The 57,671-nt window shown below is 55.8% G+C and carries 50 protein-coding genes (2 of these 50 cut by a window edge); 20 read left to right on the top strand and 30 right to left on the bottom strand.

What is annotated here, in order from left to right; translation table 11 throughout:
* Both AABZ39_04290 and AABZ39_04285 read right to left on the bottom strand, forming a co-directional pair.
* On the bottom strand, window positions 1–1,028 hold the 5' portion of the coding sequence (locus AABZ39_04290) for an SGNH/GDSL hydrolase family protein (GenBank protein MEK6793971.1). It extends 52 nt beyond the left edge of the window; 1,028 of the gene's 1,080 nt are visible here — the first part of the coding sequence; it begins with the start codon at window positions 1,026–1,028; its stop codon lies off the left edge, out of view.
* A gap of 21 nt (window positions 1,029–1,049) precedes the next feature.
* Window positions 1,050–1,886, bottom strand: coding sequence for an AraC family transcriptional regulator (locus AABZ39_04285; protein ID MEK6793970.1), 837 nt, complete (start codon window positions 1,884–1,886; stop codon window positions 1,050–1,052).
* 96 nt (window positions 1,887–1,982) lie between these two features.
* Here AABZ39_04285 and AABZ39_04280 point away from each other — a divergent pair, with 96 nt between their 5' ends.
* Entirely contained in the window at window positions 1,983–3,818 is a 1,836-nt protein-coding gene (locus AABZ39_04280; protein MEK6793969.1) for a hypothetical protein, read from the top strand.
* A 9-nt stretch (window positions 3,819–3,827) separates the two neighbouring features.
* Window positions 3,828–5,468 (top strand): SGNH/GDSL hydrolase family protein, encoded by a 1,641-nt coding sequence (locus AABZ39_04275; protein ID MEK6793968.1) that lies wholly within the window; start codon window positions 3,828–3,830, stop codon window positions 5,466–5,468.
* A 60-nt stretch (window positions 5,469–5,528) separates the two neighbouring features.
* On the opposite strand, the gene AABZ39_04270 is transcribed toward AABZ39_04275, so the two are convergent.
* The 11 genes from AABZ39_04270 to AABZ39_04220 all read right to left on the bottom strand — a co-directional run bounded on the left by AABZ39_04270 (window position 5,529) and on the right by AABZ39_04220 (window position 18,134).
* Entirely contained in the window at window positions 5,529–6,572 is a 1,044-nt protein-coding gene (locus tag AABZ39_04270; protein MEK6793967.1) for a hypothetical protein, read from the bottom strand.
* Between the two features lie 171 nt (window positions 6,573–6,743).
* Window positions 6,744–7,493 carry an IclR family transcriptional regulator C-terminal domain-containing protein gene (locus AABZ39_04265; GenBank protein MEK6793966.1) on the bottom strand — a complete coding sequence of 250 codons (750 nt, stop codon included), beginning with the start codon at window positions 7,491–7,493 and terminating at the stop codon, window positions 6,744–6,746.
* Between the two features lie 24 nt (window positions 7,494–7,517).
* Complete coding sequence (locus AABZ39_04260) at window positions 7,518–10,133, bottom strand: hypothetical protein (GenBank protein ID MEK6793965.1); 2,616 nt, start codon at window positions 10,131–10,133, stop codon at window positions 7,518–7,520.
* A 12-nt stretch (window positions 10,134–10,145) separates the two neighbouring features.
* The gene (locus tag AABZ39_04255; GenBank protein ID MEK6793964.1) at window positions 10,146–11,153 is read right to left on the bottom strand and encodes a hypothetical protein; all 1,008 of its coding nucleotides are present in this window, start codon (window positions 11,151–11,153) and stop codon (window positions 10,146–10,148) included.
* 15 nt (window positions 11,154–11,168) lie between these two features.
* A complete protein-coding gene (locus AABZ39_04250) occupies window positions 11,169–12,629 on the bottom strand; it encodes a hypothetical protein (protein MEK6793963.1) in 1,461 nt (486 codons plus the stop codon).
* Between the two features lie 14 nt (window positions 12,630–12,643).
* The gene (locus tag AABZ39_04245) at window positions 12,644–13,696 is read right to left on the bottom strand and encodes a hypothetical protein (GenBank protein ID MEK6793962.1); all 1,053 of its coding nucleotides are present in this window, start codon (window positions 13,694–13,696) and stop codon (window positions 12,644–12,646) included.
* A gap of 18 nt (window positions 13,697–13,714) precedes the next feature.
* The gene (locus AABZ39_04240; protein ID MEK6793961.1) at window positions 13,715–14,470 is read right to left on the bottom strand and encodes an SDR family oxidoreductase; all 756 of its coding nucleotides are present in this window, start codon (window positions 14,468–14,470) and stop codon (window positions 13,715–13,717) included.
* Entirely contained in the window at window positions 14,470–15,660 is a 1,191-nt protein-coding gene (locus AABZ39_04235) for an enolase C-terminal domain-like protein (protein MEK6793960.1), read from the bottom strand. Before AABZ39_04235 ends, AABZ39_04240 begins: the two co-directional genes overlap by 1 nt.
* A gap of 99 nt (window positions 15,661–15,759) precedes the next feature.
* A complete protein-coding gene (locus AABZ39_04230; GenBank protein MEK6793959.1) occupies window positions 15,760–16,257 on the bottom strand; it encodes a hypothetical protein in 498 nt (165 codons plus the stop codon).
* A 40-nt stretch (window positions 16,258–16,297) separates the two neighbouring features.
* Window positions 16,298–16,993, bottom strand: a complete 696-nt coding sequence (locus tag AABZ39_04225; protein ID MEK6793958.1) for an RraA family protein — start codon at window positions 16,991–16,993, stop codon at window positions 16,298–16,300.
* Window positions 16,994–17,054: 61 nt separating this feature from the next.
* On the bottom strand, window positions 17,055–18,134 hold the full coding sequence (locus AABZ39_04220; protein MEK6793957.1) for a uroporphyrinogen decarboxylase family protein: 1,080 nt from the start codon (window positions 18,132–18,134) through the stop codon (window positions 17,055–17,057).
* A 123-nt stretch (window positions 18,135–18,257) separates the two neighbouring features.
* Between AABZ39_04220 and AABZ39_04215 the strand changes: the two genes are divergently transcribed.
* Window positions 18,258–19,058, top strand: coding sequence for an AraC family transcriptional regulator (locus AABZ39_04215; GenBank protein MEK6793956.1), 801 nt, complete (start codon window positions 18,258–18,260; stop codon window positions 19,056–19,058).
* Window positions 19,048–19,959: a hypothetical protein gene (locus AABZ39_04210; GenBank protein ID MEK6793955.1), complete on the top strand. Its 912-nt coding sequence runs from the start codon at window positions 19,048–19,050 to the stop codon at window positions 19,957–19,959. The genes AABZ39_04215 and AABZ39_04210 overlap by 11 nt, the downstream gene beginning before the upstream one ends.
* A gap of 131 nt (window positions 19,960–20,090) precedes the next feature.
* On the opposite strand, the gene AABZ39_04205 is transcribed toward AABZ39_04210, so the two are convergent.
* The gene (locus tag AABZ39_04205) at window positions 20,091–20,678 is read right to left on the bottom strand and encodes a hypothetical protein (GenBank protein ID MEK6793954.1); all 588 of its coding nucleotides are present in this window, start codon (window positions 20,676–20,678) and stop codon (window positions 20,091–20,093) included.
* A 412-nt stretch (window positions 20,679–21,090) separates the two neighbouring features.
* Here AABZ39_04205 and AABZ39_04200 point away from each other — a divergent pair, with 412 nt between their 5' ends.
* Window positions 21,091–22,602, top strand: a complete 1,512-nt coding sequence (locus AABZ39_04200) for a 2-isopropylmalate synthase (GenBank protein ID MEK6793953.1) — start codon at window positions 21,091–21,093, stop codon at window positions 22,600–22,602.
* A 4-nt stretch (window positions 22,603–22,606) separates the two neighbouring features.
* Window positions 22,607–23,230, top strand: coding sequence for a hypothetical protein (locus tag AABZ39_04195; protein ID MEK6793952.1), 624 nt, complete (start codon window positions 22,607–22,609; stop codon window positions 23,228–23,230).
* Between the two features lie 489 nt (window positions 23,231–23,719).
* Here the strand turns inward: AABZ39_04195 and AABZ39_04190 are convergent, their stop codons facing one another.
* The 4 genes from AABZ39_04190 to AABZ39_04175 form a co-directional block, all read right to left on the bottom strand.
* A complete protein-coding gene (locus AABZ39_04190; GenBank protein MEK6793951.1) occupies window positions 23,720–24,094 on the bottom strand; it encodes a VOC family protein in 375 nt (124 codons plus the stop codon).
* Between the two features lie 18 nt (window positions 24,095–24,112).
* Entirely contained in the window at window positions 24,113–25,552 is a 1,440-nt protein-coding gene (locus tag AABZ39_04185; protein ID MEK6793950.1) for a 2-isopropylmalate synthase, read from the bottom strand.
* 258 nt (window positions 25,553–25,810) lie between these two features.
* On the bottom strand, window positions 25,811–26,755 hold the full coding sequence (locus AABZ39_04180; protein ID MEK6793949.1) for a GDP-L-fucose synthase: 945 nt from the start codon (window positions 26,753–26,755) through the stop codon (window positions 25,811–25,813).
* A gap of 3 nt (window positions 26,756–26,758) precedes the next feature.
* On the bottom strand, window positions 26,759–27,622 hold the full coding sequence (locus AABZ39_04175; protein MEK6793948.1) for a prohibitin family protein: 864 nt from the start codon (window positions 27,620–27,622) through the stop codon (window positions 26,759–26,761).
* Between the two features lie 120 nt (window positions 27,623–27,742).
* Here AABZ39_04175 and AABZ39_04170 point away from each other — a divergent pair, with 120 nt between their 5' ends.
* Window positions 27,743–28,084: an STAS domain-containing protein gene (locus tag AABZ39_04170; protein MEK6793947.1), complete on the top strand. Its 342-nt coding sequence runs from the start codon at window positions 27,743–27,745 to the stop codon at window positions 28,082–28,084.
* Window positions 28,085–28,121: 37 nt separating this feature from the next.
* Here AABZ39_04170 and scpB read toward each other — a convergent pair whose 3' ends face one another.
* The 4 genes from scpB to AABZ39_04150 form a co-directional block, all read right to left on the bottom strand.
* Window positions 28,122–28,796, bottom strand: a complete 675-nt coding sequence (gene scpB, locus AABZ39_04165; protein MEK6793946.1) for an SMC-Scp complex subunit ScpB — start codon at window positions 28,794–28,796, stop codon at window positions 28,122–28,124.
* Window positions 28,793–29,578: a segregation/condensation protein A gene (locus AABZ39_04160; protein ID MEK6793945.1), complete on the bottom strand. Its 786-nt coding sequence runs from the start codon at window positions 29,576–29,578 to the stop codon at window positions 28,793–28,795. Before AABZ39_04160 ends, scpB begins: the two co-directional genes overlap by 4 nt.
* A gap of 3 nt (window positions 29,579–29,581) precedes the next feature.
* Window positions 29,582–32,167, bottom strand: a complete 2,586-nt coding sequence (locus AABZ39_04155) for an efflux RND transporter permease subunit (GenBank protein ID MEK6793944.1) — start codon at window positions 32,165–32,167, stop codon at window positions 29,582–29,584.
* A gap of 103 nt (window positions 32,168–32,270) precedes the next feature.
* Complete coding sequence (locus AABZ39_04150; GenBank protein ID MEK6793943.1) at window positions 32,271–33,038, bottom strand: GGDEF domain-containing protein; 768 nt, start codon at window positions 33,036–33,038, stop codon at window positions 32,271–32,273.
* Window positions 33,039–33,225: 187 nt separating this feature from the next.
* Here AABZ39_04150 and AABZ39_04145 point away from each other — a divergent pair, with 187 nt between their 5' ends.
* From AABZ39_04145 to AABZ39_04110, 8 genes are all read left to right on the top strand, one after another.
* A complete protein-coding gene (locus AABZ39_04145) occupies window positions 33,226–33,423 on the top strand; it encodes a hypothetical protein (protein MEK6793942.1) in 198 nt (65 codons plus the stop codon).
* Window positions 33,424–33,426: 3 nt separating this feature from the next.
* Window positions 33,427–34,227: an AAA family ATPase gene (locus tag AABZ39_04140; GenBank protein MEK6793941.1), complete on the top strand. Its 801-nt coding sequence runs from the start codon at window positions 33,427–33,429 to the stop codon at window positions 34,225–34,227.
* Window positions 34,228–34,313: 86 nt separating this feature from the next.
* A complete protein-coding gene (locus AABZ39_04135; protein ID MEK6793940.1) occupies window positions 34,314–36,293 on the top strand; it encodes a FlgO family outer membrane protein in 1,980 nt (659 codons plus the stop codon).
* Between the two features lie 4 nt (window positions 36,294–36,297).
* Window positions 36,298–37,152 carry an alpha/beta hydrolase-fold protein gene (locus AABZ39_04130; GenBank protein ID MEK6793939.1) on the top strand — a complete coding sequence of 285 codons (855 nt, stop codon included), beginning with the start codon at window positions 36,298–36,300 and terminating at the stop codon, window positions 37,150–37,152.
* A gap of 37 nt (window positions 37,153–37,189) precedes the next feature.
* Window positions 37,190–37,822, top strand: coding sequence for a M15 family metallopeptidase (locus AABZ39_04125; GenBank protein MEK6793938.1), 633 nt, complete (start codon window positions 37,190–37,192; stop codon window positions 37,820–37,822).
* Window positions 37,823–37,876: 54 nt separating this feature from the next.
* Entirely contained in the window at window positions 37,877–38,716 is an 840-nt protein-coding gene (locus AABZ39_04120) for a class I SAM-dependent methyltransferase (GenBank protein MEK6793937.1), read from the top strand.
* A gap of 244 nt (window positions 38,717–38,960) precedes the next feature.
* A complete protein-coding gene (locus tag AABZ39_04115) occupies window positions 38,961–40,058 on the top strand; it encodes a lysylphosphatidylglycerol synthase transmembrane domain-containing protein (protein MEK6793936.1) in 1,098 nt (365 codons plus the stop codon).
* Between the two features lie 6 nt (window positions 40,059–40,064).
* Window positions 40,065–40,511, top strand: a complete 447-nt coding sequence (locus AABZ39_04110) for a YaaR family protein (GenBank protein MEK6793935.1) — start codon at window positions 40,065–40,067, stop codon at window positions 40,509–40,511.
* Window positions 40,512–40,932: 421 nt separating this feature from the next.
* Here AABZ39_04110 and AABZ39_04105 read toward each other — a convergent pair whose 3' ends face one another.
* The 6 genes from AABZ39_04105 to thyX form a co-directional block, all read right to left on the bottom strand.
* Window positions 40,933–41,412 carry a DUF3368 domain-containing protein gene (locus AABZ39_04105; GenBank protein ID MEK6793934.1) on the bottom strand — a complete coding sequence of 160 codons (480 nt, stop codon included), beginning with the start codon at window positions 41,410–41,412 and terminating at the stop codon, window positions 40,933–40,935.
* A complete protein-coding gene (locus AABZ39_04100) occupies window positions 41,405–41,650 on the bottom strand; it encodes a UPF0175 family protein (GenBank protein ID MEK6793933.1) in 246 nt (81 codons plus the stop codon). Before AABZ39_04100 ends, AABZ39_04105 begins: the two co-directional genes overlap by 8 nt.
* A gap of 15 nt (window positions 41,651–41,665) precedes the next feature.
* A complete protein-coding gene (locus tag AABZ39_04095; GenBank protein ID MEK6793932.1) occupies window positions 41,666–41,836 on the bottom strand; it encodes a hypothetical protein in 171 nt (56 codons plus the stop codon).
* 195 nt (window positions 41,837–42,031) lie between these two features.
* Window positions 42,032–42,889 carry a hypothetical protein gene (locus AABZ39_04090; GenBank protein MEK6793931.1) on the bottom strand — a complete coding sequence of 286 codons (858 nt, stop codon included), beginning with the start codon at window positions 42,887–42,889 and terminating at the stop codon, window positions 42,032–42,034.
* Window positions 42,886–43,857: a DUF1385 domain-containing protein gene (locus AABZ39_04085; protein MEK6793930.1), complete on the bottom strand. Its 972-nt coding sequence runs from the start codon at window positions 43,855–43,857 to the stop codon at window positions 42,886–42,888. The genes AABZ39_04090 and AABZ39_04085 overlap by 4 nt, the downstream gene beginning before the upstream one ends.
* Window positions 43,854–44,552: an FAD-dependent thymidylate synthase gene (gene thyX / locus AABZ39_04080; GenBank protein ID MEK6793929.1), complete on the bottom strand. Its 699-nt coding sequence runs from the start codon at window positions 44,550–44,552 to the stop codon at window positions 43,854–43,856. The genes AABZ39_04085 and thyX overlap by 4 nt, the downstream gene beginning before the upstream one ends.
* 139 nt (window positions 44,553–44,691) lie before the next feature.
* Here thyX and AABZ39_04075 point away from each other — a divergent pair, with 139 nt between their 5' ends.
* Window positions 44,692–45,708 (top strand): Gfo/Idh/MocA family oxidoreductase, encoded by a 1,017-nt coding sequence (locus AABZ39_04075; GenBank protein ID MEK6793928.1) that lies wholly within the window; start codon window positions 44,692–44,694, stop codon window positions 45,706–45,708.
* A gap of 116 nt (window positions 45,709–45,824) precedes the next feature.
* Entirely contained in the window at window positions 45,825–47,063 is a 1,239-nt protein-coding gene (locus AABZ39_04070) for a cellulase family glycosylhydrolase (GenBank protein MEK6793927.1), read from the top strand.
* Window positions 47,064–47,076: 13 nt separating this feature from the next.
* Here the strand turns inward: AABZ39_04070 and AABZ39_04065 are convergent, their stop codons facing one another.
* Entirely contained in the window at window positions 47,077–50,751 is a 3,675-nt protein-coding gene (locus tag AABZ39_04065) for a hypothetical protein (protein ID MEK6793926.1), read from the bottom strand.
* A gap of 208 nt (window positions 50,752–50,959) precedes the next feature.
* On the opposite strand from AABZ39_04065, the gene AABZ39_04060 reads away from it, so the two are divergent.
* Genes AABZ39_04060 through rfaE1 form a run of 3 tightly spaced genes read left to right on the top strand, consistent with a single transcriptional unit; the run spans window position 50,960 to window position 55,098 of the window.
* A complete protein-coding gene (locus AABZ39_04060) occupies window positions 50,960–51,937 on the top strand; it encodes an SDR family oxidoreductase (GenBank protein ID MEK6793925.1) in 978 nt (325 codons plus the stop codon).
* 52 nt (window positions 51,938–51,989) lie between these two features.
* Window positions 51,990–54,104, top strand: coding sequence for a HEAT repeat domain-containing protein (locus AABZ39_04055; protein MEK6793924.1), 2,115 nt, complete (start codon window positions 51,990–51,992; stop codon window positions 54,102–54,104).
* A gap of 7 nt (window positions 54,105–54,111) precedes the next feature.
* Window positions 54,112–55,098 (top strand): D-glycero-beta-D-manno-heptose-7-phosphate kinase, encoded by a 987-nt coding sequence (rfaE1, locus tag AABZ39_04050; protein MEK6793923.1) that lies wholly within the window; start codon window positions 54,112–54,114, stop codon window positions 55,096–55,098.
* A 25-nt stretch (window positions 55,099–55,123) separates the two neighbouring features.
* Here rfaE1 and AABZ39_04045 read toward each other — a convergent pair whose 3' ends face one another.
* On the bottom strand, window positions 55,124–57,671 hold the 3' portion of the coding sequence (locus AABZ39_04045) for a LamG-like jellyroll fold domain-containing protein (GenBank protein MEK6793922.1). 164 nt of this gene lie beyond the right edge of the window; 2,548 of the gene's 2,712 nt are visible here — the last part of the coding sequence; the start codon falls outside the window, past its right edge; the stop codon is at window positions 55,124–55,126.

Below are 57,671 nucleotides of genomic sequence, written 5' to 3'. Positions count from 1 at the left end.
AAACCGAGATCGGTGGGATGGACGCCATCCACCGTGCATTCATCGAAATCATCCCCGAGGAGCGGTGAACCGTCAAGAAAATGGATGTTCGCATCCCCGTGTGTGCGAAGCTCTTCAACAAGCGTGCGCTGAAAAACGAGACGCTCATCCCTGTCCCTGGTCGGACTGATATTCTCATGCGCGTATCGTATCCGCGATATGACAAGTATCGGCGTTGCCGGATGTTTCGCGCGCAACGTTCCAATGAAAGCAGGAAGTGTCGTACGGTACAGCTCCGCCGAAACGCAATTCGCCTCATAGTCGAGAACGAATAAACGCGGGCGTTCTATCTGCGCGATCACGTCCGCTACCTCACGTTCACCGCGTCCATTCCCGGAAAAACCGAGATTGATGAACTCCGCATCGATGCGTCTGCTCAGGATGTTCGTATAGCACATCCCCGGACGCGCTGCGCATCCTCCCTGCGTTATCGATGTACCATAGACGATGATACGCCCGTCAACAGTATACGCCTTCGGGGCCTCTATCCGAGTGCCGTCCTCGATGCCGATGGCGATCGACTTCACCCCCTGATAGAGCGGAAAATTGAGCGTAATACGGCGGCGTTCCCGGGCGCTCGCGGTAAGCACCGGCACTTCATAATTCGATGCGCCGTACGGGATGCGCGTGACGCCGGCAAAACGCATGGATCCCACCTCGCCGATATAGCAGTCGAGACCGCATTGCCCCGTCGAGGGCATATGGTCCATGCCCGCCGGTGCGGCAAGCGCCACACGAACCGCGACACGTGCGCTCTCGGTATGGAACTGAAGCTGCGCCCCTGACGTGCAATCGGAAAGCGAGCGTACCGCCGACGGAATGCCCGGCGATGGTGTAAGCGGCATGCGGCGAAATCGTTTTTCTGTGTCGTACCACGCAAGGCCGGACACGCGGAACGGGGCTTCATCGATACGATGCCAGCGTATGCCGTTCGTATCGACATCCGCGGTACGCATATTCTCATCGAGAGTATGGATGGGTGAGCTCATGCTATGCCTCCTGGCGGATGTTCATTGCACCGAGCGTCTGAACTGCGTCGGTGTTACGCCGGTATATCGCTTGAACTGCTTGACGAACGAATAGAGATCGGGGTAGCCGAGCGCACGCGCCGCCTCGCTCGCGTTCATCCGCTCTTCGGCGAAGAGCCGCTGTGCGCGTTCAATAGTGCTGCGGACATGGTATGCATACGGCGAATGCCCGGTGATGCGCTTGAATTCCTTACGGAACGTCTCGTACCCGATACCAAGCCTCGCCGCTATTGCGGGTATGTTCGGCACCCCTTTCGGCGCTCCCGTAAGTTCATCGCAGGCATCATCGACGATACGCTCGATGCGTGTCCTCGGCACGTCCGCAGTGCACTCATTGAGTGATGCAAGCATGTGACAGAGCTCCCCAAGATGGCGTATCGGTATCGCAGCACCCCGCATTCGGCGGAGAAAAGTCCCGACAGCGGCAAGCGCCGCGCTCTTCACCGGCACGGATACATCGGTATCCGGGAGGAATCCGTTGGCCGCGAGGAACTGATATATCGCCGAGGGAAGCGTGAAATAGAAATCGATCCACGGTTCGGATGTCCGCCGGGATATCGAGTGTTTAAGCCCCGGCTTGCGGTGGACGATGCTCCCCGGAACAAGTTCACGACGCACACCACGGATGTCGCGATACGTTCCGCTGCCGGAAAGCACATAGAGGAACCGATATTCGCCGAACCGGTCGACCGTGCGGAGCCCGCGCGGGGCGCGGAAAACGCCCGCGGATATCGTCCGGATCGAGGCGCCTGATACCGTGAACAGAACGCGGCGGCATTCGATCGGCAGTCCGGCAAGGAATGTGTGCACCGTATCCATAGGGATTACCAATTCTAACAAACATTTACCAAAATATCCATTGGCATTTTTACGGGCGATATCGTATGCTTATGAAAGATCATACCGGAGCGTCCTATGAAATACATACTATTCGTGTTATCGGCGGTCTCAATGCTGACATACGGGAATATCCTTTCGGACGGCGGTTTCGAACGGCCGCTTGAAGAGAACTGGCTTCTCAACAATGGCGGCATCACCGTTGAATTCGCGCGGGATACCGCGGTGTTCCGCAGCGGCGCGGCATCTGCGCGCATGCGCGTGGCGGCAGGCGAGAAGCAGGCGTGGCCCGCCATCGAGAAGGAATTCCCCGACGGCGCCCCGGCGCAGTACTATAAGGCCGTTTTCTACCTGAAGGTCGATCAGGTGAAAGGCATCGCGTACGCCGCGATCGAGTATCTCGATGCGCAGGGGAAGCGGATATCCCATGATCAGGCGGGCGGTGTGTCCGGTACGAGCGATGACTGGGTTCGGATGACATTGTCCGGCGTAACTCCTGCGGGGACGGTGAAGGTGCGCTTCCGGCTCCTTCTCATGGGCTCCGGCAGCGTGTGGTTCGATGACGTAACGCTTACGCGCAAGGAAAATTACAGCGCAACGCCGACCATCGCAAAGGACGTTGTACGCATCAGAAATACCGGCGAGGTCATTACCGCGAACTTCGGCGGCTTCGGTGCGGAGACCGATCCGTGGCTTTTCAACAGCGAGAACCGCAAGAAAGGCGTTGTCGATGAGGACGGCGATATCATATTCGGGCGCATGAAGGACATGGGAATGAGCATAGCGCGCGTGTTCGTCCCATGGAGCATGTGGAACCCATCGGTCGACGCCGAGACGTTCGACTGGACAAGCGACGGCATGCAGAGCCTCTACCGAATACTTGATATGCATCAGAAGATCGGTTCGCGCGTCATCATCTGCACGGTGGAATGGGGAGCGAAGAACCCCCTGGAAATGCCCGCCGAAAAACACGGAAAGGGTGTGGCAGCGCTCCTCGATCACCTCGTGAACAAAAAAGGATACTCCTGCATTGCATACTACATGGTCTATAATGAGCCGGAGATCACCTTCAAGAAAAAAGGGTTCACCTTCGAACGATATGTCGAACTGAACCGCAGCGTGCACGAAGCGCTCGCAAAAGCGGGCCTGCGCAAACAGATCAGGATGGCCGTAGCCGATGAGTCATCGGACATCTCCTGGTTCCGCTTGACCGCGAAGTCGCTCAATGACATCGCGGACATGTATTCGACACACAGTTATAAACGGAAGAACGATGTCGCCGCCTTCGGCGATCATATAGCCGAGCGCTGGGACATCCTTAAAAAGCTCGACCCGAACTGGAAGAACAAGGAGATAATGCTTACCGAGTTCGGCGTGTCGGACAAGAGCACAATAGACACGAACAATAGGTTCATGCGTACATATGAGAACGGCCTTTTGATTGGGAACGTCTGCATCGATACGCTCGCTCAGGGCGTGAGCGGTCTTTCGATATGGACATTGCATCGTGTCAATTATCCCGGATTCAATTTCATGGATTACGGTCTCTGGGAATTCAAGAACGAGGACTGGAAGTTCCGACCCGTGTACTTCTCCTACTCGCTCTTCACGCGCTACTGCCCGCGCGGCGCGCAGATACTGCGCACATCATGCGATGAACCCGAGGGCCTTATACGTACGGTCGCCGCGTCCGCGAACGGCACCGTCATCGTGTTCGTAATGAACGGTGCCTTCAATGATCAGAAGGTATCGATAGACCCCGGTATACCGGCGAAAAGCTACCGCCGCGCGCGCTACGATGAGACCATAAGCGCGGAAAGTACCGACCTTGCCGGGATTGCCGAAGGCCCGGTGAACGGAACATTCACGGACACGGTGCCCAGGCAGAGCATCACGGTCTTTCGTTTCAAATAGGATACGCGAATGCAGATGACAAGGGTATCTATCCTGCTCATGCTCGCGGCCACCGCGCTTTCTGCCGGATCCGCCCTCACGAACGGCGGTTTTGATGAAGGCGATTCGAACGCGTTCTGGATGACCGATGCGGGCGATGTCGATGCGCTCTTCACCCGCGATACGCAGGTGAAATATGCCGGTGATGCGTCGCTCAGGATAACCGTTCCCCCCACCGAAAAAAAAGCATGGCCGAACGCGTATCAGAAGATAGCGGTGCGCGAGGGCGAGGTATATCTCATCGAATTCGTCCTTAAGACCGACGGCGTCACCCGCGGAGCGTATCTCTCCGGCGACTGCCTCGACGAGAAAGGCTCGCGTATCTCCTACACCGGCAGCTCTCTCGTATCGGGCACGGTCGACTGGAAAAAATATTCCGTGCGCGTGACCGTACCGGCGAAAGCGGTATCCATGCAGGTGAAAACGATAGTCTACGGGTCGGGAACGGCATGGTTCGATGACATCACCGCCGTCCGCGATGAACGGACCGAAGAGGCGATGCTCGCGCTGAAAAAGCCTCTGCCGACAGAATGGTTCTCCCGCGCGCTGGTGAGCGACGGCAACAATACGCGGATAAAGCGCATTTTCGCGAAGGCCGCACGCGGCGAGAAGACCGTCATCGGCGTCATCGGGGGATCGATAACGCAGGGGGCGAGCGCAAGCAGCGCCGACAAACGCTACGCGGCTCATCTTCTGAAATGGTGGCAGGAACATTTCCCCAACGCGCAATGCGTTCTCGTGAATGCCGGCATCGGCGCGACATCATCGGACTACGGAGCGCTCCGCGTTGAACGCGATCTCCTCTCCAAGAACCCGGACTGCATCGTCGTTGAATACGCCGTGAACGACATGAACACACAGGAGCGCGCCGAATCGTATGAGGGCGTCATACGCCGGATACTCACACATCCGTCAAAGCCCGGCGTGCTCCTCATGTTCATGGTGAAGGAATCAGGCGATAATGCACAGGAATGGCAGAGCAAAATCGGGGCGCATTACGGACTGCCCATGGTCAGCTACCGCGATCTGCTGTGGCCCGAGATCGAGGCAAAACGCATCGCATGGAAGGATATCAGTCCGGACAATATACATCCGAACGACCGCGGTCATGCGTATGCGGGAAAGCTCCTCGGCGAAATGCTCGATCGTCTTCGCGCGGCGCCGGATTCCGGCAGCGGCAGCGAATTCCCCGCACCGCTCCTCACCGATATGTATCAGTTCACGAAGCTCATCGAAGCGGACGCCATCACACCCGTCGTCAATGAAGGATGGGCGCTCGAATCGCCGCAGGATATGAAATGCCTGAGGACGGTCAAGCCGGGGAGCGTCCTGGAGATAGAGATGTCGGGCGAACGGATATTCCTTTCATTCTGGGTGATACGCGGCCCCATGGGGAAAGCGAAGATATCCATCGATGGTGGAGAACCGACGATCGCAGATGCATGGTTCGATCAGACCTGGGGCGGGTATCGGCGTATGATAATGCTCGATCCGGGAAAGGGCGGCATGCATCGTATCCTCATTGAGGTGCTCGCTGAGAAGAATCCGCTGAGCACCGGCAATGAGTTCCGCGTCATGTGCATCGGCGCTGCCGGTGTGCGCGGGAATTGAATGCGGTAGAGAGCACGGATAGCATCGGTCGGACGGTATGCATCTGCGGTATGCTATCGACTACTTTCCCCCAACGTTCGCATGTCGTACGAGCGCCTTGCCCCCATCCGTGAACGATGCGCTTACGCGATCCCAAAGGGCGTAGCTATCCAATGATCTCCCCGCCGCCCCGAGGCTCATCACCCACGCCAGCGCCGACTGAGGTTGATATTCCATGGCATACAGCCGAGCGAAAAAAGCATCGTAATAACGGGCCTGTCCGCCAGGCGGCACCTTCATTCCCGAGCCCTCATCATTCACCTCGCCATCCACGGGGCAACCGAACTCCGTGACCCAGAACCCCTTGCCGGCTGCGTGACAGCGGCGTGCGGTCTCGGCGAACGTAACCCACGACCCCGAAGGTGTTCCTTTCAGCGGACGGGTATCGGCGGGGTTCGCCGGGTCCAGATAGTTATTGAGGGAGAAGATATCCAGCGCCCCCATGAGTTCCTCGATGCCGAAGCGCTTGGTATCGTCCAGCGCCCAGGGGCTGTAGGGCATGCAGAAGCGCACGGTGGTCTTCCAGCGCGGCACAGTCTCTTTGAGCTCTCTCGCGGCTCGACAGAGATACGTCGTAAGCGCGGCCTGCTCGGCGCGCATTGCGTCGGGCTTTGCCCATTCGAGGGTGAACGGCTCATTCATAACCGATACGGAATCGATAGCGCCGCATCCGGCAAGGGCCTTCGCCACGTGCCGCTGCATATCGATATAACGCTTTCCTACCGCGGGATGGCGTACGGTCATGATGACGCTGTGGACGCCCGGTCCGCCTGTCCTCACATCGGTATAATTCGATACCCACGCCGGGCACGCATACACCTGCCGCTTGAAAAGCGTGTGAAAATCGAGCAATGCCTTGAGTCCTGCCTTCTCCGCAGCGTGGTAAAGCCGCCGGAGGTTCTTAATGTATGCCTCATTGTACACCCCCTCGGTGACTTCCATGCGCGACCAGGTGACACGAAAGCTCACGCGCTCGAACCCTTCCGATTTGAGCATAGCGAGGAATGGCAGTATTTTTTCATCCTGGAACTCGGGGTTGGCATACTCGTTCCCGACGCTGATCATATTGACCCCGACCTCAAGTGCGAAACAGTCGGCGAGGCAAAAAGTAAAAACGAGCATCCGGACGAACGACGACATGGCCCGAAACGCGTACCCATGAGCTCTCTGCATTATGATCCCCCCGTGAGCGTCCCGGAGAATGAGCCGTCTAGGTCGATGTGGTTTTCCACCGAACTACCGGCTTCCCGTCCGGTGTCTTGCGGACGACACGCTGAACACACGTTCCATAACCGCACGCACCGAACTCACTTTTTCCCGTATATCCGCAGACCGGTGGAATACGCAGCTTACCGCAAGCGGCATGTTCTCTTCGGCGGTCACATCGACAGCCACAGCGCCGACTGTCGATTCGAATTCACCATCATCGACCGCCGCATGCTCTTTGCGCACCGTATCGATCACGCTCTCGAATTTCATCATGCTCCCGAACACGCGCTTGATGTCCGCGCCATGACGCTTCAGGTAATCGCGGAAATACGCCTCGTTCTGCCTCGCGAGAAGCACTTTCGACGCACCGCCGGCATAGAGCGGGAACGACCGCCCCGGCGATGAATGGACGGGATAGCCGTTCTCAGGGATGACGACATCGAGCACATACGCGCTTTCGCCGTGCAGCGTGGAAAGTTTCATCGTCTCCTTAAGTTCGTGCGCTGCTGTTCGCATGAGCGCGCGTATCTTCCCGATGTGGTCCGAGCGCTTCTCGATCGCGTTCGCGTAGACGATGAACCCCTTGCCGAGCGAGTATCCGCCGCGATGCTCCTCTTTCTGTACGAGCCCGTGCAAAGCGAGCGTCTCAAGGATATTATACGCGGTCGCTTTCGATAGTTTCAGCGTGGAGTATATCTCCGTGAGCGCAAGCGGCTCCTTATGCTCGAGCAGATGATCGAGTATCTGTATCGTTTTTTCAAGCACCGGCACCGGCATATCATGTCCCTTTCGGCGCTGCCGTCATTGCGCTATCTCAAAATTGATATCATCGACGAGTATCGATCCATCGCCTTCCAGTATGCCCGCGCCGACGGCGAGCTTTTCGAGTTTGGGAAGTTCTATCTCCCAGGTACATTTCCGATAATCTCCGCCGACATCATCGAATGTCTTGTTGATGACCTTGTTGTGCTCCATATCGAAATAAAAGAAATACGGCTTCGGATCGCCTGCCGTTCTCTTGAACGCTGCGGATACGATGTATGTCCCCGGCGTAAACGTCTTCATGTACTGGAAGAGATAGACGCGCCCCTTCCCGCTCGATGTTATACGGTACGCATATTTCCCCGTGTTCGGCGCATCGCTCAGCATGACGGTCCCGGCCGGATCGAACGTCTTGTCGCGGAAAAGCCAATTGCGCGCGCGGCCGGACTTAAGCCCGCCCATGCCAATATCGCCCTCGATATCCTCGAAGCCGCCGTTCTGGCAGAGCGCTATCTTCGATGTCGCCTTCACACCGGTGATCGTCAGCGGCTTCTCGCTCACAAGGTACGCGACGCTCTTCAACGGCACCACGCTTTCTCCGCCGTCGTCAGTAACGGTCATCGGCTGGCCCATGATATCCCGCGCAGCGAGCGTCCCCTTGATGCGCACATCGAATGATCCGAGCTCAGAACCGATGATAGAAAGCGTCTTACCGTCCGTTCTGCTGAAGTGATGCCGTACGGCGAATGAATCGCTCCCGGGGAATGTATACGCCCCGCCGAAGCGCGTGCACATGCGTATGCTTTTCTGGAACACCGCGGTCGTGTGAAAATCCGGTGTGGGTGAATAATTGTATCGGCTGAAGAATACTTCATGCGTGCCCATATTGATGAATCGGTCATACCCTGCCGCGAGGAAATCGGCAAAATACTGCACAGTGAGAAACTGCCGCTTCGCTATATTCTCCTCAAGATGCCACATATGCTCGGTCATCCAGTACGGCATGGGCTTTTTCTTCTTCATGGCGGCGACCCAGGCGGCAGCCCCCGGCACACCGCTGTACCCGTGGACGTTGAAGATATCGCAGTAGTTAAGCGCGCCCATGTTGATAAGTTGTATCGGCATCTCAACGTTTACATCGGCGGAAAACCCGCTGATGAGCACGGTGCAGGCAGGGTTCGCGCGTTTGGCTTCCGCATAGGCGATCTTCAGGAGCTCAAAATAATCCTCAGGCGTCCCCGAGAACGTTGCCGGGAGTCCCGGCGGAGAGAAGTTCACTTCATTATATATTTCCCAATACTTGACTTCCTTATACCGCTTGACCGTTTCGTAGATATACTTCCCCCATGCTGCGTTGTCGAGCGGCTTCCATCGCTCAGGGCGGCAGGCAAGGGGATGCTTTTTCTTATGCTCCTCCGACGGTTCCTCGGCCGCCCAGCGCGACGGATATCCGAGCACGGCAAGTATCTCCATTCCCGCTTCACGGCATTCCTTCACGTACGCATCCGTGCGCGCCCACTGATATGTTCCCCGCTCCGGCTCGATGCAGTGCCAGAGGAAATTCCCGTCCGTCCAATTCCGTGTTATCTTCGTCCCAAGCTTCGCGAACGGCGCCGTACTGAAATCCCAATGCTGATGCTGTCCGTAGAACAGAGCAAGCGCGCCGTCCTTCGATGGATCGGCCGCAGGCACGACGGATATCGCTCCGGAGAACGTCGATGATGCGTCGCCGGATACGCCCGCGTTCACGAAATAGTAGTTCTGTGCCGCAAGTTCAGGAAGCGGTATTTCGGTGATGTGATGTTTCCCGTCCGCCGGAAGCGTTATCGAAGCGCTCTTCACCGGCACATCGATGCCGTTGTAATCCTTCACGGTCATATCGATCGTATATGTCTTCGGGCGCGTACCGTAATTCACGCCGATGAACGGAAAGAACGTATGCTCCCCCTCAGTGAACACCTGCGTTTCGGCGCGCCATGCCGGCAGGAGCGCGGCATACCCACTTGCACGGTGCCAGGTGCTCGTGAGCTCCCGTACGTCGGCAAAGTCATTGAGCGCAATGAACGAGGTATCCGCGTCCGCACGGAATTCATCGCTCGAAGGCGTCATCTCACTGTCAGCGAGCTCACGTGTCGATATCTTCATTGACCGGACATTGCACGGCGAGAATCGATCGACGCGGAACACGTAGGAAAGGAGCTTCTCATCAAAGCTCTCCCGCATGACCGCTGTTCCCACGGGCTTCCCGTCGATGAAACCGGTGAGTTTCTTTCCCCAGCGTATCGCAAGTGTGACCCGCTTGCGGGGCGTATAGACAAAATCCTTTACGTTGACCCGGTAATAATCGCGGCCGGTGCGCAGCAGGAAGGCAAGCCCGGTCTCGGGAAGCGCGGGCGTGAATATGCCGAGGAGCGTGTTCGCACCCGTACCGATCTTCTGCGACGGTACCACCTGGAAAAAGAAATTCCAGCCGTTGCCGAACTCTGCTGCAGCCTTGTCGATGACCGCGGAGACCTCAACGGTGCCTTCATCGGGGCGTATCGCGCCGATGGCATAGCCGCGGAAAAGTCCTGCGGTCTTTGTTGCGTACGTTCCCGCTCCAAAGAGCGGTATAACAAGAACAGCGCTTGCGATCAATGCGATGAGTCTCTTCATGCACCATCCTCCCTATTTTTTCCCATACCATTTCTTCATGACTTCTGCGGCCGGTTTCCCGTCGATGGTGAATCCTTTATCGCCGCGAGGATCATCGCGGAACCACGGCCTGTCGTTCTGCTCGTCCCATTTCCACCAGTACATGCCCATCCACCACGGCTCGTTCCAGAACGTATCGAGTACCGCTTCGAGGAAACGCGCCTGCTCTTCGCCGTCGTATCCGCCCTCGGTCTTCCAATACGCCGGACGCATCGTGGCACCTGCGGTGGAACAGCAGCCGCATTCGGCGAAATAGAACGGCTTGCCGTACCATGATGCGACCTGACGGAAATGATCGAGCGATGGCTTCAGATGCGCACGCATTTCATCGAGCGTTGCACCGGGTTTGTCGGCCACGCCCGTATAGAAGCTCGTGCCGAGTGAATCGAGATCGTAGAACCAATGGTCCTTGTTCTTGAGTTCATCGGGGAATTTCACCACGCTCGTATGGCCGCTCGTGATATGTCCTTTGTACACGCTCCGTGCCGCAGCAACGACGTTCTTCCAATACTGGTTCTGGCCGACGGTATGATCGAGCTCGCTGTCAAGCCCGTATGCCTCACAGCCGGCGCGCGACGCGACCGAAGCATAATGAAGCGTACGCTCGGTCATGCTTGCGAACCACTGGCTCCAATGCGTAATGGGCTTGCCGGGGATTATCGTCTCCTCTCGCGGGAAACGTATCGCAAGTCGCTGCGTCCCGTCCCAGCATTCGAGCATGGGGCGAAGCTGCACCTTCATTCCTTTTTTGTGTATGTAGTCGATGATATCGCGCAGCTCGTCATCCGCGGGCGTCATCTTGAAATCGCGATATTGCCTCGTGCTTGCGAACGTATCCTGCAGTACGATAGCGACAACGCATACCCAGCCGATATTGAGCGCTGCCATCCTGTCCACATCCTCACGCGCCTTCGCGGAGGAATAATATCCGTTGCGGGCATAATACCCGAATGTCATACCGCGATGTTTTTCGACAGCCATTTCCATCCCCCGGACCTATTCAATCCGTTCTGCGGCGCGCACGACGATGAACCCGCCGGCCGGAACGCTCATCGATGCAGGAGCGCTTTCCCATGCCGGCATGCGGAGCATATCGTTCGTTATCGATCTGTTCGCGTCATACCAATCCGAGCTGAAACGCAGTATCGACCCTGCGTTCATGCCGCGTATCGTGACAGCGCTGTCGGCTGCCGAGCGATTATAGATGAGCGCCGTCGTCATACCGTCATCGCGCGTGGCGATAATGCCGATCGACGGATGCGTGCTCTCCGCAGCGACACGCTTCCTTCCGAGGAGCGATGTACACGCCCAGAACGTGAAATAGTTCGGACGCGCCTCTGTGTTCCAGTAATCCATGAGCCCGAATGGATTGGAAATCAGGTCGAAATAATGCACCTGCGAGATGCCCGCTCGCTGCAGATGATCGAAGAGATAGATGAGCCATGCGACCGAGCCCCATCCCGCATTGTTCGATATCGCCGTGGCCTGGTCCTTCGCGGTGGCATAGCGCCAATCGCGATTGAGCTCGCTCAGTATCAATTCCATTTTCGGTCCGTAGATATCCCTGAGGATATTCGCCGTCCGCATGACGACGCTCGGCGCCGTTGCATACACATGCCAGTCGATGAAATCGAACGGCGTCTGTTTTTCTTTCAGGTATCGTGATGAGCTGTCGAAGGAAAGTTTCTTTCCGTCAGGCTGTTCCCAGGTCGCATAGCCGGTGACCGGCCCGCCGACCATCACGCCCGGCACCGCTTTCTGTATCGCTGCTTTTGCGAGATGCACAAGCTCGACATAGTCATCGATGGGATATTTCACGTTCTCCGGCTCATTATCAACGGTGACATAGCGTACCGGGAATCTCTTTTCCACCGCGAGATGCCGTACGATATCGGCCATGTACTCGGCGTATTCATCGAATCGTTCGCGCGGCGGACGCACGAGCCGCTCGGAGCCCGACGAATACAGCCATGGCGGCGCGCCGAAACCGAGCGCAACGTACGGTTTTGCCCCGCAGTCGACGATACCCTGCACATGGTCATCGATCTGTTTCCAGTTATATTCGCCCTTCTTCGATGAGAGCACGAAATCCTCGCGCTTCCCCTTGCCGTCGACCTTGCTCCAGAGCGTGAGTTTCTGTGTGAAAATACGTATCACATCCGGCTTAAGGCGCTTCACGAGTTCGCGGTTACGGAACGCAAAATGCGCGGGGCATATCGTCTGATTGACAGCATAGAATTCGGGCGGTATCGTGAGGAGCGGCTTCTCCGCATGCACGGTCAATGCAACAGGGGCATCGGGTACCGCGACCGTATCGTTCGCCGTCGCCGCCGGGTCGTAGAACACAAGGTCCTGTGCGGATAACACGGATGCGAATGCCGCGGCCGCAGCAATAAATCCTCTTGCCGTTCGAGCACTTCGACTTCGCTCAGTGCCCGGCATTATCGGCATTATCATATCGTCATCCCGATTCATCGTCTATCTGTCCGCGTATACCAGCGCTTAAGCGTCTCAGCCGCCGGTTTCCCGTCAACGATGAACCCCATATCTCCCCTCGTATCGGTTCGATAGTGCGCGCGAAGCTGCTGCTCATCCCATTTCCAGACAAAGAGGCCCTGCCACCACGACTCGTCCCAGAACGAACCGAGCACGGCATCGAAAAATTTCGCCTGTTCCTCGCCGTCGTACACTCCGGGCAGGCGCCAGTCAGCGGGGTTCCCGCAGGCACCGGCGCGTGAGCGGCAGCCGCATTCACCGAACACGAGGGGTTTGCCGACCTTCTCCGCGAGCGCGCGCATTTCGCTCACACGCTTAGCGAGATTCTTCGTCATTTCCGCAACGCTTTCCGGCGAGCGATCGCTCCTGTCGAGCATTTTCGTCCCCGTCCCCGGGAGATGCGATGTATCCCCGAGGCACGGATAAAAGCTCACCTGCACATTATCCAATTGATCGAACCATTTCGGAGCGCCTTTATCGAGCGCCCAAAGCGTCGTATCATAGCTCAGCGCCCCTTTGTACACTTCGCGTACCGCATCGACGACCGGTGACCAGTAACTGTTTAGTTTTTCCACTCCGTCAAGTTCACAGCCGAGACAGAACATTTCGCAGCCAAGCTCGGTGCCGAGCCTCCCGAAATGCGTGAGCGAGTGTGTGAGCGATTCGAACCAAGACCCTCGGTAATCGGTCTTTCGCCCCTCGATAAGACCCGGGGCTTCGGGCATGATGATGGAGCCGCGCCATGCGCCGTCAAGACATTCTATCATCGGTTTCAGCATGACCTTTATCTTGCGCTTTTGGAATTCCCGGACAATGCCCTCAAGCTCGCGGTCGTCGGGAGAATATTCGTAATCCTGATACATACGCGTATCGAACACGGTCTTCTGAATTACGGTGATATTAAGCGCCACCCAGTCTATTCCCAGATCGGCCATTTTTGCCGGCTGTGCCAGCCCTTCCCTGCTCCTGAAATAATCCCGTTTCGCGAGAAATCCGAAACTCATTCCGCGCATCACTGCGTTGCTCATCGAAAACTCCTTATGATATCAATAACCGCGCATGAGCGTAAGCCCGCCGTCGACGGCGAGCACGCTGCCGGTGGCATACGTCGCATTGTCCGATGCGAGATAGAACACCGCGTCGGCGATCTCCTTCGCTGTCCCGAACCGCTTCATCGCGATGCCATTGTTGACATGTGCGAGGCGCTTCTTGTCCTTCGTGACAGCCCCTGTCATCGGCGTATCGATAGCGCCGGGCGCCACCGCGTTCACGCGAATGCCTTTCGCTGCGAGCTCGAGCGCCGCGTTCTTCACGAGATTGAGCTCGGCCGCCTTCGATGCACCGTAATGAGAACGCATCATCCCCGGATGATATCCATCAACGGACGCCACGAACACGATTGCCGCGCCTTTTTTCATTATTTTCGCCGCTTCCTGTGCGCATATGAACGGCGCATAGAAATTCACCTTCATAACGCGGTCGAGTTCGTCATACGGTATATCGAGAAAACCGTTCTTGGGGCAATAGCCCGCGTTGTTGACGAGCACATCGAGACGCCCCTTTTTTACCTGTGCGAAGAGCGATGCGATATCCTCGCGCTTGCCGAGATCGGCATACACGGCGATATTCCCGCGCGAGAACTTATTGAGTTTCGCCACAAGCCGTTTCGCACCCTGAGGATCGCTCCGATAGTGAGCCAGCACACGAGCACCGGCTTTCGCAAAGACGAGCGCGGTCGCCTCGCCGATGCCGCCGGTAGCGCCGGTAACGAGCACCGTTTTTCCGGTCATCTCTTTTGCCATTACATGCCCCCGATGACAGGACGCCAGTCGGGGTTTCGGTCGTCGCGATGGAATCGTGCATAGTAGTCGCCCATCTTCTCGTAATATTTCCCGTAATGCTTCATCTTGTCCTCATCGAGTTTCACGCCGAGGCCCGGCCCCTTGGGCACGTCGATGCAGCCGTCCTTGTACTGGAACTTTCCGCCCTCGATTATGTCATCCTCGAGATAATGATAATGCGCATCACCCGCATAATGCATCGCCGGTATCGTGCTCGCGGTGTGTATCATTGCGGCGAGTTCTATGCCGAACTCCGCTCCCGAATGCATTGCCACGCCGAGATTGAACGTCATGCATATCGCCTCGAGCTTTTTCACGCCCATCGGACCTTCCCAATAGTGAAGGTCTGTGAGTATGATATCGATAGTGTTCATCTTTATCGCAGGGCCGAGATCGTCGAACTTATTGGGGTACATGTTCGTCGCAAGGCATATCGATGTGCGTTCGCGCACCGCCTGCATCCCGGTAAGCCCCCAGCAGGGATCCTCGAGATATTCAAGGTCGAGTTCTTCGAGCTGCTTCGCCATGCGCACCGCCGTTTCGCGGCTCCACACGCCGTTGGGATCGATGCGAAGACCGAAATCATCACCGAGGAGTTTTCTGCATTCGCGCATCGCTTGAAGCTCCACTTTCGGCTCCATGACGCCGGCCTTAAGCTTCATCGACTGAAAACCGTATTGTTTCGATAATTCCTGCGTGTGCCGAGCGATGTCCATGGCGGTCGTATCGTCGCCGCCGCCCGGGCGGTCATAGCGCCAGAAAAGGTATGCGATGAACGGCACTTTATCCCGTATCCTGCCGCCGAGAAGGTCCGACATCGGACGGTTGAGTATCTTGCCTTGAATGTCGAGACAGGCGATCTCTATCGCCGCGTAGATGCGTGAATTGGAAAGATAGTATATCGAGCGGAGAGCGCGGAGCTTTATCTCCTCGAGATGGAACGGATCAAGACCGATGACGCGATGCTTTATCTTGTCTATCGCGCCGCGCTGATCGCCGCCGCCCACTTCGCCGAGACCGACGATACCCTCATCGGTGAACACTTCCACGATAGTGCGGAGGAAATACCCCGGATGCACACCGGTGTTGTGACGCAGCTTCGCATTGAGGGGTATCGCCACGACGCGTGATTTGATGTCCGTGATCTTCATACTGAAGCTCCTTGCCTTGATCGTATTTCGTTACTGCGCTTCAACATCTGCCCCGCAATGTGCAGGGGTGCCATTGCATTGAGACCGTGTATACACCGCTTATTCGTTCGGGACGACAACACAGCAATGCGGCACACCGAACGAGCTGCCATCAGACCCATCATGCGCCGGGACAATGACCTTTTCGCCGGCGGCTATTTTCTTCGTATATATCGAATCCTTAAAGTCCATCGTTTTGTCATAATAGAATGTCGCGTTCAAGACCGTCTTCTTCCATTCGGCGGGCACATTCGGCTTACCGCGCTCCATGACGAAAAGATATACGACTGCTTCCTTCGTGACCGTGAATTGGAACCCCTGTCCCGCGGCCTGCCTGTCCCCTCGGGATACGATGACAAGCGTTTTCCCCGCAAGCGACGATGGCACGTCCTTGAATTTCAATGGAACGTCGGCAATGCGCCGTCCCTCCTTTTCCAGAACACTGACAACGACATTCGTATCGGTCAGCCCGGATACAAGCGATTGCGCCGACACGAACGATGCGAACACGAATACCAGTGCTGCCGTATTGAACATCCGCAAGACGATCTTTTCCATAGTCTCCTCCATAAAAAGTAGTGGGGGAAAGCCCCCTGCTCTATAGTTTACCGAGCTTTTTATAAATATCCAGCGGAGAGAGCGTCGGATCGCGATAGAGCGTACGCGATTCGCTTTCCTTGGCGAATTCATGCTCGCACTGCTCGAGCACATTTTTGGTGATCTCGCGGGGTATGACGATGACGCCGTCCATGTCGGCGAAGATATAATCCCACGGGCGCACGGTCACGCCTGTCGTCAGTGCGCCGCGCATGACGATATCGACAAGCACGCGGGTGACGACGCATCTGCCGAGCGCCTCAACGGGGTTGCGATAGCGGCAGAAAACGGGAAAATCCATTTCCTTGATAAAGCGCGAATCCCGCGAACCGCCGTCGACCACGGCCCCGACACAGCCCTTTGCACGAATAATGTTCGCATTAAGTTCGCCGAAATGCGCCGCCTGTTCGTCATGCGAGCAGTCGCGAATCTCCACCATGCCCGGATGCATATGATCGAGCATGGTCAGTCGATATTCACGGAGTTTGGTGTCAACATCAGGGCGGCTTTCCATTTTGACCGTGTACGCCGGCCCGGCAAGCACCCACTTGTCATCGAGGGGTTTGATGTCATTTGCAAGCGCCTGATTGGGGATCTTCATCTCATCGAGCACATCGTAAATAAGCCCGGAATACAGTTTGGAATATCGGTTCCGGAGGTCCGTCACGGGAATACCGTAATCGAATGGTTCGTACATGATTTCCTCTTGTTTTATATGGTAAACACTTGTTTATAATATAATACAAGACCAAGGGAAGTCAAGCGGCTGCGGTACGGAATAGCGTACGAACATTATCGATCGGGACCTCAGGTCCTATGGAAGACGATGAATTGATCAGCCAGCCCCCGCCGCGCTCCTCGGCGAGTTTCCTGCAGCGCATGACGTCGGCGCGAACATCGTCGGGACTGCCGAACGGCAATGTCGTAACGCTTGAAACACTCCCCACGATGATAGGCTTGCGGCCGCTTTGTGTCGTCATCTGCGACAGGACGCTAATGTCGACCTTGGTATCTATCGTTTCCTGCAGTCCCTGAAATCCGTCGATACCGGCATCGAGGAGATACTGAGCTATCGGCATGATATTCCCATCGGAATGCCAGATGATAGTAACGCCGGCATCCTTGAGCGGTTGAAGCGAGCGCTTCACGTATCGGATATAGATATCGTTCATGATATCCGGGCGAATATACGGCCCCTTGTTGTCGCAGGCATCCTGTCCGAGCCACATCACGCGCGGAAGATCATGTTCGATAATAGCCCGCGCTATCCCCACATTGCGCTGGTACGCGATCTCACCCGACCATTCGAAGAACCGTTTCATATCCTCCGGATACAATGCCAGCGCCATGTAATAATTCTCGGCGCCGAAACGCGGTTCGTTCTGGAACTGACATACGGAAGAAAATGTATTGGGTATCCAGAGCATGTCGCCTGCCTGTGACTGCCCTTCTTCATACAGCGTCAGATACTCCCGGTACGCTGCGTCTACATCGACCGAACGACGCGCCTCAGATGGTGCCGGAAGCGTATGAATGAAGGCAACAACATCCTCGGGAGTGGCATGTTTTTCCTGCCGGACTATCTCATGCTGTGCGCCTGACTTTGACGATCTGTCAGGCAGTATGAGCCCGATCACAACATCAGCACCGACATTCCGAAATGCCCTGAAAGCAATGCTGCGCTTATCTTCCCAGAAGGCATCAACGGTAACGCCTGCCGACTCTGCTATGAACGACGGATGACGCACGAAACCACCGACCACCGGCGGACGGTCGATGGGCTTAAAATCAAGCGCCAACAGGGTGCGTTCCCTGCCGGTGAGTACATACTTTCTCATGAGCCGCCTCCCGAACTATTGCATGCGATAATACTACACACGGGGGCGGATGTGCGGATGTCGGCGTGTTGCATACTGTTGTCAAATAGTTGCAAAAAATGCGCTGTCTGATAAATTCACCTAATGGACATCGAAGCTGTCATTGCAGGCGCATCGTATACGGTCAAACATCCTCTCCATCACGTGTGCGAAACGACATGGCAGGTGAACGATCTCAAGCTCCCCGATTACGACCTCTGGTATGTGCATCGCGGCCGCGGCACGATACGAATCGATACGGCGACGTATCCGGTACATGCGAATACGCTCTATGTTTTCTCGCCCGGAGAAACGGTCAGTATACGGCAGGTACTGCCGCACAACATCACGGTCACGCTCTGCCATTTCATGCCGACGGGCGATAATGGCGTATTTACCGGGCGTCTTGTCATACCGCACCAGGTGCATATACGCGAAGGCGCTGTTCGGCGTTCATTCGCAGATGTCGTACAGAACGGCGAAAGTGCAATAGCGCGAACCACATTCGTGCTCGGGGTGTTATCCTATATAGTGGAACGCGGAAAGATAACCGTTAAAAAATCGACGCCGTCAGGAAATGAGCGGTACGGGAAATTAAGCGCGATGAAAACATACATCGGATCACATCTGGAAAGCCGCATCGGCCTTACCGATCTCGCGGGCATCATCGGCATGGACCGCACGAGCGTCATTCGTATCTTCACCGAGCATCTGCATACGACGCCGCATCGGTATATCATGCAGCGCCGCATGGAGGCTGCAAAACAGCTCCTGTCCGAGGGGTGTCCGGTACACGCCGCCGCGCGTCGCACGGGATTCTCGGACAGCGCTTCATTCGTAAAGGCGTTCAGATCGCTCTGCCATACGACGCCCGGAAGTTTTCGGGAGAAGATCGATGTGGTGTGACATATCCATTCGGCAGCAGTATACGGTACGGATGAAATACATCATCGCGCTTCTCGCCGCGGCAACAGCATTCCCATCGGCACTGTGCCCGCTTGTCGTATCGAATTGCAGTACTCGATATCCCATCATCCTCGTACACGGCGTTTCCGCGCGCGACGATGACGCCGCCGTCGCATACTGGGGGCGCATACCCGGACGATTGCGCACCGAGGGAGCGCTGGTGTTTTTCAGCGGGCAGGATGCCTGGCGATCGCATGCCGGCAATGCCATGATCATTAAGCGCTCGATATCCTCCGCGATGCAAGCTGCCGGTACCGCAAAGGTGAATCTCATTGCCATGTCGAAGGGCGGTATCGAATCGCGCTACGCCATCACGCATCTCGGTATGGCGCCGTATGTTGCGAGCCTCACCACGATAGCGACACCGCATTGCGGGTCGAGCGTTGCCGACTTTGCGCTCGAGCAGTACCGGACATTCGGCACGGCCGCCGCGCTGACATTCTCTCTCGCAGGGGCGTTGAGCGGCGACAAGGATCCCGACGTCCGCGAGGCAGCCGTTGAGCTTTCAATACCGTACATGAAGGAATTCAACAGGACCTGCCCCGATTCGCCGCTCGTCTACTATCAAAGTCATGCGTTCGTGATGAAACGCCCGGAATGCAATCTCCTCCTCGCTTTCCAGCATGCGATCATTCTCGCACGCGAAGGGGCGAATGACGGGCTCGTATCGACCGCATCGGCGCAATGGGGGACGTTCCGCGGCATCATTGAAGGAGAATTGAACGGGACAGGCGTATCGCACTTCCATGCGCATGACGGATTCCGCAATAACGTATCGGGATTCGACACGCCGGCGTTCTATGTATCTGTAGTCAGGGAGCTGAAAGTGCACGGTTTTTAGCCGGAAGGCTATCGCTGGAGATCATCGCGAAAATACCATCCGATAGAAATACAGTTGACGCCATTCGATGAATGGATGCAGATATGAATGAGAACAAGGGGTCATGACCCCTTGTTTAGCGGGCTGTCTGCTTACGACTTCTTCGTCTTGAACTGCGCAAGCGCGTCGAGCACCGCTTTATTATCACCGTCGTGCGCGGCTTTCTGCGCGGAAGCGATGCGCCCGTTGAGCACGGAAAGCATGTCGTTAAACTTAAGCGAAAGATCCTGCAATTCATCGTTCTTGCGCAGATTGATGGTGCCTGCAAGATCGCCATCCGACAACGATTCAAAAGCGCGTTCGAACCGATATGCCGGTCCCGCGAATCGATGGGAGATGAACAGGAACGAGACGACGACAACGATGAACGAGAATATCACATTAAGCGCGAATATCTTGATGATATCGACATACATATTGTCCTTGGTGACATCGAGGAATTTCGTGGCTTTTGCCATATGCTTGACGCGGTTTATCGCCGATGCGCCCTCGCCGCCGTCGATATTCTCTATTTTGTCCTTACCCATGGAAACACCCTGGCTTAAGCGGGAATAGACGACATAATAGATGGAAAGCGAGAGTATTGATGTAAGCACGAATACCGTGATGAACACATTGAGCATGATACGCATCTGCATCTTGCGGTTGATGAGATATTTGGTACGCTTGAACTTTGCCATAGCGATTCTCCCCGCATCCGGCATATCACCGGCGCACGGCAATATTAGTATGGAGAATACAATAAGTCAAGGCGTTTTCCGCGGGCAGACGGCGGCGAATTCCGCTATTGACATACGCTGCCGGATTTGTTATACTAGGTATGCAGGTTGCAGTTATATCTTCCTCCCTAAACAAGATGTAGCTGCATTATGTCGGTAGTGCAAAAAAGTAAAGCCGTGACCTCCCAGGTTTTAACGTCTTTGCTTTTTTGCCATTTTTTTTGAGGATGAGCGGTATGTACACCGATTTTATAACCATTACCAGCAGTGCCGGCACCACGCATCGGTGGTGTCTCCTCAGCATCCTCCCGTAGGGGAGATATATCCTTTCCACCTCGACAATCAACTATTTTTTACAGGAACAGGAGAAGTTATGCCCAGAAAGATAATCATATTCGATACGACTTTGCGCGACGGCGAGCAGGCACCGGGGGCGTCCATGAACACCGAGCAGAAGCTCGATATCGCCCTCTCGCTCGCAAAAATGAAGGTCGATGTCATCGAAGCGGGGTTCCCCATATCGTCCGCCGTGCAGTTCGAGGCATGCAAGCTCATCGCCAGGGAAGTGCGGGGGCCGGCGATATGCGCGCTCGCGCGTGCGGTAAAAGCAGATATCGACAGCGCCGGTCAGGCACTGAAGAACGCCGCACACGGGCGCATACACACGTTCATCGCCACGAGCGATATCCACATGAAGCATAAGCTCAAGAAGACGCGCGAGGAAGTCATGAAGATCGCCGTCGATTCGATACGGTATGCCGCATCCCTCGTCGATGACGTGGAATTCTCGGCGGAGGACGCCACGCGGACGAACATCGATTTCCTCTGCGAAATAGTCGAGGCCGCCATCGGCGCAGGAGCCACCACGATAAACATCCCCGACACCGTGGGCTACACGATACCCGCTGAGTACATCAGGATAATAAGCGCGATACGCTCGCGCGTGCCGAACATCGCGAAGGCGAAGATATCGGTGCATTGCCATAACGACCTGGGGCTCGCCACCGCCAATTCGCTCGCAGCGATAGAAGCGGGGGCGGACCAGATCGAATGTACCATCAACGGTGTCGGCGAACGCGCGGGGAGCGCCGCTCTCGAGGAAGTCGCCATGGCCATAGCGGTGCGCGGCGAATTGCTCGGCGCGGAGACGAATATCGTCACGAGCGATATCTACCCCATAAGCAAGAAGGTAGCATCCTACACCGGCTTCCTGGTGCAGCCCAACAAAGCGATAATCGGCAAGAATGCCTTCGCCCATGAAAGCGGCATTCATCAGGACGGCATGTTGAAGGCGCGCGAGACCTACGAGATAATGACGCCGGAATCGATAGGACGCGACTCCTCAACGCTCGTCATGGGCCGCCATACGGGACGGCACGGATTTTCGCAGAAGGTAAAGACGCTCGGGTTCAATCTTGATAAAGAGGCGATAGAAGAGCTGTACAACCGCTTTCTCGCTCTGGCCGATAAGAAAAAAGAAGTGTACGACGATGATATCATCGCGCTCATTTCCACGAGCATGAAGATAGACACGGGCGATTACGCGCTTGACTACATGCACGTCGTTTCCGGCAATGTGATACCGACCGCGGCGATACGCCTCATAAAAGCGAACACGCCGTTCGAAGAGGCGGCAAGCGGCGACGGCCCCATCGATGCGCTCTGCAGAGCTGTCGATAAGATAACCGGATTGAAGCCCACGCTCGAGGGCTATGAGCTCCATGCGGTCACCGGCGGCAAGGATGCCATCGGCGAGGTATCGCTTACCATAGTCGACGACGGACAACGGTTCGCCGGGCGCGGTGCGTCCACCGACGTCATCGAGGCGTCGATAAAAGCGTACATCGCCGCGGTGAACAAATGCCTCGCCGCGAAGAAGAAGTAGCGGCATGACAGTATCGCTTCTGCCGATCGGTATCGCGTTCATTGCAGCTCCCATCGTCGGATATTTCGCGTTCGTTATCGGCGAGAAGTACAATCATCCTGCTCGAAAGTTGTTCGCGCTGAATGCCCGCCCCTTTCTCATGCTCTCAGGGGCGGCATTCGGCGTATTTTTATCGATAGCGCTTTTCAACACCCCGATGCTCCTTCTTTCCATTCCGATGGTCACTGTCCTATTGATCGTCATCTATACCGACGCAACGAAGCTCCATGTCCATCCGATACTCTACGCGCTTTTCCCGTATGCGTTCCTCATGCGCTATCTGCTCAGCCACTCAACCACGCCGATGTTCACCGTGAGCGTGTTCGGCCTCGCGTTCGCCTCCGTGCTCTATCTCGGCATCTATTTCGGCTTCAAAGAAAAAATGGGGTTCGGCGATGCGGCTATCGGGATGGCCGCGGGCGCAACGCTCGGACTCGAGCTCCTCGCCATCATCTCAGCCGCTGCGGCGTTCTCCGGCATCATCTGTATCCTCATCCGCAAATATGTGATGAAGAGAGAGAAGCCGCGGCTTGCGTTCGCGGCGCTCCTGTCGGCGGCGTGGTGTGTCGTTTTAGTATTTGTAAAATAATTCTTTTCCCCCATCACAGGAAAGGTATGAACTATACAAACAATACCATATCGGAGAATGCTTTGACCGTTGTGGGGAACGGGCTGAACCTTGCGGGAGATAAATAACCATGATCATGAAGGTGGGGAAAAACAAACCACGAAAATCGCGAAAGACACGAAAAAAGCAAGAGAATTGGAGAGCGGATCTCTCCTCCCATTTCGCGATTTTCGTGTGTTTCGTGGTTTTCCTATCTTGCTTTCTTCCATTAGCACCCGGAAGCATTAATATGATCGGAAGAGCAGAGTCTCGAAGATGAACTGTTGCACAGGAAGTGCTTAGTCGATGCGAGGCATGCGTGCGCCAAAAGGCGCAGCCCGGCGGCAGAGCCGCTATGGGATGGCGATTTGCATCGACAGGACGAGCAGGATTACATCGTCAACAAAATCCGATTGATCCGGGAATCCGGGTACATCCTTTCTTCTCTTAATTACACTACAGCGCAAATATTTATTTAGAACTGTCCGCGAGACCTATCACATTCCCCTCACAGTCCGCCACCCGTGCATACGAACCATTGGGAATAGGCTGCTTGGGCGTTACCACTTTTCCGCCCGCGGCGACCACTTTCTTTATCGTTTCATCGATAGATGCAACGCCGATGACCACGATAGGAGCCTTGGCCTCTTTCTCCCGGGGGAACATCCCGCCGTTGATGGCGCCTTTCTCCGCGACCATATTATCCGGGCCCGTTTCTGCGGCATGCACCATGACGTATGACATCTCCGGAATATCCATGAGCTCCCACCCGAAGATCGAAGCATAGAATTTCGAGGCGCGGTCCTTGTTGTCGAACGGGATCTCGAAGTGAACCACCTTGTCCATATATCCTCCAACCGATCGTTATTTCGTCCTCGGTTTTATCTTCACGAGCTTGTCGGTAACGACCTTTTCATTATAGACCGCCGGCAGATGCTTCTTTACGAGCTCCACGAGCTCATCGTCCGAAATGGCGGTGATACGGCCCTCTTCGTACTCCTTGAGCGTCCAGTCGTACATCTCTTTCACGCCGGGGTCGTCCTTCCTTATCTCTTTTGGTTTGTCGAGATTGAAATACACGTTTATCCACGCGCAGATACCCGCGGTGCCGGACTTGTCGGTTATCATCACTTCGGGCGGACGATTGAGTATCTTCGTCGTGTCGAAGATATTGTATATCTCCTCGTCCTTCAAAAGCCCGTCGGCATGGATGCCGGCACGCGTCGTGTTGAAATCCTTTCCCACAAACGGCATATTGCTGGGGATAATGGTGTTCGTATGCTCTTCCAGGTAATCGCGTATCTTCGTGATGACCGATATGTCCATGCCGTTGTCCGTACCGAAGAGCTGCGCATATTCCACGCACATGCCCTCAAGCGGCGTATTCCCGGTGCGTTCGCCGAAGCCCAGTATCGTTGTATTGACCGCGCTGCAGCCGTACAGCCACGCCGTCGAAGCGTTCACGAGCGCCTTGTAGAAATCATTGTGCCCGTGCCATTCGAGCTGTTCGCCGGGCACGCCCGCGTATTCGCGGAGACCGTATATCGTCCCCTGTACGGAGCGCGGGAGCGATGAACCGGGATAGGTGATGCCGAGACCGAGGGTATCGCAGGCGCGTATCTTGATGGGCACATGTGCATCTCGCGCAAGGGTCATGAGCTCGGTGGCGAACGGGACGACGAAGCCGTAGAAATCCGCGCGCGTTATGTCCTCGAAATGACAGCGCGGGAGAATGCCCGCCGAGAGCGCATCCTTCACGATGCCGAGGTATTGATCGAGCACTTTCCTTCTATCGGTCTTCATCTTCTTGAAGATATGATAATCGGACACCGAGGTGAGAATGCCCGTCTCCTTGATGCCCGCTTTTTTCGCGAGCTCGAAATCGCCCTTCGTTGCGCGCACCCACGATGTTATCTCGGGGAATTTAAAATCGAGCGCCATGCATTTTTCCATCGCTTCGCGGTCGCGATTGCTGTAGAGGAAGAATTCCGTCTGGCGTATCATGCCATTGGGTCCGCCGAGATCATGGAGGAGCTTATAAAGCTCGACGATATCGTTCACCGCATACGGCGGACGCGCCTGCTGGCCGTCGCGGAACGACGTATCGGTTATCCATGCCTCGCGCGCGGTCTGCATCGGCACCATGCGGTCGTTGAAAGGGATGGTCGGTATCGTTGAATACGGGAAAATATTCCTATAGAATTGTCCCTCCGGCTCATCGACCAGATGATACAAGTCGGGGGACGCCTTCAATCGATTCGTCTTTTTGTCCCGGAACAGGGGTTTATCGAGATTGTGTTCCATGCGCAGGGCTCCTTCGTCCTTCGTTCGGCGCGGGATTATAACACAGTTTTCTGTCCCTGTATAGCGCTTCGCTCCCCCGTTAATCACAAAAGGACAAAGAAAACCACAGCTCACCGAGAAAAGCCCGAGAGAACACGAAAGAGAAAATAGAGATCATCCGTTGGGCGAAAACCAATACCCGCTATTTCTCTGTGTTCTCCTGCATCTTCTCTGTGCATCTCTGTGGTCGTATTTTTCTTACATGAGGATCTGGATGCGTTATTGCACCGCACCGGCTTTTTTCAGCGCGCGATATTCCTCAACGGTGCGGCGTATCCCCTCGGCAAGCGTTATCTCAGGCCGGAAGCCGAGCGCGTCCATGCGAGCAGTATCCACGCATTTGCGCGGCATGCCGTCGGGTTTCGATGTGTCCCATTCTATCGCGCCGGCAAAACCGACCGCGGTACGTACCGTCTCGGCGAGCTCGCGGATGCTCACATCCGTTCCCCAGCCGCAGTTGACCGGCACATCGCCGTCATAGTGCTGCATGAGAAAAAGACAGGCGCGCGCCGCGTCATCGACATGCATGAACTCGCGCCGTGCCGTGCCGCTTCCCCATACGGTGACCGAGGCGGCCTTCTCATCGAGGGCATCGACGAACCTCTTCACGAGCGATGAGAGCACATGCGCGGAGGCGAGATCGAAATGATCGCCCGTGCCGTAGAGATTGCAGGGCACTATCGATATGCCGCTCTTCCCGTATTCGCGCCGATAGTATTCGACGAATTTCATCCCGGCAATTTTTGCGAGCGCATAGCCCTCGTTCGTCGGCTCAAGCGGTCCGGTGAGAAGATATTCCTCTTTCATCGGCTGTTCGCATTGGCGCGGGTACACGCACGATGAACTCAGGAAGCAGAGCTTCTTCACGCCGTTCTCGAACGCGGAGCGTATCACATTGTTCTGAATCATGAGATTGTCGTAGAGGAATTCCACCGGCTTCGTGGAATTAGCGAAAATGCCGCCCACCTTGGCCGCCGCGAGGAACACATGGCCGATGCGCTCCGCGGCAAAGAACGCACGCACGGATGCTGTATCGACAAGGTCGAGCTCGCTGCGCGTACGCGTAATTATCGATGTATACCCCTCCGCCGAAAGACGGCGCACGAGCGCCTTCCCCGCCATGCCGGTGTGTCCGGCAACGAATATCCTGTCACGCAGTTCCATCCGTTATTTCGCGAGCTGCACCATAGGCACGGCATTATTGCCCATCATCGTCTGCGGGAGCACGCCGTTCCACTTCTCTATCCACTTGAGATCGACCACCTCGCGTGACGTGCTTATCTTGAGAAGCCGCTGTTTCTCCGCTTCCGCCTGTCCCTCGAGGATGACGCGCTGCTTGTCCTGCTCCGCCTGCTGGCGGCGGTACTCGGCGGTCTTTATCTTCTGTTCTTCGATCTGCTTCTCCTCGACGACCTTGTTGAACTCGGGCGAGAAATCGATGTCCTGTATGTTAACATCCTCGAGTATCATATAATAGTTCGAAAGCTTCGACTTCAGTGTAGCGATGATCTCCTCTTTCAGCTGGTGGCGTTTGACGATTATCTCCTCCACCTTGTACCGTGCGGTGGCCGCCTTCACCCCTTCCTGTATCGCGGGGATAAGGACCTTATGGGCATAATCGCTCCCCACTTTCGAATAGAGGTCCGGGATACGCGATGCCTCGAGGCGATAATTGACAATCGCTTCGACCGTGACCAGCTGCAGGTCCTGGCTCGCGCCCTCGGATTTCTGCTCCTCGCGCCGCGTCTTCACATCGAACACGATGACGCCGGCGAGCGGGTTCTTGAAATGAAGACCGTTCTCCGTATAACGCTGTACGCTGCCGAAGAGCACCTCGACGCCCACCTCGCCCGGCTCGACAACGTACGCCATCGATGCGATGACGAAGATAAGCCCGAGGAACGCGCCGCCGCCGCCGCCGCCGAGCGCGGCAACGCGGTGCGCCGCTTTCCCCGATGATGCCGCGATACGGCCGCCAATGATGATGACGCCGACGCCGGCGAGAATGAAAAGGATGCCGAATACCAACATGGTCTGCCTCCCGAACGTGATGGGGGAACTATACCATAGTTCGGACAATAATGCGATTGCCGTGGCGCACTTGCCCAAAGGGCGTAATTTGATATACTATCCCGCAATTCGGGGTAACCAATGCCTGGCATACCAGAGATAAGCACCTACGAGAACGACATCGCCGTTTTCATTCACGTGTCGGGGGAGATATCCCTCTATCATACCGAAGCGCTCAAAAAGAAGATGCAGCGCATCATTGCGAAGAACGACGAGCGGCTTCTCTTCTGCTTCAATTTCGCCGCGGTGAGCTATATCGATTCCAGCGGTATCGGCCTTATCACCGTTATCGCGAAGGAGCTGCACCGCGATGAAAAACGCCTTGTCATGTGCTGTGTGAACGACGATATACGTTCGCTCTTCGAGCTCGTGCAGCTCACCAAGATAGTGCCGATGTTCGGGTCCGAAGCCGACGTCTGCTGAACATGTCCCCCAACGGGAACACACTCCCCCGCAGGGATCATTCGTCGGCGCGGTTCAGGTCCAATTCCTTGAGCTCTCTCAGCTTGGGCAGGTCCTCGAGCGAACGCAGACCGAAATGGATGAGGAACGCCTCGGTGGTGCCGAACGTCTGCGGCTTATGGAGGATGTCCTTTCTCCCCTTGTACTCGACGAACCCTTCCTGCATGAGGAATGATATCTGTTTGCCGCTGTCCGCCTGACGTATATCGTCTATCTCTGCCTTCGTTATCGGCTGCCGATAGGCGATGATGGCGAGCGTTTGCAGTATCGTGCGCGAAAGTTTCGTTTTCTTCTTCCTGCCGTAGACCTTGGACAATATCGGATAGATGCGCTGCGACGGTATCATCTTCACGCTGTCGCCCACTTCTATTATCTCGATGCCGCTCCCGGACGCCTCGTTGCGCTCGTTGATGGACGCAATGACGGAGCGGATGCGCTCCTTCTCGATGCGCAGTATCCGGTGAAGCTTGTGCAGCGACATGCTCCCTTCGATGAAGATGATCGCTTCGATGACCTTCGCGGCCATGGCGGCGTCGGCAAGCGCTTCCGCGCTGATGACGCCCTCTTCCGCCGCTGCCTCGGCCGCTCCCGGCTGCATGACATCGAGCGCGGTGAGCACATCCTCCGTCTGCGCTGCGATATCCGATTCGGGGTTCTTCTCTTTCTTGCTCATGACGTCTGCTCCGGTGACGGTACTGAAAAGATGTATATCTCTTTGAACTGCTGTTCCTGCCTGACGGCTATCTGCCGGTCGCGGATGAGCTCAAGGATGGCGAGGAAGAATACGATAAGATGCCGCCGCGTCATGCGCTCGGTGATAAGCTCGGCGAAGGGGAAACGTTCGGTCTCGCGCGACTTGATGCGAATGAGCTCGATGGCGTCGGGCAGATTGAAATCGCTCACATCCATCGCGGCAAGGTCGTTCTTGTCGACGAAGAGGAACATGCGCGCGAACGCGGTAACGAGCTCATAGAGCCCCACCTCCTGCCACGCATCCTTGGGGTCATCCGTCCCCTCGGGCGTGAGCGGGAGCACCTTCTGTCTGTCCCTGCGCTCGATGATGGCATCCTCCGCATTCTGGAGCTCATCGAGTGTCTCCGCGGACAGTTTGAATTTCTGATATTCAAGGAGCTGCGCCACGAGCTTCTGCTTGGGGTCTTCCTTGTCCTTGAGATCCTTCCCGTAGTCGAACGGCAGGAGCATCTTCGATTTGATGTAATGCATCTCCGCCGCCATGACGAGGAAATCGCTCGTCACCTCGAGGTCGAGCATGGCGAGCGTGCGGACATAGGCGAGGAACTGTTCGATTATCTCCGTGAGCGATATCTCATAGATGTTCTTCTCCGAACGGCGTATGAGGTCGAGGAGATAGTCGAGCGGGCCTTCGTACTCCTTTATCCGTACGGTGAACCGTTCCGCTGCCGTATCGTTCATGGGTACGTCCTTCGTTTCCATCGGTCATGCCCCCTTCGCGCGCGAACGGTCCGCGTACGCTATCTGTATCATCGCGGGCAAGAGCACCAGTGCGATGATGACGTATGATATCATACCTATGATAATAAGGTAAGCGATGCCGCGCAGCGCACGATAGTTCGCGAGCGCGAGCACGCCGAAGCCGAGCGCATTGGTGAGCGCCCCCACGAACACCGGCATACCGGTGGTCTTTATCGCATGCATGACGCCCAGCGCCGGTTCATCGCGATAGCGGCGTATCATATGGACGGAACTGTCAATGCCGATGCCGATGACGACCGGTATGGTGAGGATGTTGATGTAATTGAGCTTCACGCCGAATACCGTGGCGAGCCCGAAAAAGAGCGCAAGCCCGGAAGTAAGCGCGACGAAAATAACGACCGTATCCTTGAGGCTCCGCTGATTGATATACACCACGATGAGTATGGCGAGTATCGTCAGTGCCAGCACCCACCACCCCTCGCGCTCCACGATGGAGAACATATCGGCGTATACCATATTGAGCCCCGACACCTCGGTCATCGGTCTGCCGTTAAGCGATATGCCCCTCATTTCGCGGGAAAAGTCCTTTATCGCACGGCCGTCCCCGATATGCGATGTTGCATACACGAGCACGAAATAGATGTTCGTGTTCACCGTGCTCCTGAAATTATGCATCACCTCGTCGGGGAGCGTCGCAAGCGATACGCCGGACGCATTGAGCATGCGCCGGTGTTCGGCGATGCTTTTCGCCGCCGCCCCCTTCACCGAGGAGAGCACGTCGTTCGCATACTTGATGTCATCGCGCATACCGGCGAGCACCGCGAGCTTTTCCGGCTGACGGTCGGGGACGAACTGCTTTATCGACTGCACTTTAAGCACATTGCGTATCGCGTTCGTATCCGTATCGGGGAGCTTCATGCGCCGTTCTATCTCACGCTCGATGGCGACCGCCTCGGCGAAACCGTTCGCGAGGAATACCGCGGGGCTTGCCGTGGTATCGGCGAGCTTATTGAGCTTCGCCTCAACGCGCATGGTCTTATTGGAGTCCCCGCGCATCTTGTTGAAATCGAATTCGAAGCCCGGCCAGCGGAAGAACACGAGTGCCGCGATTATGAGCACCGCCATGACGCCGACGACGATACGCGCATACGGGAAGTGATCGTGCGTACGCACATACTCGCGTTCATCCTCGTCGGTAACGGACCTTACTTTAATGGGGCGTATCTTCTCGGCAAGTATGATGAGGATGGGAAGGAGCGTGAATATCGCGAGTATGCTCACGACCATGCCGGTGCCGACAGTGTAGCCGAATTCGGACAATCCCCTGAAGCCGGTAAGTCCGATGGAATAGAACGCCACCGTCGATGTGAACGCCGCGGCGATGACCGCATCGCCCGTCGATTCGAGCGCGCGGTACAGGCTTTCGAACACATCATAGCCGCGGGATTTCTCCTCGCGATAGCGCGAAAGTATATGGATGGCTATCTCTATGCCGAGCCCGCCCAGTATGCTCATGGTAAAGCTCGATATCACGTTGAAATAACCCACGGTGAGCTGAATGAGACCGATGGTCCAGATGATGCCCATACCGAGCGGAAGCGTAACGGCGACCGAGGACGATATGTTCCTGAAAAAAAGCATGAGCACGATGAATATCAATATCCCCGCGAGAAGCCCCGTCTGGTTCAGGTCGTTGAAGAAGAGGTCGTAATCCTCAATGGTGCCGGAATAGAGCCCCCCGAGCCCGACGGTGAAATTGCTCCCGAGGCCGTAGCGCTCCCGGTACACATCGACATCGTTCGTGATGCGCGCAAGGAGCAGCCGGGAATTGTCGATATCGGAAGCGAGCGTCTTCGGCCGTATGAGCATGGCGGTTATCCGCTTGTCATCGCTGTAAAAGTACGGCCGGAACGTACGGTTGGAGCTTCCGCCGTAGCGTGCATCGTATTTCGCGCGGATATCGCTCACATCGAGACGACGCCCCGGTTCGCTTTCCTCATCGAACATGATATAGAGCGGGTTGGACTTCCGTTTCTGGAATTCGATATGGTCCGCGATGCGCCGGCGCACCTCGACGAGGTCTTCCACGTCCATGAACAGATAGCGGTTCTTCGTGAAGAACGAGAGGTCGAGCTTGTGCTGAACGAAACGCACATCGGGATATTCCTTTATCTTTTTCGCAAGGGCGTTCACGAACGCGATCATATTGCTGCTGTAGCGATTCTCGCCGGGGCGGCTCGTGTCGAGATCGACGGCGTTCTTCTCCGGGTCATAGCCCTCGAACGCGAGCACGACAAACCCGAGCCCGCCCATGTCGTTGCGTATCCTGTTGATCATCGCGACGCTCTTCGTGTCTTCCGGGAGAAGGTCGAGGAAGTCGGTCTTCACCTGCATGCGTGAAGCGAAAAAGCCGAGGAAGGCGGTGAGCGCTATGAGCACGATGCCGAGCGGCAGGAACGCTTTCTTGAGAAAATTCACGTACCCCTGAAAGAACGATTCGCGCTTGCGGTGTATGATGAAATTGACGGCAAGGAGGAGGGGTATCATCACGAGGGAGAAGATGAATTGAAAAGAGAGATGCGCGAACATTCTTCAACCTCGTTTTGACAGTGAACAAATTCCCGGAAGGGGCGACATTATCGTATGTTCGTGCCGGTTTGTCAACCCGCTGATGCAGGAATTCGGGGTGCTGTCAGACCGGCGTATGCCCTTTGTTGGACGCGGCGTACGCCTCGCGGATGCGTTTATAATCGACATCCTTATCGTATACCTTGTACTGGTTCTTTCCCGCATGCTTCGCATCGTAGAGCGCATCATCCGCTTCTTTCTGCAGCGTCTTATATGCATCGCGCATCTGGCCGGCATCGATGCGCTTTAAGTTGGCATAGCTCACGCACAGGAGGCTCACGCCGGCGCTCACGCCGAATTTGATCGGGGACGTATCGAAATTGTAGGAGATCTTATCGATCTCATTGAATATCTTATTGAGATATACGCTTGCGCCCTTGATGTCGGTGGCAGGGAGCATGACATCGAATTCTTCGCCGCCGTAGCGTATGGTATAATCGGTCGGGCGTGAATTCTCCTTGAGTATCGTGGCGAAATCGATGAGGACGATATCGCCCTTATCATGCCCGTATTTATTATTGATGATGGAAAAATCGTCGATATCGAAGCGTATGTAGGCGACGTTGTATGCATCACGTAGCACGGGGCGGTCGAGTATCCGTGAGGCCGTCTTGAGGATTATCGTCAGGTAATCGTCGCTGTACTTGAGCAGGTTGGTCTTATTATCAATATTTATCTTTTCTTCGAGTATCTTGTTCTTATCGAGCAGCGAATAATAATCGAGCTCGAGCAGACGCAATGTCTCGATCGCCTCGTCGGTCACCGCATCATGCGCAAGGAGATGCGTCATGATCTTTATCGTGTTGATGTTAAAACTGGTTAATTCTCGCATACTGCCCGCGCGCTGGTGCGCTGTATACGGATTCGCTGCACCCCTACACTATACTACACTACCACCCAAAAAGCAAGACAATGCATCGGTAAGCACGCGGCGGCCGATCCCCGGATCCTCACATGAGGACAAAGAAAAGCTTGCTTTTTCATCGCCTTCTGGTAGAATCAATTTTACCGGGAAACACATGGACGAATACATTAAATTCCTCGACAGCGCCAAGCCCGCCGAACGCATCAAAGGGCTCGATATGCTCGCGTCCGCCGACCTCGCCGGCGAGGAGCGCCTTGCCGCGATACGCAAGCTCAAGGACATGATCCTCGACTGGGACGAGAACGTACAGACGAAGGTCTCCGAAGTGCTCACGAAGCTCACGGGAACATAGGCTATGGGAACGGTCATATCATTCACCAGCGGCAAGGGCGGCGTAGGCAAGACCTTCACCGCGGTCAATATGGCGGTGGAGCTCGCGAGCCGCGGCAATAAAGTGCTCGTATTCGATATGGACATCAACTGTTCGAACGTCTTCATCCTGCTCCATGTCAAGCCCGAGAACCTCTTTCAGCGCTACTTCGAGAACGCCATCCCCATCGAAAAGGCCATCCTGAAAAGCGATTACGGCGTTGATGTGATATCCGCCGGCGTGAACATACTGAGCTTCATTCAGTACGAGAACGAATACAACTTCAACCGCCTCATACGCGATATCGAGGTGCTGCGCTCGACCTACGATTTCATCCTCATCGACCACGCGGCGGGCATTCGCCAGGAGCTTTTGAAATTCTACGGGATATCGAACGAGATAGTGCTCGTCGCCAACCCCGAAGTGACCGCGCTCACCGACCTCTACCGCGTCATCAAGGTGATAAGCGCGAACCATCTCTGCGACAATATGAACCTCCTCGTCAACCGCGTCAGGAATATCGACTGGGCGGTGAACCTCTATCGCGAGATGAAAAAGGTCATGGGAAAATTCGATATCTCCGAACCGCTCTATCTCCTCGGCCCCATCCTGAGCGACGAGGACAAAGTGCTCCTCTCCATACAGAAGCGCACGCCGCTTGTGAAACTGTTCCCGAAGACGCCGATCAAAGGCGGCTTTACGCTCGCGGTCACGCGCCTGCTCTACAAGATGGGGCTGTTCAAGGAAGAGGGCGCGGAAAAGAAGGCGTTCGCAAAGATATTCTAGTCATTCCGTTTTTTTCTTGACAACCATTACCGCCGTGATATAATCCCCCGTGTTCCGGGTCATATCGATCAGCAGGGGGTTGTAATATGAATAGGGTATTGAAAAGCGCAGTCATCATCGTTTTGCTCTCGTCGTTGTGCACGGCAGCAGAGTATCGTCTTCAGGACGGCATTGTCGAGATCGCGAATCAGATATCGCGGTCCATGAAGAACAAGAACGCAAAAAGTGTCGCGATACTTGACTTCACCGAGCTGAGCGGGGCAAAGCTCCTGTTCGGCGGATATCTGTCCGAAAAGCTCATTTTCGAGATCTTCCGCATCGAAGGCCTTAAGGTCATCGAGCGCAACAAGTTGAACGAGGTCTTACGAGAGCTTACGCTGCAGAATACGGGAATGATGGACGGCAATTCCATCAAGGAACTCGGACGCATACTCGGCGTTGATGCTCTCCTCATCGGGACCATCACCGACATGGGAACGTCCGTCGATATCAACGGACGACTTGTCAATACGCAGTCGGCTGAGATACTTGCAGTAACTTCGATCATGCTGAAAAAGGACGATCAGCTTGCATTGATGATGAAGCCGCAAGGCACCGCGGTCGTTTCGACAGCCGGCGACAGCACGGCATCCGCACAGAAAAAATATGACATCACTGTTCGCGTATTAAGCGCCACGATCAAAGACAAGGCCGTTGCCGACGCGGAAGTTACACTGCAGAAAGAAGGGCAGCCCTCCGTTGCGGCCAGGACCGATGCGGAAGGAAAAGCCGTCGTTCGTTCCGCCTTCCCTGATGACGGTTCGGTTTCCCTCATCATTAAGAAGGAAGGGTATTCCACACTCACCGCGAAAGGGCCATGCACCGGCATGTCGTATGCTGTCAGTGAGATCCTCCTGCAAATGGATGCGTTCCGAGTGGTGCTTTCCTGGGGTGCAGAACCGAACGATCTTGACCTGCATGTGGTCTATCCGAACAATCACATCAACTTCAATAAGAAAACAGGGAGCGATGCGTTCCTTGACGTGGATGACACAAGTTCCTTCGGCCCGGAGACGATCACCATACAGCGCCGGCGACAGGGTGAAAAGTATGTCTTCGCTGTGCATAATTACTCGGCGAACGGCAGCTACGGGAATCGCAAACTTTCCGATGTGAGCAAGGCGAAAGTTTTCGTCTATGTAGGGCAGTCGCTTATCCGCTCATACTCCGTACCGGCGAATCAGAAAGGCGGGCTCTGGGTGGTGTTCGCCGTTGACGGGAACGGGGCTATCAACGATATCGGCAATATCGTCGATATCGCCGAGTCCAGCCGCGTTGAGTCCTATCTCAGACAGCTCATTGAGCGTGCCGACTTCGGCGTTGCACGGCGTGCGACCGCCGCGGAATCCGATGATGCGAAAAGCTTTACCGACAGGGGTGCGAGCGCGCTTAATCTCGGCGGCGGCGAACTCGCAGTGAGCTTTTTCCAGAAAGCCATCGAGCGCGATCCGAATTTCGGACCGGCATATGAGGGCCTCGCGCGGGCATATGAAAAACTGAACCGAAGCGCAGAAGTGATGTGGGCGAGACGGAAAGCGAGCGAGCTTACCCGCTTTGTCCCCGCGAACGGATTCCGCATCGCCAATGCCGGTGTGGCACTGACGGCATCATCATCGATGGGCAACTGGAAGCAGTATACGTTCACGCCGGACAATCTCATCGACGACAATCTCTGGACATCGTGGCAGCCGGTCACCAAGCCCGCCGGGGGCGAGAAAGAATGGATAAAAATGAGCTTTAAGAAAGAAAAGACCGTGACCGGTTTTGAATTCTCCAACGGTTTCCGCCGCATCGACGATCTCGGCGATCTCTATACGATGAACAACCGCATAAAGACGGCTTTGATACAGTTCTCCGACGGCAGCGAAATGCCGATCACGTTCAACGATACGCCCACGGAGTCCACGTTCATGCTTCCCTCGCCGAAGAAATGCACGTGGGTAAAGCTCACCGTGAACTCCATCTACAAAGGGACAAAATGGAACGATCTCGCGCTCTCCGAATTCCATGTTCTTGGGCAGGAGTGAACGCATGATGCGCTCAGTGCTCGCATTCATTCTCGCAGCCGCAACGGCATGCGCAGCGGACGGCTGGCTGACAAAGGTAACGGTCAACGGCACCATCGACGGGAAAGCCGCAACCACAGGAATGGAAGTCTATCTGCCCGCGGGATATACAAAGAACAAAACGGCGAGGAAATATCCGCTCGTTATTGCGCTTCACGGCTGGAATCACTCGCCGGCATTGTGGCGGCAGAAGGGCGATCTCGGACCGTTCGCCGACAAGTACGGCGTCGTGATCGCCGTCCCGAACATGGGGCAGACGGTGTATGAAAGCACCTTCTACCCGGAAACGATAAGCGGCTGGAGAATGGCGCCGGGCGTACGCTGGATAGGAGAAGCGGTGCTCACGCACATGCGGAAGAAATATTCCGTGCACACAAACCGCGCGCATACCGCCGTTATCGGATACTCCACCGGCGGACGGGGCGCAGTGCTCGTTTCGGAGCTGTATCCGGAATTCGCGTTCGCGGGGAGCGTGTCCGGCACGTTCGATCTTATGCGGCTGAAGACATCGGAAGGCGAATACAAGATACATGAGGTCGTCTACGGCAAGCGCGACAAATTCCCGGAACGCTGGCAGAAGGATAATTGCATATCGCCTTCGCTTGTAAGCAATCTTACCGGCACGGCGCTGTTCATCGGCCACGGCGGACGGGATACATCGGTCAGGCCCGATCAGCTCGATGCGCTGCGCGATGCGCTCAAGGGAACATCGATACGTGCGGAATTCATCGTGCAGACGAACGGCATCCATGACTGGAGTTATTGGAACTCTCAGTGGGATGCCATGTTCACGGCGATGCACGCGGCGATCACAAAGTAGCGGTTTTTTCGAGTGTATATCATTCAGGGGAGTGAGTATGAAAATAACGATGATCATCGCGACGATATGCATAGCAGGTTCATTGTCAGCCGCCAACGATATGCCGGCGGATTTCGTCGAGATACGCACGGTGATACCGGATATCATCCTTGATATACGGTACGCCACGACGAATAATTTCCTCGGCGTCATTCACAACGGTTTCTACGCCGCCAAGGCATGGTGCGTAAAGGAGGCAGCGGACGCGCTCTCGCTCGTGCAGAACGACCTGAAGCCGCAGGGGCTGAAGCTGAAAATATATGACGCCTATCGCCCGATGTCATCCGAATGGCAGATGATAGAGTGGGCGCTCGCCGCCGGAAAGCGCAGCCTCATCGGCATCTATATCCCCGGGTCGATAAATCCCCTCACGCGATACGGCCATGTATGCGGCAATATGATCGATGTTACGCTCGTGGATAAAGCCGGAAAAGAACTTGTCATGGGAACGGGATACGATGAGTTCAGCACCAAGGCGAATACGATGAACGCAAGCGGGCTGGTATTATCGAACCGTATGCTTCTTCTTAAGACGATGGAAAAGCGCGGGTTTAAAAATTACAGCGGTGAATGGTGGCATTTCAAGTATACGGCGAAAGAGCATGAGGCGCTCAATACGCCGATACGCTGACCATTCGCTGAACGCAGGGATTGACTGCGTCCCATAGCGGGATATACTCCCAGAATGAAAATGACATGGGACACGCGCAACGCACGCGTCGATACGGATGCGGAACTGGTATTCCTCGCCGACTGTGAGACTGGCGGTCACACGCATATCTCGGCAAAAAAGCGATTCCTGCAATTTCTCCGCGCTATGCGCTCGATGCACGCCATGCCGAAAAAGGTGCTCGATGTCGGCGGCAACAAAGGCACCGGACGCTGGTTCTCGGCAACGCTCCCGTCATCGACGGTGACGATACTGAATGCATCGCCCAAGGAGCTTCACGGCTACAAGCCGTTCCTGAAAGGCGACGCATCCGATTTCAAGACGAAGGACAAATTCGATCTTATCATCCTCGGCGAACTGCTCGAGCATGTGTATAACCCGGACGGTGTAATAGCATCCGCGTCAAGGGCGCTCGCACCGGGCGGGTATGTGTACATCACGACGCCCAACCTCGCGTGCATTTATAATCGTGTGTTCCTCGCCTTCGGTCTTTCGCTCATGAACTATTTCCCTTCGATACGCTACCGCGCCGGCAACCGCTTTCTCGAGGACACGAACGGCGTGTTCGGCATCGTCCCCGATCACAAATCGGTGTTCACGTACGGTGCGCTCCGTGAAGTGATCGGCCATTACGGGCTTTCTGTCGTGTACGCGGACGGCTATGATTACGGCCGGAAAGAGCCGTTCCGCACGGTAGGCGATCGTTACTACAAGATACCAGCATCAGGATTCCGGAGCAGGCTCAACGACATGCTTCCGGTGGGTCTCCGCGAGGGGATTACCCTCCTCTGCAAAAAAACGGGGGAATGCAAGCCGGGAGAGGGTATTCTCACGCATTCGGTGTGGGATCTGTAGCCGCGCACGCCCCAGCGCATCATATAAATCAGGAAAAACCACAGAGAAACGCAGGAGAAAGCACAGAGAGCAAAAATAAAAAATGAAATCACCCGATTGGTGAAAACTAAAAACCCGCATTTCTCTGTGCTCTCCGTTTTCCCTCTGTGGTTGCATTTTTCTTACATGATAATTCGGGCACGAGCGCGCTCTTGACAATAGCCCCCATTGACCTATCATGGCAGGACAATAGTAAGGAAAACACATGAAAAAGAAGCCCGTGAAAAAGGGTTCATCTCCCAAAAAATCGTACTCCATGCTCATTCAGCTCATCGTCGGGCTTGTGATAAGCGCGGTATTCATCTTCATAACGTTCCGCACGCTCGATTTCGGCAAGATCTGGCAGAGCCTCCTTTCAGCGAACTGGTTCGTTGTGCTCATCGCCGTTGTGGTGCAGATCGCGGCACTCGCGCTTCGCGGGATACGCTGGGGGTATCTCATACCGGTGAATGCGAAGATACGCACGAGCACGCTCATCGAAGCGACGTATATCGGCTATATGGCGAACAACATCTTTCCGGCAAAGCTCGGCGAGATAATACGGCCGTATCTCCTCGGAAAAAAAGAGGGCATCAGCAAAACATCGGCCTTCGCGAGCATCGTCATGGAACGCATCATCGATGGCCTCACCGTTGTCGGCATACTGTTCGTGATATCGTTCATCTCACCGGAGATACTCCGCAATACGAAGGAGGCGCTCTCCCTCGTCGCATCGTTCCTCGGCATGAAGTCGGCGCCCGCCATAGACGTGCGGAAGGTAACGACCGTCGGGTTTCTCGCCGTCCTCGCGCTCCTTGGGTTCATGATATTCCTCCGCGTCGGGCGGTCCACGGCGTTCGGTGTCGTCTCGTTCTTCCTCAAACCGCTGCCGAAGAAGTTCTCCGAGAAGGTCATCGCCGTCCTTCACAAATTCGTCGACGGCATCGGTTTCAAGCCCGCGCCCGGAAGCGTTCCTATCATGACCGGCATCACCGTCATCTACTGGATACTCATCAGCGCAAGCCTCATGATACTTCTCTTCGCCTTCCCGTTCGGGCGCGCGCTTCCCTCGCCGTATCTCGCCGCGCTCTGGGTGATGTGCATATCCGGGCTCGGCCTCTCCATCCCCTCGGCGCCGAGCGGCATCGGCACGTATGAATTCGCCGCCATCTTCGGCCTCGTCCTCTGCGGCATTGTCCCCGAGGACGCGGCATCGGTCGCCATACTTGCACACTTCGTCATCGGGCTCATTCCCCAGGTCATAGCCGGATTCATCTGCCTCGGTATAAGCGGTGTCAGTTTTTCCGAAGCCACCAAGGGGTGAACGCACATGCGTGTCGATGATGCATTCTCACAGCAGCGCCGCATCAATGAACGGAAGAAACCATCCGCGACATCATCGAAAACAGGCTCCGCCGATTTCCGTGCGGCGCTCGAAAAGCAGGAAGCGGTCGTATTCGAAGAATTCTCATTATCGCTCGATGACCTTAAGCGCGAAATAGACACTGCCGGCGATGCCCTCGACCGCGAACCGTCGCTCGAACAGTATCAGCGTTTCCGCGACCTCATACGCGAGCTCACCAAACGCGTCTCCACCGATGCGTACCGTCTCAAGAAAGTCGGCCTCTCGCGCACAAAGCAGTATGAGATCGTCAAGGTCATCAATACGGAACTGGACGCGCTCTATCGGCTCGTCCGCAAGACACAGAAGGACCGCATTGCGGTGACGAATAAGATCATACGGCTGAAAGGGCTTGTCGTGGATGTGATGTCGTGAATTCACCCCTATCCCCCGGCCCCTTTCCACCCGTGGCGGCATTGCCGCCAGCTGCGCCAAAGGCGCACGTCTAGGAAGGGAAAGGGGCTCGCTTGTTTTGAACATAGAATGTATCGTAAATAATGTATTATTCTGAATGACCATTGTTGCTGTGTGATGCGAACCATTTGCTTGTTACAGCGGTCGATTTCTTCCCTGCAGCGGGTCAATTCTTCATTGCGCAGGATAAAAAACCCGCTACAGCGGCGTGTTCACACTTCGCAGTGGAACACATGCCGCAGACAACGCCCGAACGCTTCGTGCTGATACGGTCTGAGATCAAAGGCAGAATTGAGATTGTCGCGGATATGTTTCGGCGTTTCGGGCAATGACTTTTCGTGCCTTACACAGGTCGTTATCTCCTGTTCAAGAGTTTGAGGCATTATCCCCCCGCTTTTGAGGAAATAGAATCGACAACCGCATCCGAGATCCACATTCCCTTCGAACGCATCTCAAGCAGCACCGTTTTTACGGACGGTAACAGCCCGGCACGTTTCGCCAGGATCAATACCGATCCGGTACCGAGTGGTTTGATCCCCAATGACAGGCAGCACGCCTTCGCTTCCGCGTCACCCAGCACAGGACGAACGGCGGGATTCGCCAAAGCAAACGAAATTACGCCGGTTTCTCCAATACCGAGATCCCATGAAATAACTTTATCATTATTCTGCGTGTTGCAATGCACGACAATGCCGTCTTCTTTCAATACAGTTGCTGTTTCATTCGAAGCATCGACGGCTATTTCCTGCACCACGACACGCGGAATATACATTTTATCGAACAATTTCCGCAGAACATGAAAATACCCCGTTTTGGAAAAGAGTATTATCGGCGAGGCATTGAGGACGATCTCGTTACTCATCCAATTCCTCATGCAAAGAGGTCTCGTCGTCCTGTAGCACTGAAACTTTATACTCACTTAAGACTTTAATGAACTCGGCGCGGGTCACCCCGCATATTTCGGCGGCCTTGTCCTGCGTGATCTTCCGCATCTCATACCATTTTACTGTCGCAGCTTTTTCCATCTCTTTCACATATTCTTCCGGCGTTACCCATATGCTTGAAAAGGCGCTGTCGGGGATGTTGATGGTCAAGCGCATAAAAGCCTCCTTCCGCTATTTTGTGTAAAAAAACTTATTCAATTTCTTATCCGCTCCCGAAACCTTATAATCGGCGTCCATTCCTAGTGCGAGCTCTATGACTTTATTCTTGAGGAGTTTGCCGTCTGCCGCGAGGCGTTCATCTTTGGAGAGCAATGCTGTCAATTCGTTGAGCAAATTCTGCATCGAGCGTCCTCGCGTAAAAAACTATTCGCAATCTATGCCCGTAGTATATACCAATCATATTATTCTACAACAAAATTTATAGAGTCGCGTGTATCGGGGTTACTCTCCCCTTTCCCTTCTCAGACGTGCGCCTTTGGCGCAGCTGACGGCAAAGCCGCCACGGGTGGAAAGAGGCGGGGATAGGGGTTGCCCCCCCTACTTCCACTTCCCCTGCGACACATTCGTCGCTATCGTATAGGAAGCGTCGGCATTCGTGTTCACCGCTCGCCGGTACACGACGAAATTCCTCGTAAGCACCGCTCGCCGCACGGGGAAGCGATTGGTGCTCAATGACACTGACCCGCTCCCCCACTGATAGGACGCGATAACGGCATTGCTCATATCACCGAGCGTGTTCGCTGTCGTCTCGGCCTTCGGCAGTGCTCCGATGAACTCCCCGGCCGTGACCGTTCCGTCAATGCCTTTCGTATCGGTACCGACGCGGATACTGAAATTACCCACCATGCTCCGTATGAACGCGTTCCCGCCGGCGGCATTCCGTATGATGGAATGAGGTATCTTCCCAAGGAGCGCATCGCATGCGGCAGCAACGAACGCATCGCTCACGGGGATAAGCGGTGACACATTGGAAACGGGCGTATCGAGTATGAGAACAAGCGCGCGCGGAGTGAATGAGAGCACATCGGCAAGCGGGAGGAATGAAGCCGTATTGGAAAGCACGCTGTCCGACGCTGCGAGGAGAATGCCGTCTTTGCCGCGAAGCGCATAGGTGTTCAGATAGAGTACCACGACGCCGTCGGCGGCTATGGTCCTTGCCGTGAATTTCTTTATGAATTGCGCACGCGCGAAGGGACCGGTGAGGAATGATACCGACTCCTCAGGCACATTCACCGATGTCGTTGTCTGAAAAAGCTCTTCGATGAGCGATGGCAGTTCGGGATTTGCCGGTATCGAGGGATGCGCCGCGCTTACGCCGATGGAGTACAACCGCACCGGGACGTCCGCCGCCCACAGGGAAAGCGAGGCAGCGACCGCAATGAGAAAAAGCCTCATGCGCCTTTGAGCTTCTCGAAGGAGGCAATGGCGACCTCGATCTGCTTTTGATCGGGCTCTTTCGTCGTCAGACGCTGGAACAACAGCCCCGGGAAGATCGCCGCCTGCAGGACGAAATTCTTCTCGAAACGGAACGCGAGCTTGAGAAGTTCGTAGGAAATACCGGCGATGAAAGGCAGCATGCCTATCTGTATCGCCAGTATCGCGATATTGCTCTGGAATTTACCCATTGTACGGAAGCCCGGCAGGCTGTTGATGAGCGGCTGCATGGCGATGTAGACGACAACGCCTACTGCAAGCACGAGAAAGATGAAAGTCGTCCCGCAGCGCGGATGAACGACGGGGAATCGCTTCACTGTCTTCGGCGATATTTTCTCCCCCGCTTCGTACGCATTGGCGACCTTATGCTCGGCCCCGTGATACTGGAACATACGGCGCATGTCCTTCATGAGCGACATGGCGAGAAGATAAAAGAAGAACACAAGGAGCTTGATGACGCCGGCTATGCTGTTGAAAACAATGGGATGGTCGACGGCCATGTTCTTGGAATTGAAAAGGCCGCCGAGGAGCACGGTGAGCACGAAGGGCAATGCCTTGAAAAGTGCTATCGCGAACACGAGCGAAAGAATGAGCGCGATGGTAAGCACCCAATCGCCGTTCCCCTTTTTTTTCTTCGCCGCTTCCTTCTTACGCTCTTCCTCGGTCATGGCCTCATCAGCGGAATACGTGAGGATAGAGTATCCGAGCTTCAGCTGCTCGAAAAAGTTGAGCATGCCCCGGAGGAACGGCAGCTTGAAAAGCGTATACTTGGAAGCCGCGCTCACTATCGCTTCCTTCTTGGTCACGATATCGCCCTTCTCCCGGCGCACCGCCACCGCATAATGCATCTTATCACGGAGCATGACGCCCTCAATGACGGCCTGCCCGCCCACGGTCTCCACGGTCCTTCTATCGATTTTCTTTTTCATTGTTCCTTGCCTTTTATTGTCTCTTTCAGTGTCGGAAATCTGCCGCAGGAATACTGCCCTTCCGGACAGAACCCCTGCGTATCGCACGATGCGCCCGCGTTCTTGAACAGCGCCGGCGCCGCACCCTTCGCAAGCTCGCACATGCGTTTCGCCATGGCGCGTATCTCCCATTGCGCACGGGTGCACATGCGCAGATTGAAGAAATGCATAAGCTCGCGCGCGTTCATCGTCACTATTATCTTCGCCTCTTTCGCGTTGGGGAGCACATACCGCGCATCTTCCTGCTCCACCCCGCTGTCGATGAAGTGGCGATAAAGCGATGCCGCCTCGTTCATGAACGTCTCGTAGCGCGATGCAAGCGCCTTGTCCTTCTGTATGGCCGGCGGCGTAGTGTACGTAAATGAAGCCCCCTCGGCGATGTAGCGCTGGCTTTGCTGCGAATAGCTCGCCAGGCGATGGCGCACAAGCTCATGCGTGGTCACGCGCGAAACACCGTCGATGCCGAACGTGAAGCTCGCATGCTCAAAGGGCGTATAATGGTTCATGTCGGCAAGCTTCGTAATGAACGCATCGACATCGCTTTTCGCTATCTTCGTCTCAAGATCGGCGATGCTCGCCGGGGAATAACATAGCCGCGCGGCGGTCGCTACCGCGGTTTCAGGGTCGGGCGTATGTCGGAGGAGTCGTACTTCCATGCGGGAAGTATAACAAAATCGCGAAAAAAGCAAAGTGTCGCGAGATTCTCCATGCCGTTTCCGGTTTCGTCCATTCATTGTGCGGGGCATCGATAGTACCTTTCCGCAGTATCGTTATTTATCACAGAAGGAGCGCGACATGGACACCATTCGCACCGCCATACTCGGTTATGGACGCAACGGCAGCACCATGCATGCGGGCGGCGTCGGCACGAACAAAGGATTCACCATGGCGGCAGTCTGCGATATCGACGCAAAACGCCGCGACGAGGCGGCACAACGCTTTTCCTGTCCGGCATACACGGATCATCGCAAAATGCTTGCAAAAGAGAAACTCGATCTCGTTATCATCGTCACCCGCACAGACCAGCACTGCGCCATGACATGCGATGCACTTTCCGCGGGGGCGAATGTCCTTGTCACAAAACCCTGGGCGGTGAACGCGCGTGAGGCGCGTACGATGATAGCCGCGGCGAAACGCACGAAGCGCATGCTCCTTCCGTGGCTTCCGACGTTCTGGGGTGCGGACACGCGAAGGCTTCGCGAGATCATCGAGCAGAAGACCATCGGCGATGTGTTCATGATACGCCGCATCGTCACCGCTTTCGGGACACGCAGTGACTGGCAGACGGAAAAACGCTGCGGCGGGGGTTATCTCCTCAATTGGGGACCGCATATCGTATTCCCCGCAGTGCTGATCGGGGGCGGAAAGCCGCGTACCGTGTACGGGAACATGAAGCAGGTCATCAATCCCGGCGACGTCGAGGATAATTTCTTCGCCGCGATAACGCTTTCCAACGGCACGCTTGTGCTTGCGGAGCATACCATGACGCCGACGGCAATGCCCAACTGGATAGTACAGGGAACGAAAGGGAGCGTTATCGTCCATGGAAAACAGCTGACGCTTATCCGTCATGAACCGCCGAAGCCCGACGACCCGACGAAGTACGCCGACATGAAAGGAGCAAAGCCCAGCGAGAGTGTGGAAACGCTCGGCGACATCTACGGTGACACGAATGAGATCTATGCCGCCATCGCAAAAGCGATTCGCGGGGAAGCGGCCTATCCGGTGTCGCTGGACGCGGCGCTCGAGCTTTCCACGATATTCGATGCCATACGCTCATCAAACGAAAAAAAGCGCATCGTTTCGATGTGACTTCGCTGAAAGCATTATCAGATAGGCAAAAAACAGTTGTGTACATTGACACTGCACATCCGTTGCAGTACAGTATAGCGGCAAGGACAAGAACGATATCGCTTTCAGGAGCCCCCATGAAAGACCTCTATCGATTCGTCATTACCGCCATCATCACCGCGTGCGCAGCGTACACAACACCCATCGGTTTTGTAACAAAGCAAGGGGCAAAGCTCTATCTCAACGGAAAGGAATACCGCGCCATGGGCGTGAACATGCCCAATCTCCATCAGTCGTACATGGGCACCTGGTTCCATGATCGCGAAAAATACGGCACGCATGAGAACGCGAAGCAGGCGATGATAGACGGCGTCCTTGATGCGGCGAAGAACGGCGTGGCCTTCATGCGCTTTTTCGCAGGCCCGGGATATCCGAAAGATATAAGTCTTCTGTACGCTAAAGATCCCGAACGGTACTGGAAAATGATGGACGAGGTGTTCGCGCTCTGCCGCACGAATAACATCCGACTCATCCCGTCCCTCGGCACAGTGACAGGGTGGTATTCCTGGTGCTCTGAACCCGCGCAGGCGATACTCGATCCGTCATCGAAGACCTATGCCGCGACGATGAAATATATCCGGGAATTCGTATCGCGATACAAGGACGATCCCACCGTGCTCATGTGGGAGCTTGAGAACGAGGTGATGCTCAAAGCGGACGTCGATGTGAAGAACCGCCCGCTCAAACCCAAAGGCGTCTATCCGGCCGATTTCCCGAACACGATACGCACCAACGGCGAACGCGAGGACTCGCTCACCTGGGACATGATAATGCGTATATACAAGGAGCATACCGCGTTCATCAGGTCGATCGACCCGAACCATCTCATCACGAGCGGCGATTCGAGGACACGCGATGAATGCACGAGCCGCCGCGAGACATTCCCCGACTTCAAGTACCGGAGCGACACATGGGACGAGCTCCTTGCGAACAATATCGCCTCGCAGTCATCGCTCGATGTGTTCAGCTTCCATCAATACGGCAAACCGGGGAATCTTACCGACGAAAAAAAATACCCCGGATGGCCCGCGACGAGCGGTGAGCGATGCATCGGTCTCGTACACGCCGCTCTCGCCTCGGGAAAACCGGTGTTCATCGGCGAGCTCGGACAGGATACGCCCAAGCATGCCGAGGACCCCGGCATGGAGTGGACGCTTCGATACATCGACGCCTGTGAAAAAGAGGGTGCGCCGCTCATATGCCTCTGGGTGTGGCATTTCGTCTGGCAGAGCAAGGACTTCAATATGACGAGCGCATCGCATCCATTGATAGCGAAACGCATCGCTGAGTTCAATAAGAAATACGCAGCGCAGTAGGACGGTCTGCCGTTCAGCGCAGGACCATCACCTTAAGGACCTTCGTCCCCCACGACGACTTGAGCACGCAGACATACACGCCCGGAGCGACCTTGGCGCCGTCCTTCGCGCGCACATTCCAGAGCAGCCTGCCCTCGGTCCCGGTACCCGCGGGAACGGTCGCGAGACATTTACCGGCAATGGAATAGATCGAAGCCGACGTGCCTTCCATGATGTTCACGAACTCTATCCCGTCGCCATTGCGGTAGGGGTTGCCGAGGGCGACCGCCTGCGTGAGATCATTGCGCAGCGAGAACAGCGAGGAGATGGTGATATTGCTCACGATATAGGGTTCGCCGATGTCCTCTCCATTGTCCGCCACGACCATGAGATGACATTTCTTCGAGGTGTCAACGCCGCGCACGACCCATGTGTTCTTCACGCCGGTATCAAAAAGCCCCGTCGTTGTGCCGAGCAAATTCCCCCCGCTGATCGGTATCCACTGGGAGCTCCCGGCAAGGGCGTAGGAATACGCAAGCCCGTACGGGATGAGCGGCGCCTCGAGCGTAAGCGATAGATCGACGGCATTGGACAGGGGCCTCAGTACGGTACTTGCCGAAAGGATAGCCGGGCTCCTTCTGCTGTTGACGGTGTATATCCTTGCCTGTGTGGCGCTCGTATTGCCGACAGCGTCGCGGCCGTAACACGAGAACGTGACCGTACGCCGTATGTATACGCTCGTTCCCGGCTTTGCAAATGCCGTATACGTCACACCGTTCGTCGACCAATATCCATTATCCTCATCGACGGTCAGGTCAATGGTGAAACCGCGATTCGTCGTGAAACTCGCCGGAAATCCCGCGACCGTCGGTGCGGTATGGTCAAGCTCGGCATTGTAGGTAAGGGATACCTCGTCCTTGAACTCATCCGCCTTCGTATTCACCAGCGACGCGCCCCGTGCGTTCTTGATACCGTCAACACCGCACTTGAGCACGAGGGTGTACGCACCGCTCGCTGTCGCCCCGGTCCTCGCGTCATACCGTATCTCAAGCGATGTTCCCTTGTCATTGAGCGTTATGCTGTCGGCGGGGATGTAGACGCTCCCGGGGCCGTACAAACGGACCGTGCCGGCATTGATGCTGCCTGCGATGAACGCACTCTTGCTCGCAACGCTCGGGGTGAACACTTCCGCGGTGTAGATGCTTTCCGTAACGTTCGGATGCAATGCGCTGAGATCCACGCGCGGTGCATACGGGGCCGCCTTGGGGTCCATGACGATCATATGTGCGTAATGGCCGCCGCTCCCCTGTGTCGGATATATCGCCAATGAGCCGAAACGCGCCTCGGCGAAATAGAATCCGTCGAGCAGAAGCATTGCCATGCCCTTCAGCTGATACATGGACATGAGCGTCGGGGAACCCGATGACTCGGCGCTGTAGAGATGATAATCCGGTTCGGTATTCGCGATGAATTCCGATGCCGGCGGTGTCGAGGACAGCATCTGCCCGTCATAATAGAACCCATCGTGACTGAAGCCGCCCATGGCGCCGGTAAGACCGTAATTGTAAAGTTCATACAGTGCGTATTGCCCGACCGCTGCATACTGGTAGCGCACGAACCAGAGCTTGCCGTCGCTCTGCTCGTCGAACACCGCGCCGTTCACATTGATGAGCGATGTGCTCCCCGCTTTTATTTCGGTGCCGGCCGTATTCACGGAACTCATCTCGAATATCTTTCCGCTTGTTGACCGTATCGTGGAATGCTGGCGGGTGACAAGGTAGATGCGGTCCGGGTGGAACGGGTTCTGTATGACCACATGCCCCACGACATTCGCCAGTTCCGGAGACGTTCCCGTCCACATTCCTGCGGACCCCCAGATCTCCGCGGCGGGGACTGCACCTTCCGTAATTCGGAGCACGCCGTTCTTTATCGTCGGTGCCGCATTCGATGTGCCGATGGGAGTATACAGATATTTCGTCGCCCCGCTCGCATCGACAACAATGTTATGCGGACAGCGGACATGCGACATCGGCGGGGTATAATCCAAACCGCCGATATCACGGAACGACACCTCATATAACTTCGCGCTCGTGGAAAGCTGCACCTTCCTGAGATAATAGAAATTCGTGCTGTTCCTGTTCGTACCGTACCTGAACCAGATGATATCCGCATCGGTCTTCGCCACTTTCGCGCTGTAGAACGTATCGGCAACACCGAGACTCAGCACCGCGGTCGAATTGCCCCCCACATTGTATTCAAAGACCCGGTGCCACGAAGCGAGCCTGTTCGGAACGCGGGTCGATGTGCCCGATCCGCCCTGGGTGAAGGTCACATAGATACGCTGCCCCGACGTGGTCGGGTCAACGTAAATCTGAGCGACACGCGCGCCGTCCGGATGCGTAAGCCCCGCGGGCGTACCCCAGGATCTCGTGACGGTATTGAAATAACAGACACCGGAGAACGTCCCGACCCACATGCGGTGATTGAATTTATCATAGGAAACGGTGTATACCGCATCGCACAGGAGCCCGCCGCCCGTATTATCCTTCGTATAGCGGACGATAAGATTCCCGGATTTATCATACACCGCGACCCCGGCGCCGTGACGTCGCATATAATCCACCGAGACATGGTCATGAGTACTGATGCTCTCATGGTCCGGATGAAGACTTGTCGCACACCATATCGTATGATCGTCCTCGTTGATACCGACATCCGCCATATTCATCACTTCGTAGTCGCTGCCGTCGGATGCCATTCTGCTTGTGAGCGTTCCCGGGTTGTATTCCCAGAGCCCGAACTGCGTCGTCGCGAAATAACCATCGCCGGTCGGGAACGACCGATACGTCTGCATGACCGAGCCGGGTCGGAACGACAGCCGCTTCCATTGATGCGGAAAACTCGAGATGACCGATCCGCGCGAATAGGCGCCATCCGCACCGACCACCCAGTCCGCGTCGAGGAAATTGATGCCGGAGCAATTATTCACGAAACCGTCATTCGTTCTCCAGAGCACGAATGTGCCCCCGCGCGCCGTGATGTTCGCCCGTATATCCTCGTGATGCTGCTGCGCGGACGAGCCGGTGTACTGCGCCATGGAGTCGACGACATACTTGACGCCGCCCTGCCAGGAATCGAACACCGTTGGTCCGAAATTATCGATCATCTTCTTGATGGCCGAACGGCTCGGGCCGTCAAGCCGGGTGACGATGTAATAGCCGTACTTGCTCTTCGAGAATTTTATGCTCTCGCGGTTCAGATAATTGCTCTTCCGAATATAGGCATACGGGTTATTGGTGCACCATGACGCCAATGGATACATCGACGAAAGCTTGTGCATGATATACACATCAAGGATCGACCAGGCCGTGCTGCCGGCATTGTCATATCCTTTCGTCGGGAACCCGGATGACAGGACGATATAGTTTATCTTGCCGGCAAGACCGTTCGCATCGATGTAATTCTTTATGTCGGTTACGAATTGATCGCGCTGCGCCATGGGAACCTTTGTCGCCCCCGAACCGGAGAGCGATATCGTGGCGACATTGACCGCAGGTATCTTCCTCGCCGTCTGAAAATACGTCCCTATCTCCGCCGATGCTGCATCTCCCGCCTTGATGACAAGCAGAACGTCATCGTACGACGGCATTGCTGTCAGAGTAAAAATAAATGCGGCAAAACATACACTATAGGTTAGTATTCTGACCACGGTCGCTCCTGAGCACTTGTGCAGCACTTGTGCATTGCTCGCGCATAACGCTGTATTTCCTTGTACCAGTATTCTATATCCCCCGTAGAATGTAAATGTATGTTCAGGCATATTTGTATCTAATCAGGCATCCTGCCGTCGACTCAGCAGCCGCGTGCGATTTGCATTTCAGCAGAGGCAAGCGTATTATGGTTCAGGAGAATTCCCCATGACAGCGGTTACCGGAGCGACAGGACATCTCGGACAGGCCCTCGTCCATGAACTTGACGAACGCGGAGAGACGATATCCGTACTGCTTCGTTCACAGAGGCAGCGGCCGCTCATACCGGCATCCGCCGTCGTGCACGAAGGGGATATAACCGATACCGCCTCGCTTGTGCGCGCGTTCACCGGAGCGGACACCGTCTATCATACCGCCGCGCTCATCTCCATCGTACCGAAGCATTCCGATGCACTGCACCGAGTGAACGTTGCGGGGACTGAAAATGTCATTCGCGCCTGCCGCGAAGCGGGTGTGCGGCGTCTCGTGTATACAAGTTCCATCGAAGCGCTCGGTATCGGTGTGCCGGGCTTGACGGTCACCGAGGGAACTTCGTTCGATCCCGACCATGCGATCATGGAGTACGGGCGGACAAAAGCGCTTGCAAGCATCATGGTGCAGAATGTCAGGGACTTCGAAACGATCATAGTATCCCCGACCGCCATCATCGGTCCGTTCGACCGCCGCCCCTCGGCCCTCGGACGCATGATATATGACGCGATGTCGCGGAAGCTCATCGGCTATCCCGACGGGGGATTCGATTTCGTGGACGTTCGCGATGTCGCCGTGCTCCATATACTCGCCGCTGAACGCGCTCGTGCCGGCGAAAAATACATAGCCGCGGGAACGCCGTGTTCCGTGCATGAGCTTATGCTCCTCATTGAACGCCTCTCCGGTGTACGGCGGCCGATGCTCCGTATGTCCGCAAGCATGGCGCGGGTGATAGCGCGTTTCATGGAATTGTGGTACGCCGTTTCGCATACCGACCCGATGTTCACGGTAAAGGCCGTTGATATACTGCAGATGAACCCATCGGTGTCGTCCGAAAAAGCGAAGCGCGAGCTCGGTTACACCCCGCGGCCGCTTGAGACCACGGTCGCCGATACTATCGCATGGTTCAGGCGCACCCTCGATAAAAAGAAATAAAACGCATATTTACATGTAAGCGGTTTCTGATATACTTTGCAGTATGAAAACCATGACGATACCGCTGGCGCTCCTTACCCTGTCCCTCATCATGACCGGCTGCAGCGACCGCAATCCGGTAGCGGCATATCATGGCGGCGAGATACGCAGGAGCGACCTCAAGGAAGCGATGCGTACGTACGATGAGTCCCGTCAAGCCTCCATCGTCGGCAATATGGAAGCGCAGAAGAACGAGATACGCATGCTCGTCGAACGGCGGCTCATGGTGAAAGAGGCACAAGCGCGCGGCATCGACAAGTCGCCTCAGTTCAGGAACGCCCTTATCAGGGAGATCGGATCGCTCAAACGTTCGGTCTATCAGTCAGCGATCGTAACGCCCCGTGTCAGGCTCACCGGATCGGACTTCGACCGTCTTGCTGTCGGCTATTCCACCGGCGCCGTTTTCGCGCCCGTCGCGTTCTATCTCCCGGCGGATATGCGGGCGAAGGCCAAGCGCGGGATGCTGACGTTAATATCGAACATGCGCGCGCACGGCGTATCGAACATCGGCGCTGCCGGCCCCCTTCCCGCTGACTGGCGCATATTCCCGATGGTCGAAACGCGCGATTATTACAGCTTCGACCCCGAGATCGCCCCGATGATCGCATCGATGAAAGAAGGAGAGATACGCCTCATCGATGCCTCGTTCGGCTACATGGCGCTCATACTGTATGGAAAGCAGAAGCGTGACCCGAAGGTCCTTCAATCGATAAAGAACGACAGCTACGGACGAGAGCAATACCGTGCGCAGAAGATCGGCTGGATGATACGGTCGCAGGAACAGCGCCTCATCCGCGCGAACGACATACGCCGCTCATACGGCATCCTCGCTTCATCGCCGGCTTCGAACGCGGTACTCGCGCAGTACCGTGACTACACGTTCACCTACGGCGAATTCATCGCTCTTCTTTCATCCGTACGTCCTCCGGAGAACGCAACGGATATGCAGAAGATGGAATACCAGGCCGCTTCGACCAATTGGATAATGCAGTGCGCGCTCATCGAGCAGGAAGTATCACGTGCCGTCATCATGCGCCATTATGCCGGTCTTTGGATAGATAATCATCCGTCGGTGCGGCATGAACGATACGCCATCCATGACCGTGTGCTCGCGGATACGCTCATCGCCTCCGTAGCGAGCAATGCCCGCATGTCCGCCGATGTCGGCCCTGCGGCGCTCAGGGATTTCTATGAAGCAAAAAAGCGCGAACGATATATCGACCCGCGCGGTGCGACCATAGCCGTCCCGCTTCGCGGGGCATACGTCCTCTCCTTCGACGCGGTCTCAGATCGCATACCGGAGGACGTCCGCTCGGAAACCGCAGCGCGCGCTGCAGAGGGGCTCATCCGGACCCTGACCGATAAAGCGGCACTGCATTTCTATGTCGAGAATTTCTTGACCGCGATACCCTTTCCGACGCCGAAAATGCGGGAGCAGAAACGCCCCGTCCCGCCTCCGGTCTCGCAGCCGGCCCCCCCGCCATTGATGCCCCAGAAAAAGAAGGAGAATCCTCTGCGGTCCTTCATCGATACGGTACTGTTGGGCGGCCGTTCGGGTATTGCGTCCCGCGCGTACGCCGACCTTTCACGCGCGTATCTGCGTCTTGAATCCGTTGCCGATGACCGGCGGGCGACGCTCTCTCCTTCTGTCACTAATGCCATTGAACGGGCCGACAAAGCGCTCATACACGCGTTCCGTATGGGTACCCCGGACAGTACCTTCGCCGTCAAGGCGTTCGAATTCTACTACGACCACGAGGATATCTATCACGCAACACGCTGGATAGGGCGCTTGGCCGATGTACCCGACCTTGATATCGCCATCCTCACGAACCTGCTCAATTCGCCGCCGGATAAACGCGCGGCCGTCATCGACGGCATCGGGTATATAAACGACCCGCGCATCTACCCCGTGCTCGAACCCCTGCTCGCCGCAGCGAAGGACGACCAGGAAAAGATGATCGTCATCGATGCGCTCGGGCGTCTGCGCGATTACCGCGCGGTAAAACCGCTTGAGAAATACCTCTATAACGCGAAGGAAATATGGGGAGTACGCGTGCTTGCACTCGAAGCCCTTAAATCGATAACCGGTGCGACGTACTCGAACGTCAATCTCACCCCCCGCTGAGGAGACCATGCGCAATTACCGCACCTCGATACCCCGCCTGTCAAAGACAGCCGTCCTCGTCATCGGCGATATCATGCTCGACCGTTTCGTCTACGGCGATGTTGTTCGCATCTCACCGGAAGCGCCGGTACCCGTCGTCCATGTGAAGAACGAAACGAGCTTTCTCGGCGGCGCAGGAAATGTTGCGCGTAATATCCGTGCCCTCGGCGGGAAAGCGGGGCTCGTCGGCATCATCGGCAAAGACCGCGAGGCCGAACACATCGTCTCGGATATGGAGCGCTCGGGAATATCGCCGGACGGCATCATCATCGATACGGCGCGGCCTACGATAACGAAAACGCGCATCATCGCCGGTACGCAGCAGGTGGTGCGCATCGACCATGAGAACATGTCGCCTGTCAGCGCGGAAGCGCGCATGGCGGTAGAAGCGTACGTAAGCCGGCATCTGGACGATTACGACGGCATCATCATCTCCGATTATGCGAAGGGCGTCATCACGCGCGATTCCATCGACCATATCATGCGTACGGCGAAAAAGAAAAAAAAGTTCGTGCTCGCCGATCCGTCGATAAAACACTTTCCGCTCTACAACGGCATCACTTCGATGACGCCCAATCTCAAGGAAGCATCCGAGGGCGCACACCGGGAGATCGATGTATCATCGAAGGAAGCGATCGCAAAACTTGGATGGCACATCAAGGATTCACTTGACATGCCGCATCTCATGATAACGCTCGGACCGCAGGGCATGGCGATATTCTCCGATGAGATAAAAGGGAAGACACCGTTCTTCATCCCGACAAAAGCAAAAGCGGTGTACGATGTTTCCGGCGCGGGCGATACCGTCATTGCTGCGCTCGCCATGGGGCTTGCGGCGAAGCTCTCGTTCCTCGACGCAGCGTTCATCGCGAACTACGCGGCGGGTGTCGTCGTAGGCAAACGCGGAACGGCGACGCTCACGCAGAAAGAGCTTATCGACTCGCTCGGCTCGTGACAGAGCGAAAGCTTCTCCATACGCATCATCGCGGGGGAAGCGGGACGCAGTGGATACGAATGGAATGAACGCTCCCCTTGAACGGCTGACTCGCTCCCTGAGCGCCGACATACCCCGACCCGTCTATCTCTTTCCCCACGCATGAAAATATCGGCCGCGTATCCGCTCCGGGATACGGCATGCTCCCGGCCGCGGCGCCGTCGATGTACATCGTTATGTTTTTCGCATCATTGACAACGGTGATGCGCGATCCTTTATTCGCCGGCACTGATCGATCGCTCGTGAAATCGAACCATTGCGACATTGTCTTGCATGACACTTTTACTTTCCCGTCGGCTTGTACGCGAATACAGAGTTTGCCGTGTGCGCCGCCGTATCGTCGATCGGTGAAAAGCGTACGCTCGACATCGAAGGCGCTCACGGTCACGGACATATCCACGGTATAGGATACAGCGGGAACGCAGTTGGGCATGGCGAGCACGTCGTCGATACCGTCGAACACGAGCGCGCCATTCGTGCGAACGGGTTCCATACTGGAATTCCCGGCGTACATGGCGCCGGTTGAACCGGTGAGGAGAAATGCGCCCGATGCGAGAACGGTATGCAGTCCGCGTACGGATGAATCACGCACAAGAAAAAGATCGGACGGCGTCTCGTTAAAATCGTAAGAAAGCATGAGCGCTTCGTCATCGCTTACTTTCGTTTCATAACGCTCGCCGCTCATCGTATCGATAACGGGCATACCATGCGCCGCCTCACTGGCGCTGAAGATCGGGGTCGAATTCGCCCATTCGCCGACCGGGGAGAATGAGCGCGCATAGTACACATCGTTCGCACATCCCTTCGGGAGCGACGCGGTGTCGATGACCGCCATTGACGCTACACCGTCCGCGGATTCATCGTACAGACGCTCTCCGCCGACCAGCAGCATGATCATTTTTATCTTGTCATATGAAGATGCCAGTATGCGTTTCTCTTCAACATCGACGCGCGACCAGGTTATCGCCGGCCCCCCGTCGAGTTGAAATACAACACGGCCTGTATCGCGCATTGCCGCATCGACAAAAAAACCGCCATGATAGAAATTACCCGCCTGCGGGAGCGCAAAGATCACGCAGTTGCTGTTGGAAATGGACAAGAGCTGCGGCGGCACCCCGTGGGAATGCGCATTGTTCACCCGAAGCACGACCCCGTCCTCGAAGCATAGCGACCCGCGAGGGGCTGCCGGCGGCGGCTCGCTGAGAACTATCCGAAGCCGCATGCGTTGCATTCCTGCCGGAACAGACAAGGCGCCGCTCGGAGATGAGGCGACCGCCTCGTCGGAATTGCGCAGTATCTGGATACGGCTTGCACCCTTCACGGAAGATGCTGACAGAACGCTGCCCTTTACTGCTATCGTCGGTGCATCGTGCATTGCCGAAAGCAGGTGGCTGACCGTTGTATGATCTTCGCTTATGCCGGGAATAAGCCGGATGAAATCGATATACCGCATTACACCGTTCTTTCCCAGAGCTGCGTAGATGTGAACAACACGCGCGGGATCGAAGTCCCGGGGAGAGAACACGAGACGCTTTGCCTCCATGGCCGCTCCGCTCAGCACGACATCTTCTCCCTTCCTGATGACAGACCCGTCGGGGTTACGCAATTCCACCGACACCGGCGAGGAAGCCGCTTCGCAGGGCATTCCGAGCACTTCGACGCATATTGATTCTCCGAGCGGGAGGCTTTTTCGATACGAGAGATACACGCGCGAGCCCGGAAAAACGACCGCTGTTCCCTTGAACTGCGCTGTGTAATAGCGGGTAATATCACTGCGAATAGTGCTTTTCAGGAGCGACGGAGCGATCTGATGCTCCTCGGAAAAATCGTTCCAGCTGTAGAGATCGAACATGGTCGCACCGCCGGCAAGCACGCTTTCCCATGTTGCGCGCAGCAATGCGGTCCCGTCCGGCGGAATTAAGATAGAGTACTGCGTGCGCCAATATTCGGGCCATGGCGACACCATGATCGTTTCCAAGCCTTCCCCGCCCGCTTCTTTGTATGCGCGTATCAGATTGCTGTACTGATGGGCGTAGATGTTGATCCCCGAATCTGCGATACCGGAGAATCCGGCATCGATATATGACCGCGCCAGTGCCGCATGCGCCGGCGACAATGAACCGTCGGCCTGTGCGCGTATCGGCTTCAGATGGGCGAGCCAATGACCGCGATACCCCTTACCGGCAAGTTCGGCGAATAATTCGCGCCAGAATTCCGGTTTTTGATCGTCAGCCTGATAGGTCATGATTATCGGCGATCCGTTTTTGCGCGGCACTTCTGCGTTCGCAAAACGGGAGAACCACATGCGCGCCATGGAGCGTACGTCCTCGGGCGTATGCACCGCGCCCGTATTGCAGTCCATCATGAACGGAGCGGTAAAATTCCTCCGCCGTACAATGCCAAGGAAGCCTTCATACTCGTCCAGCTGTTTCTGACGGGCCGCGTCGCTCGTATTCACCGTCGGGGCAAAGATAAAGCCGTCTATACCAGCCGCTATTGCCGCGTCGACTTCGGTGAGTATGTCGTTCGTCCTG

Source organism: Spirochaetota bacterium, from assembly GCA_038043445.1.
Taxonomy (GTDB): domain Bacteria; phylum Spirochaetota; class Brachyspiria; order Brachyspirales; family JACRPF01; genus JBBTBY01.
This window is presented reverse-complemented; position numbering and strand designations above follow the sequence as displayed.

Excerpts from the sequence above, each read along its gene's own strand:
- AABZ39_04185 (MEK6793950.1), bottom strand. The coding sequence starts at position 25,552 with ATGGAACACAATCTCGATAAACCCCTGTTCCGGGACAAAAAGACGAAT.
- AABZ39_04225 (MEK6793958.1), bottom strand. The coding sequence starts at position 16,993 with ATGTACGAACCATTCGATTACGGTATTCCCGTGACGGACCTCCGGAAC.
- AABZ39_04260 (MEK6793965.1), bottom strand. The coding sequence starts at position 10,133 with ATGAAGAGACTCATCGCATTGATCGCAAGCGCTGTTCTTGTTATACCG.
- AABZ39_04070 (MEK6793927.1), top strand. The coding sequence starts at position 45,825 with ATGAAAGACCTCTATCGATTCGTCATTACCGCCATCATCACCGCGTGC.
- AABZ39_04215 (MEK6793956.1), top strand. The coding sequence starts at position 18,258 with ATGGACATCGAAGCTGTCATTGCAGGCGCATCGTATACGGTCAAACAT.
- AABZ39_04120 (MEK6793937.1), top strand. The coding sequence starts at position 37,877 with ATGAAAATGACATGGGACACGCGCAACGCACGCGTCGATACGGATGCG.
- AABZ39_04105 (MEK6793934.1), bottom strand. The coding sequence starts at position 41,412 with ATGAGTAACGAGATCGTCCTCAATGCCTCGCCGATAATACTCTTTTCC.
- AABZ39_04240 (MEK6793961.1), bottom strand. The coding sequence starts at position 14,470 with ATGGCAAAAGAGATGACCGGAAAAACGGTGCTCGTTACCGGCGCTACC.
- AABZ39_04195 (MEK6793952.1), top strand. The coding sequence starts at position 22,607 with ATGACAGTATCGCTTCTGCCGATCGGTATCGCGTTCATTGCAGCTCCC.
- AABZ39_04190 (MEK6793951.1), bottom strand. The coding sequence starts at position 24,094 with ATGGACAAGGTGGTTCACTTCGAGATCCCGTTCGACAACAAGGACCGC.
- AABZ39_04250 (MEK6793963.1), bottom strand. The coding sequence starts at position 12,629 with ATGATAATGCCGATAATGCCGGGCACTGAGCGAAGTCGAAGTGCTCGA.
- AABZ39_04135 (MEK6793940.1), top strand. The coding sequence starts at position 34,314 with ATGAATAGGGTATTGAAAAGCGCAGTCATCATCGTTTTGCTCTCGTCG.
- AABZ39_04270 (MEK6793967.1), bottom strand. The coding sequence starts at position 6,572 with ATGATCAGCGTCGGGAACGAGTATGCCAACCCCGAGTTCCAGGATGAA.
- AABZ39_04210 (MEK6793955.1), top strand. The coding sequence starts at position 19,048 with ATGTGGTGTGACATATCCATTCGGCAGCAGTATACGGTACGGATGAAA.
- AABZ39_04085 (MEK6793930.1), bottom strand. The coding sequence starts at position 43,857 with ATGAAAAAGAAAATCGATAGAAGGACCGTGGAGACCGTGGGCGGGCAG.
- thyX (MEK6793929.1), bottom strand. The coding sequence starts at position 44,552 with ATGGAAGTACGACTCCTCCGACATACGCCCGACCCTGAAACCGCGGTA.
- AABZ39_04055 (MEK6793924.1), top strand. The coding sequence starts at position 51,990 with ATGACGATACCGCTGGCGCTCCTTACCCTGTCCCTCATCATGACCGGC.
- AABZ39_04145 (MEK6793942.1), top strand. The coding sequence starts at position 33,226 with ATGGACGAATACATTAAATTCCTCGACAGCGCCAAGCCCGCCGAACGC.
- AABZ39_04255 (MEK6793964.1), bottom strand. The coding sequence starts at position 11,153 with ATGGCTGTCGAAAAACATCGCGGTATGACATTCGGGTATTATGCCCGC.
- AABZ39_04235 (MEK6793960.1), bottom strand. The coding sequence starts at position 15,660 with ATGAAGATCACGGACATCAAATCACGCGTCGTGGCGATACCCCTCAAT.
- AABZ39_04265 (MEK6793966.1), bottom strand. The coding sequence starts at position 7,493 with ATGCCGGTGCCGGTGCTTGAAAAAACGATACAGATACTCGATCATCTG.
- AABZ39_04280 (MEK6793969.1), top strand. The coding sequence starts at position 1,983 with ATGAAATACATACTATTCGTGTTATCGGCGGTCTCAATGCTGACATAC.
- AABZ39_04170 (MEK6793947.1), top strand. The coding sequence starts at position 27,743 with ATGCCTGGCATACCAGAGATAAGCACCTACGAGAACGACATCGCCGTT.
- AABZ39_04125 (MEK6793938.1), top strand. The coding sequence starts at position 37,190 with ATGAAAATAACGATGATCATCGCGACGATATGCATAGCAGGTTCATTG.
- AABZ39_04245 (MEK6793962.1), bottom strand. The coding sequence starts at position 13,696 with ATGAGCAACGCAGTGATGCGCGGAATGAGTTTCGGATTTCTCGCGAAA.
- AABZ39_04175 (MEK6793948.1), bottom strand. The coding sequence starts at position 27,622 with ATGTTGGTATTCGGCATCCTTTTCATTCTCGCCGGCGTCGGCGTCATC.
- AABZ39_04155 (MEK6793944.1), bottom strand. The coding sequence starts at position 32,167 with ATGTTCGCGCATCTCTCTTTTCAATTCATCTTCTCCCTCGTGATGATA.
- AABZ39_04100 (MEK6793933.1), bottom strand. The coding sequence starts at position 41,650 with ATGCGCTTGACCATCAACATCCCCGACAGCGCCTTTTCAAGCATATGG.
- AABZ39_04115 (MEK6793936.1), top strand. The coding sequence starts at position 38,961 with ATGAAAAAGAAGCCCGTGAAAAAGGGTTCATCTCCCAAAAAATCGTAC.
- AABZ39_04230 (MEK6793959.1), bottom strand. The coding sequence starts at position 16,257 with ATGGAAAAGATCGTCTTGCGGATGTTCAATACGGCAGCACTGGTATTC.
- AABZ39_04200 (MEK6793953.1), top strand. The coding sequence starts at position 21,091 with ATGCCCAGAAAGATAATCATATTCGATACGACTTTGCGCGACGGCGAG.
- AABZ39_04130 (MEK6793939.1), top strand. The coding sequence starts at position 36,298 with ATGATGCGCTCAGTGCTCGCATTCATTCTCGCAGCCGCAACGGCATGC.
- AABZ39_04150 (MEK6793943.1), bottom strand. The coding sequence starts at position 33,038 with ATGCGAGAATTAACCAGTTTTAACATCAACACGATAAAGATCATGACG.
- AABZ39_04285 (MEK6793970.1), bottom strand. The coding sequence starts at position 1,886 with ATGGATACGGTGCACACATTCCTTGCCGGACTGCCGATCGAATGCCGC.
- AABZ39_04060 (MEK6793925.1), top strand. The coding sequence starts at position 50,960 with ATGACAGCGGTTACCGGAGCGACAGGACATCTCGGACAGGCCCTCGTC.
- AABZ39_04220 (MEK6793957.1), bottom strand. The coding sequence starts at position 18,134 with ATGAGAAAGTATGTACTCACCGGCAGGGAACGCACCCTGTTGGCGCTT.
- AABZ39_04275 (MEK6793968.1), top strand. The coding sequence starts at position 3,828 with ATGCAGATGACAAGGGTATCTATCCTGCTCATGCTCGCGGCCACCGCG.
- AABZ39_04205 (MEK6793954.1), bottom strand. The coding sequence starts at position 20,678 with ATGGCAAAGTTCAAGCGTACCAAATATCTCATCAACCGCAAGATGCAG.
- AABZ39_04160 (MEK6793945.1), bottom strand. The coding sequence starts at position 29,578 with ATGGAAACGAAGGACGTACCCATGAACGATACGGCAGCGGAACGGTTC.
- AABZ39_04110 (MEK6793935.1), top strand. The coding sequence starts at position 40,065 with ATGCGTGTCGATGATGCATTCTCACAGCAGCGCCGCATCAATGAACGG.
- AABZ39_04140 (MEK6793941.1), top strand. The coding sequence starts at position 33,427 with ATGGGAACGGTCATATCATTCACCAGCGGCAAGGGCGGCGTAGGCAAG.
- AABZ39_04095 (MEK6793932.1), bottom strand. The coding sequence starts at position 41,836 with ATGCAGAATTTGCTCAACGAATTGACAGCATTGCTCTCCAAAGATGAA.
- scpB (MEK6793946.1), bottom strand. The coding sequence starts at position 28,796 with ATGAGCAAGAAAGAGAAGAACCCCGAATCGGATATCGCAGCGCAGACG.
- rfaE1 (MEK6793923.1), top strand. The coding sequence starts at position 54,112 with ATGCGCAATTACCGCACCTCGATACCCCGCCTGTCAAAGACAGCCGTC.
- AABZ39_04075 (MEK6793928.1), top strand. The coding sequence starts at position 44,692 with ATGGACACCATTCGCACCGCCATACTCGGTTATGGACGCAACGGCAGC.
- AABZ39_04180 (MEK6793949.1), bottom strand. The coding sequence starts at position 26,755 with ATGGAACTGCGTGACAGGATATTCGTTGCCGGACACACCGGCATGGCG.
- AABZ39_04090 (MEK6793931.1), bottom strand. The coding sequence starts at position 42,889 with ATGAGGCTTTTTCTCATTGCGGTCGCTGCCTCGCTTTCCCTGTGGGCG.